Annotated in this window: 62 protein-coding genes and 1 pseudogene (2 of these 63 cut by a window edge); 15 read left to right on the top strand and 48 right to left on the bottom strand. The window is 68.2% G+C overall.

Features of this window, described 5'->3' with window-relative positions:
- The 14 genes and pseudogenes from rplX to ACIQCS_RS01350 all read right to left on the bottom strand — a co-directional run.
- On the bottom strand, positions 1-14 hold the 5' end (the start) of the coding sequence (gene rplX / locus ACIQCS_RS01415) for a 50S ribosomal protein L24 (RefSeq protein WP_345850594.1). 304 nt of this gene lie to the left of the window's left edge; only the first 14 of its 318 coding nucleotides appear in the window; it begins with the start codon at positions 12-14; its stop codon lies beyond the left edge, outside the window.
- A complete protein-coding gene (gene rplN, locus ACIQCS_RS01410) occupies positions 14-382 on the bottom strand; it encodes a 50S ribosomal protein L14 (protein WP_086128650.1) in 369 nt (122 codons plus the stop codon). The genes rplX and rplN overlap by 1 nt, the downstream gene beginning before the upstream one ends.
- 65 nt (positions 383-447) lie before the next feature.
- Positions 448-720 carry a 30S ribosomal protein S17 gene (gene rpsQ, locus ACIQCS_RS01405; RefSeq protein WP_086128649.1) on the bottom strand — a complete coding sequence of 91 codons (273 nt, stop codon included), beginning with the start codon at positions 718-720 and terminating at the stop codon, positions 448-450.
- Between the two features lie 10 nt (positions 721-730).
- Positions 731-934 carry a 50S ribosomal protein L29 gene (rpmC, locus tag ACIQCS_RS01400; RefSeq protein WP_086128648.1) on the bottom strand — a complete coding sequence of 68 codons (204 nt, stop codon included), beginning with the start codon at positions 932-934 and terminating at the stop codon, positions 731-733.
- A 4-nt stretch (positions 935-938) separates the two neighbouring features.
- Entirely contained in the window at positions 939-1370 is a 432-nt protein-coding gene (gene rplP / locus ACIQCS_RS01395; RefSeq protein WP_086128647.1) for a 50S ribosomal protein L16, read from the bottom strand.
- 16 nt (positions 1371-1386) lie between these two features.
- The gene (gene rpsC, locus ACIQCS_RS01390) at positions 1387-2094 is read right to left on the bottom strand and encodes a 30S ribosomal protein S3 (RefSeq protein WP_086128646.1); all 708 of its coding nucleotides are present in this window, start codon (positions 2092-2094) and stop codon (positions 1387-1389) included.
- The gene (rplV, locus tag ACIQCS_RS01385) at positions 2094-2471 is read right to left on the bottom strand and encodes a 50S ribosomal protein L22 (RefSeq protein WP_086128645.1); all 378 of its coding nucleotides are present in this window, start codon (positions 2469-2471) and stop codon (positions 2094-2096) included. Before rplV ends, rpsC begins: the two co-directional genes overlap by 1 nt.
- Entirely contained in the window at positions 2471-2749 is a 279-nt protein-coding gene (gene rpsS, locus ACIQCS_RS01380; protein ID WP_345850589.1) for a 30S ribosomal protein S19, read from the bottom strand. Before rpsS ends, rplV begins: the two co-directional genes overlap by 1 nt.
- Positions 2750-2752: 3 nt before the next feature.
- Positions 2753-3604, bottom strand: coding sequence for a 50S ribosomal protein L2 (gene rplB / locus ACIQCS_RS01375; protein WP_086128643.1), 852 nt, complete (start codon positions 3602-3604; stop codon positions 2753-2755).
- On the bottom strand, positions 3604-3924 hold the full coding sequence (locus ACIQCS_RS01370; protein ID WP_086128642.1) for a 50S ribosomal protein L23: 321 nt from the start codon (positions 3922-3924) through the stop codon (positions 3604-3606). Before ACIQCS_RS01370 ends, rplB begins: the two co-directional genes overlap by 1 nt.
- Positions 3917-4531 carry a 50S ribosomal protein L4 gene (gene rplD, locus ACIQCS_RS01365; RefSeq protein WP_345850588.1) on the bottom strand — a complete coding sequence of 205 codons (615 nt, stop codon included), beginning with the start codon at positions 4529-4531 and terminating at the stop codon, positions 3917-3919. The genes ACIQCS_RS01370 and rplD overlap by 8 nt, the downstream gene beginning before the upstream one ends.
- Positions 4532-5290 (bottom strand): 50S ribosomal protein L3, encoded by a 759-nt coding sequence (gene rplC / locus ACIQCS_RS01360; protein ID WP_086128640.1) that lies wholly within the window; start codon positions 5288-5290, stop codon positions 4532-4534.
- A gap of 394 nt (positions 5291-5684) precedes the next feature.
- On the bottom strand, positions 5685-5996 hold the full coding sequence (gene rpsJ / locus ACIQCS_RS01355) for a 30S ribosomal protein S10 (protein WP_029936463.1): 312 nt from the start codon (positions 5994-5996) through the stop codon (positions 5685-5687).
- A 175-nt stretch (positions 5997-6171) separates the two neighbouring features.
- Positions 6172-6463 (bottom strand): annotated as a pseudogene (locus ACIQCS_RS01350) (GIY-YIG nuclease family protein).
- A 142-nt stretch (positions 6464-6605) separates the two neighbouring features.
- On the opposite strand from ACIQCS_RS01350, the gene ACIQCS_RS01345 reads away from it, so the two are divergent.
- The gene (locus tag ACIQCS_RS01345) at positions 6606-6827 is read left to right on the top strand and encodes a hypothetical protein (protein ID WP_345850585.1); all 222 of its coding nucleotides are present in this window, start codon (positions 6606-6608) and stop codon (positions 6825-6827) included.
- 135 nt (positions 6828-6962) lie between these two features.
- On the opposite strand, the gene tuf is transcribed toward ACIQCS_RS01345, so the two are convergent.
- The 4 genes from tuf to rpsL all read right to left on the bottom strand — a co-directional run bounded on the left by tuf (position 6963) and on the right by rpsL (position 11338).
- Entirely contained in the window at positions 6963-8159 is a 1197-nt protein-coding gene (tuf, locus tag ACIQCS_RS01340) for an elongation factor Tu (protein ID WP_086128638.1), read from the bottom strand.
- Between the two features lie 81 nt (positions 8160-8240).
- Positions 8241-10334: an elongation factor G gene (fusA, locus tag ACIQCS_RS01335; protein WP_167297945.1), complete on the bottom strand. Its 2094-nt coding sequence runs from the start codon at positions 10332-10334 to the stop codon at positions 8241-8243.
- Positions 10335-10432: 98 nt separating this feature from the next.
- Positions 10433-10903: a 30S ribosomal protein S7 gene (rpsG, locus tag ACIQCS_RS01330; RefSeq protein ID WP_086128636.1), complete on the bottom strand. Its 471-nt coding sequence runs from the start codon at positions 10901-10903 to the stop codon at positions 10433-10435.
- A 63-nt stretch (positions 10904-10966) separates the two neighbouring features.
- The gene (gene rpsL, locus ACIQCS_RS01325) at positions 10967-11338 is read right to left on the bottom strand and encodes a 30S ribosomal protein S12 (protein ID WP_086129340.1); all 372 of its coding nucleotides are present in this window, start codon (positions 11336-11338) and stop codon (positions 10967-10969) included.
- A 267-nt stretch (positions 11339-11605) separates the two neighbouring features.
- On the opposite strand from rpsL, the gene ACIQCS_RS01320 reads away from it, so the two are divergent.
- Together ACIQCS_RS01320 and ACIQCS_RS01315 are read left to right on the top strand one after the other, a co-directional pair.
- Complete coding sequence (locus tag ACIQCS_RS01320; protein ID WP_345850582.1) at positions 11606-12172, top strand: hypothetical protein; 567 nt, start codon at positions 11606-11608, stop codon at positions 12170-12172.
- Between the two features lie 5 nt (positions 12173-12177).
- Complete coding sequence (locus ACIQCS_RS01315; RefSeq protein ID WP_345850581.1) at positions 12178-12666, top strand: polymer-forming cytoskeletal protein; 489 nt, start codon at positions 12178-12180, stop codon at positions 12664-12666.
- Positions 12667-12837: 171 nt separating this feature from the next.
- Here the strand turns inward: ACIQCS_RS01315 and ACIQCS_RS01310 are convergent, their stop codons facing one another.
- Entirely contained in the window at positions 12838-13416 is a 579-nt protein-coding gene (locus tag ACIQCS_RS01310; RefSeq protein ID WP_345850579.1) for a DUF4142 domain-containing protein, read from the bottom strand.
- A gap of 94 nt (positions 13417-13510) precedes the next feature.
- Between ACIQCS_RS01310 and ACIQCS_RS01305 the strand changes: the two genes are divergently transcribed.
- Positions 13511-13966: a GFA family protein gene (locus ACIQCS_RS01305; RefSeq protein ID WP_345850578.1), complete on the top strand. Its 456-nt coding sequence runs from the start codon at positions 13511-13513 to the stop codon at positions 13964-13966.
- Positions 13967-14044: 78 nt separating this feature from the next.
- Here the strand turns inward: ACIQCS_RS01305 and ACIQCS_RS01300 are convergent, their stop codons facing one another.
- The 9 genes from ACIQCS_RS01300 to ACIQCS_RS01260 all read right to left on the bottom strand — a co-directional run bounded on the left by ACIQCS_RS01300 (position 14045) and on the right by ACIQCS_RS01260 (position 21602).
- Positions 14045-15289: a dienelactone hydrolase family protein gene (locus ACIQCS_RS01300; RefSeq protein ID WP_345850576.1), complete on the bottom strand. Its 1245-nt coding sequence runs from the start codon at positions 15287-15289 to the stop codon at positions 14045-14047.
- 116 nt (positions 15290-15405) lie between these two features.
- On the bottom strand, positions 15406-15750 hold the full coding sequence (locus ACIQCS_RS01295) for a DUF3140 domain-containing protein (protein WP_280280315.1): 345 nt from the start codon (positions 15748-15750) through the stop codon (positions 15406-15408).
- Between the two features lie 74 nt (positions 15751-15824).
- Entirely contained in the window at positions 15825-17231 is a 1407-nt protein-coding gene (locus ACIQCS_RS01290) for a hypothetical protein (protein ID WP_345852066.1), read from the bottom strand.
- A 106-nt stretch (positions 17232-17337) separates the two neighbouring features.
- Positions 17338-17754 (bottom strand): hypothetical protein, encoded by a 417-nt coding sequence (locus tag ACIQCS_RS01285; protein ID WP_345850574.1) that lies wholly within the window; start codon positions 17752-17754, stop codon positions 17338-17340.
- 63 nt (positions 17755-17817) lie between these two features.
- Positions 17818-19215, bottom strand: coding sequence for a dihydrolipoyl dehydrogenase (lpdA, locus tag ACIQCS_RS01280; protein ID WP_345850573.1), 1398 nt, complete (start codon positions 19213-19215; stop codon positions 17818-17820).
- 16 nt (positions 19216-19231) lie between these two features.
- Positions 19232-19684: a hypothetical protein gene (locus tag ACIQCS_RS01275; protein ID WP_345850572.1), complete on the bottom strand. Its 453-nt coding sequence runs from the start codon at positions 19682-19684 to the stop codon at positions 19232-19234.
- A complete protein-coding gene (locus ACIQCS_RS01270) occupies positions 19681-20070 on the bottom strand; it encodes an acyl-CoA thioesterase (RefSeq protein ID WP_294052225.1) in 390 nt (129 codons plus the stop codon). The genes ACIQCS_RS01275 and ACIQCS_RS01270 overlap by 4 nt, the downstream gene beginning before the upstream one ends.
- Positions 20063-20287 carry a hypothetical protein gene (locus tag ACIQCS_RS01265; RefSeq protein ID WP_345850571.1) on the bottom strand — a complete coding sequence of 75 codons (225 nt, stop codon included), beginning with the start codon at positions 20285-20287 and terminating at the stop codon, positions 20063-20065. The genes ACIQCS_RS01270 and ACIQCS_RS01265 overlap by 8 nt, the downstream gene beginning before the upstream one ends.
- Before the next feature lie 16 nt (positions 20288-20303).
- A complete protein-coding gene (locus tag ACIQCS_RS01260) occupies positions 20304-21602 on the bottom strand; it encodes a pyruvate dehydrogenase complex dihydrolipoamide acetyltransferase (protein ID WP_345850570.1) in 1299 nt (432 codons plus the stop codon).
- Between the two features lie 130 nt (positions 21603-21732).
- On the opposite strand from ACIQCS_RS01260, the gene ACIQCS_RS01255 reads away from it, so the two are divergent.
- Together ACIQCS_RS01255 and ACIQCS_RS01250 are read left to right on the top strand one after the other, a co-directional pair.
- On the top strand, positions 21733-22188 hold the full coding sequence (locus tag ACIQCS_RS01255) for a universal stress protein (protein ID WP_280280321.1): 456 nt from the start codon (positions 21733-21735) through the stop codon (positions 22186-22188).
- A gap of 193 nt (positions 22189-22381) precedes the next feature.
- The gene (locus ACIQCS_RS01250; protein WP_345850567.1) at positions 22382-23650 is read left to right on the top strand and encodes a M20/M25/M40 family metallo-hydrolase; all 1269 of its coding nucleotides are present in this window, start codon (positions 22382-22384) and stop codon (positions 23648-23650) included.
- A gap of 86 nt (positions 23651-23736) precedes the next feature.
- Here ACIQCS_RS01250 and ACIQCS_RS01245 read toward each other — a convergent pair whose 3' ends face one another.
- The 3 genes from ACIQCS_RS01245 to ACIQCS_RS01235 form a co-directional block, all read right to left on the bottom strand.
- Positions 23737-24738, bottom strand: a complete 1002-nt coding sequence (locus tag ACIQCS_RS01245; RefSeq protein ID WP_345850566.1) for an RcnB family protein — start codon at positions 24736-24738, stop codon at positions 23737-23739.
- A gap of 117 nt (positions 24739-24855) precedes the next feature.
- The gene (locus ACIQCS_RS01240; RefSeq protein ID WP_345850564.1) at positions 24856-25341 is read right to left on the bottom strand and encodes a GAF domain-containing protein; all 486 of its coding nucleotides are present in this window, start codon (positions 25339-25341) and stop codon (positions 24856-24858) included.
- 39 nt (positions 25342-25380) lie between these two features.
- On the bottom strand, positions 25381-26187 hold the full coding sequence (locus tag ACIQCS_RS01235) for a DUF2306 domain-containing protein (RefSeq protein ID WP_345850563.1): 807 nt from the start codon (positions 26185-26187) through the stop codon (positions 25381-25383).
- A gap of 54 nt (positions 26188-26241) precedes the next feature.
- On the opposite strand from ACIQCS_RS01235, the gene ACIQCS_RS01230 reads away from it, so the two are divergent.
- Positions 26242-27297: an AraC family transcriptional regulator gene (locus ACIQCS_RS01230; RefSeq protein WP_345850561.1), complete on the top strand. Its 1056-nt coding sequence runs from the start codon at positions 26242-26244 to the stop codon at positions 27295-27297.
- Between the two features lie 228 nt (positions 27298-27525).
- On the opposite strand, the gene arfB is transcribed toward ACIQCS_RS01230, so the two are convergent.
- From arfB to ACIQCS_RS01215, 3 genes are read right to left on the bottom strand one after another with little or no spacing between them, the layout of a single operon-like run.
- Complete coding sequence (arfB, locus tag ACIQCS_RS01225; protein WP_345850559.1) at positions 27526-27927, bottom strand: alternative ribosome rescue aminoacyl-tRNA hydrolase ArfB; 402 nt, start codon at positions 27925-27927, stop codon at positions 27526-27528.
- On the bottom strand, positions 27920-28582 hold the full coding sequence (locus tag ACIQCS_RS01220) for an RNA pseudouridine synthase (RefSeq protein ID WP_345850557.1): 663 nt from the start codon (positions 28580-28582) through the stop codon (positions 27920-27922). The genes arfB and ACIQCS_RS01220 overlap by 8 nt, the downstream gene beginning before the upstream one ends.
- 52 nt (positions 28583-28634) lie before the next feature.
- Positions 28635-29381, bottom strand: coding sequence for a mannan-binding lectin (locus ACIQCS_RS01215; RefSeq protein WP_345850555.1), 747 nt, complete (start codon positions 29379-29381; stop codon positions 28635-28637).
- Between the two features lie 153 nt (positions 29382-29534).
- Between ACIQCS_RS01215 and ACIQCS_RS01210 the strand changes: the two genes are divergently transcribed.
- A complete protein-coding gene (locus ACIQCS_RS01210) occupies positions 29535-30296 on the top strand; it encodes a M15 family metallopeptidase (RefSeq protein WP_345850554.1) in 762 nt (253 codons plus the stop codon).
- On the opposite strand, the gene wrbA is transcribed toward ACIQCS_RS01210, so the two are convergent.
- Positions 30227-30853 (bottom strand): NAD(P)H:quinone oxidoreductase, encoded by a 627-nt coding sequence (wrbA, locus tag ACIQCS_RS01205; protein ID WP_345850552.1) that lies wholly within the window; start codon positions 30851-30853, stop codon positions 30227-30229. The genes ACIQCS_RS01210 and wrbA overlap by 70 nt on opposite strands.
- A 118-nt stretch (positions 30854-30971) precedes the next feature.
- A complete protein-coding gene (locus tag ACIQCS_RS01200; protein ID WP_345850549.1) occupies positions 30972-31670 on the bottom strand; it encodes a pirin family protein in 699 nt (232 codons plus the stop codon).
- A 146-nt stretch (positions 31671-31816) separates the two neighbouring features.
- Here ACIQCS_RS01200 and ACIQCS_RS01195 point away from each other — a divergent pair, with 146 nt between their 5' ends.
- The 3 genes from ACIQCS_RS01195 to ctrA all read left to right on the top strand — a co-directional run bounded on the left by ACIQCS_RS01195 (position 31817) and on the right by ctrA (position 34224).
- The gene (locus tag ACIQCS_RS01195; RefSeq protein WP_401529843.1) at positions 31817-32401 is read left to right on the top strand and encodes a hypothetical protein; all 585 of its coding nucleotides are present in this window, start codon (positions 31817-31819) and stop codon (positions 32399-32401) included.
- A 22-nt stretch (positions 32402-32423) separates the two neighbouring features.
- Positions 32424-33380: a LysR family transcriptional regulator gene (locus ACIQCS_RS01190; protein ID WP_345850547.1), complete on the top strand. Its 957-nt coding sequence runs from the start codon at positions 32424-32426 to the stop codon at positions 33378-33380.
- A 136-nt stretch (positions 33381-33516) separates the two neighbouring features.
- On the top strand, positions 33517-34224 hold the full coding sequence (ctrA, locus tag ACIQCS_RS01185) for a response regulator transcription factor CtrA (protein WP_345850546.1): 708 nt from the start codon (positions 33517-33519) through the stop codon (positions 34222-34224).
- Between the two features lie 60 nt (positions 34225-34284).
- Here ctrA and ACIQCS_RS01180 read toward each other — a convergent pair whose 3' ends face one another.
- The gene (locus ACIQCS_RS01180) at positions 34285-34962 is read right to left on the bottom strand and encodes an HPP family protein (protein WP_345850545.1); all 678 of its coding nucleotides are present in this window, start codon (positions 34960-34962) and stop codon (positions 34285-34287) included.
- Between the two features lie 136 nt (positions 34963-35098).
- Complete coding sequence (locus tag ACIQCS_RS01175; protein WP_345850544.1) at positions 35099-36754, bottom strand: amidohydrolase family protein; 1656 nt, start codon at positions 36752-36754, stop codon at positions 35099-35101.
- Between the two features lie 126 nt (positions 36755-36880).
- On the opposite strand from ACIQCS_RS01175, the gene ACIQCS_RS01170 reads away from it, so the two are divergent.
- Positions 36881-38125 (top strand): threonine ammonia-lyase, encoded by a 1245-nt coding sequence (locus ACIQCS_RS01170; RefSeq protein ID WP_345850542.1) that lies wholly within the window; start codon positions 36881-36883, stop codon positions 38123-38125.
- Between the two features lie 613 nt (positions 38126-38738).
- A complete protein-coding gene (locus ACIQCS_RS01165; protein WP_345850540.1) occupies positions 38739-39524 on the top strand; it encodes an arginyltransferase in 786 nt (261 codons plus the stop codon).
- Positions 39525-39563: 39 nt separating this feature from the next.
- On the opposite strand, the gene ACIQCS_RS01160 is transcribed toward ACIQCS_RS01165, so the two are convergent.
- The 5 genes from ACIQCS_RS01160 to ACIQCS_RS01140 form a co-directional block, all read right to left on the bottom strand.
- Complete coding sequence (locus ACIQCS_RS01160) at positions 39564-40376, bottom strand: transglutaminase family protein (RefSeq protein ID WP_345850538.1); 813 nt, start codon at positions 40374-40376, stop codon at positions 39564-39566.
- Between the two features lie 8 nt (positions 40377-40384).
- Positions 40385-41320, bottom strand: coding sequence for an alpha-E domain-containing protein (locus ACIQCS_RS01155; protein ID WP_294052672.1), 936 nt, complete (start codon positions 41318-41320; stop codon positions 40385-40387).
- Between the two features lie 67 nt (positions 41321-41387).
- Positions 41388-42824, bottom strand: a complete 1437-nt coding sequence (locus ACIQCS_RS01150; protein ID WP_345850536.1) for a circularly permuted type 2 ATP-grasp protein — start codon at positions 42822-42824, stop codon at positions 41388-41390.
- A 167-nt stretch (positions 42825-42991) separates the two neighbouring features.
- A complete protein-coding gene (locus tag ACIQCS_RS01145; protein ID WP_345850534.1) occupies positions 42992-43606 on the bottom strand; it encodes a redoxin domain-containing protein in 615 nt (204 codons plus the stop codon).
- Positions 43607-43620: 14 nt separating this feature from the next.
- Positions 43621-45639 carry a protein-disulfide reductase DsbD domain-containing protein gene (locus ACIQCS_RS01140; RefSeq protein WP_345850533.1) on the bottom strand — a complete coding sequence of 673 codons (2019 nt, stop codon included), beginning with the start codon at positions 45637-45639 and terminating at the stop codon, positions 43621-43623.
- A gap of 78 nt (positions 45640-45717) precedes the next feature.
- On the opposite strand from ACIQCS_RS01140, the gene ACIQCS_RS01135 reads away from it, so the two are divergent.
- A complete protein-coding gene (locus ACIQCS_RS01135; RefSeq protein WP_345850532.1) occupies positions 45718-47373 on the top strand; it encodes an alkaline phosphatase family protein in 1656 nt (551 codons plus the stop codon).
- Between the two features lie 38 nt (positions 47374-47411).
- On the opposite strand, the gene ACIQCS_RS01130 is transcribed toward ACIQCS_RS01135, so the two are convergent.
- The 4 genes from ACIQCS_RS01130 to ACIQCS_RS01115 all read right to left on the bottom strand — a co-directional run bounded on the left by ACIQCS_RS01130 (position 47412) and on the right by ACIQCS_RS01115 (position 51520).
- Positions 47412-48347, bottom strand: a complete 936-nt coding sequence (locus ACIQCS_RS01130) for a right-handed parallel beta-helix repeat-containing protein (protein ID WP_345850531.1) — start codon at positions 48345-48347, stop codon at positions 47412-47414.
- A 178-nt stretch (positions 48348-48525) separates the two neighbouring features.
- On the bottom strand, positions 48526-49401 hold the full coding sequence (gene mmsB, locus ACIQCS_RS01125) for a 3-hydroxyisobutyrate dehydrogenase (protein WP_345850530.1): 876 nt from the start codon (positions 49399-49401) through the stop codon (positions 48526-48528).
- A gap of 129 nt (positions 49402-49530) precedes the next feature.
- On the bottom strand, positions 49531-50307 hold the full coding sequence (locus ACIQCS_RS01120; RefSeq protein WP_345850529.1) for an enoyl-CoA hydratase: 777 nt from the start codon (positions 50305-50307) through the stop codon (positions 49531-49533).
- A gap of 169 nt (positions 50308-50476) precedes the next feature.
- Positions 50477-51520 carry an enoyl-CoA hydratase/isomerase family protein gene (locus ACIQCS_RS01115; RefSeq protein WP_345850528.1) on the bottom strand — a complete coding sequence of 348 codons (1044 nt, stop codon included), beginning with the start codon at positions 51518-51520 and terminating at the stop codon, positions 50477-50479.
- 73 nt (positions 51521-51593) lie between these two features.
- Here ACIQCS_RS01115 and ACIQCS_RS01110 point away from each other — a divergent pair, with 73 nt between their 5' ends.
- Positions 51594-51800, top strand: a complete 207-nt coding sequence (locus ACIQCS_RS01110) for a cold shock domain-containing protein (RefSeq protein ID WP_345850527.1) — start codon at positions 51594-51596, stop codon at positions 51798-51800.
- An 8-nt stretch (positions 51801-51808) separates the two neighbouring features.
- Here ACIQCS_RS01110 and ACIQCS_RS01105 read toward each other — a convergent pair whose 3' ends face one another.
- Positions 51809-52785, bottom strand: partial view of an acyl-CoA dehydrogenase family protein gene (locus ACIQCS_RS01105; RefSeq protein ID WP_345850526.1) — the 3' portion only. Its footprint extends 169 nt past the window's final position; the window shows 977 of its 1146 coding nt (coding positions 170-1146); the start codon falls outside the window, past its right edge; the stop codon is at positions 51809-51811.

Here is a 52785-nt window from a genome sequence, read left to right as displayed (position 1 = left end):
TTGGCAGCAGCCATCACAGCACCTCGGGGGCGAGCGAAATGATCTTCATGAAGCCCTTCGAGCGGAGCTCGCGGACCACCGGGCCAAAGATACGGGTGCCGATCGGCTCCTCGTTCTTGTTGACCAGGACGGCAGCGTTGCCGTCGAAGCGAATGACCGAGCCATCGGCGCGGCGGACGTCCTTGGCGGTGCGGACGATGACGGCGCGGTGCACGTCACCCTTCTTCACCTTGCCGCGGGGAGCAGCTTCCTTGATGCTGACGACGATGACGTCGCCCACGGAGGCGAAGCGACGCTTCGATCCGCCCAGCACCTTGATGCACTGCACCCGCTTCGCGCCGCTGTTGTCTGCGACGTCGAGATTGGACTGCATCTGGATCATCGATCCGGTTCCTTCTCGTTCGGCCTACCGGGACATTCCTGCCCGGCGGTTCCAGTTGAAAACGCTTAGGCGGCTGCGTCCGACTTGGTCGGGGTCGCGTGGGTGTTCACCCGCTCGATCACCTTCCAGGTCTTGAGCTTCGAGATCGGCGCAGTCTCTTCGATGCGCACGGTCTCGCCGGCCTTGTACTCATTGCCCTCGTCATGGGCATGATACTTCTTCGAGCGACGGATGATCTTGCCGTAGAGCGGGTGCTTCACCTTACGCTCCACGAGCACGACGACCGTCTTGTCGCCCTTGTCGGAAACCACGTTCCCGGTCAGCACGCGCTTCGGCATGGTCTCTTCCTTACTTCGCAGCCGAGCGCGAGCGCTCGTTCTGCAGCGTCTTGATACGGGCGATGTCGCGACGGACTTCGCGAACGCGGCTCGGCTTCTCGAGCTGGCTGGTCGCGGCCTGGAAGCGAAGGTTGAACGCCTCGCGCTTCAGGTTGCCGAGCTCCTCGCTCAGCTGGTCCTCGGTCTTCGCACGAAGATCGGTAGCCTTGGTCATTCTATCAACCCTCCAGGTGCGAGGTATCGCCGAGGCGAGCCACGACCTTGACCTTGATCGGCAGCTTCATCGCCGCACGCTCGAACGCTTCCGCCGCGAGCGGGCCCGGCACGCCGTCCAGCTCGAACAGGATACGGCCCGGCTTGACGCGGGCGACCCAGAATTCCGGCGAGCCCTTGCCCGAGCCCATGCGGACTTCGGCGGGCTTCGACGAAACCGGCACGTCCGGGAAGATGCGGATCCAGAGACGGCCCTGGCGCTTGATGTGACGCGTGATCGCGCGGCGAGCCGCTTCGATCTGGCGGGCGGTGATCCGCTCCGGCTCCATCGCCTTCAGGCCATAGGACCCGAAGTTGAGCGCCGTGCCACCCTTGGCGTCGCCATGGATGCGGCCCTTGAAGGCCTTGCGGAACTTGGTGCGCTTCGGTTGCAGCATTAGTCTGTCCTAACCCTTAGCGGCGGTCTTCGCGCGCCGGGCGCACGCCCGTCGTCTGCGATTCCAGGTTGAGGCGATCGGTCGCCATCGGATCGTGGCCGAGGATCTCACCCTTGAAGATCCAGACCTTCACGCCGCAGACGCCATAGGCGGTGTGCGCTTCGGCCGTGGCATGATCGATGTTCGCGCGCAGCGTGTGCAGCGGAACGCGACCTTCGCGATACCATTCCGACCGGGCGATCTCGGCGCCGCCGAGACGGCCGCCGCAGTTGATCCGGATGCCCTCGGCGCCGAGGCGCATCGCCGACTGCACCGCGCGCTTCATGGCGCGGCGGAAGGCGATACGGCGCTCGAGCTGATCGGCAATGCCCTGGGCGACGAGCTTGGCATCGACTTCCGGCTTGCGGATCTCGACGATGTTCAGGCTCACGTCGCTCGAGGTCATCGCGCTCAGCGTCTTGCGCAGCTTCTCGATGTCCGAGCCCTTCTTGCCGATGATGACACCGGGGCGCGCCGCGTAGATCGACACGCGGCACAGCTTGGCCGGGCGCTCGATCACCACCTTCGAGATCGCGGCCTGGGGCAGCGTCTCGAGGATGTACTTGCGGATCTTGAGGTCCTCCATGAGGAGCCGGCCATAGTCGGCGCCCTCGGCGAACCAGCGGCTGTCCCAGGTGCGGTTGACCTGGAGGCGAAGGCCGATCGGGTTGCTCTTGTGACCCATTATGCTTCTTCCTGCTCGCGGACGACGATGCGAAGACGGCTGAACGGCTTCAGGATGCGGGTGGACTTGCCACGGCCGCGGGTCGCGAAGCGCTTCATCGTGATCGACTTGCCGACCGAAGCCTCGGCGACGACGAGCGCGTCGACGTCGAGGTTGTGGTTGTTTTCCGCATTGGCGATCGCCGAGGCGAGAACCTTGCGCGCGTCCACGGCCATGGCCTTGGTCGAGAACTGAAGGATGTTCAGCGCATCGCCGGCCTTCTTGCCGCGGATCAGGCCCGCAACGAGGTTCAGCTTCTGGGCCGAGCCGCGGATCTGCGTGGCGACGGCAAGGGCTTCCTTGTCGCCGACCTTACGGGGGGCTGCAGGCTTGCTCATTAGCGCTTACCCTTCTTGTCGGCAGCGTGGCCCGGGAAGAACCGGGTCGGTGCGAACTCGCCGAGCTTCATGCCGACCATGTCCTCGTTGACCGAGACCGGCACGAACTTGCGGCCATTGTAGACGCTGAACGTCAGGCCGACGAAATCCGGCAGGATCGTCGAGCGGCGCGACCAGGTCTTGATCGGACCGGAGCGGGTGCCCTGCTCCTGCGCGGTCTGCGCCTTCTTGAGCAGGTGGAGGTCCACGAACGGACCCTTCCAAACGGAGCGAGCCATGGGTTAGCCCTTCTTCTTCGCGTGACGGCTGCGGATGATCATCTTGTCCGTCGCCTTGTTGTGGCGGGTGCGCGCACCCTTGGTCGGCTTGCCCCACGGGGTGACCGGGTGACGGCCGCCCGAGGTGCGGCCTTCACCGCCGCCATGCGGGTGGTCGACCGGGTTCTTCGCGACGCCGCGGGTCAGCGGGCGGATGCCCTTCCAGCGGTTGCGGCCGGCCTTGCCGAGATTGGTGTTCTGGTTGTCGGGGTTCGACACCGCACCAACGGTCGCCATGCAGTTGCCATGGATGTAGCGCTGCTCGCCCGAGTTCAGGCGAACGATCACCATGCCGCGGTCACGGCCGACGACCTGCACATAGGTGCCCGCCGAACGCGCGATCTGGCCGCCCTTGCCCGGCTTCATCTCCACATTGTGGACGATGGTGCCGACCGGCATCGACGACAGCTCCATGGCGTTGCCCGGCTTCACGTCGGTCTTCTTGCCGGCGATCACCTTGTCGCCGACGGCGAGGCGCTGCGGCGCGATGATATAGGCGACGCGGTCCTTGCCGTTCTCGTCGGCGCCGTAATTCACCAGCGCGATGAAGGCGGTGCGGTTCGGATCATATTCGATCCGCTCGACGGTGCCCTCGACGTCCCACAGGCGGCGCTTGAAATCGATGATGCGATAGCGCTGCTTGTGGCCGCCGGCGATGCCGCGCGAGGTCACATGGCCCTTGTTGTTGCGGCCGCCGGTCTTGGTCTTGCCCTCGGTCAGCGCCTTGACCGGGCGACCCTTGTACAGGGCCGAACGGTCGATCAGGATCAGGCCGCGGACGCCAGGCGACGTCGGATTGTAATTCTTGAGTGCCATTACGAATTGACCCCCGAGGTCACGTCGATCTGGTCGCCGTCGGCGAGCGTCACGATTGCCTTCTTCACGTCAGAGCGCTTGTAGGGGGCGCCCTTCCACTTCTTGGTCTTGCCCTTCTGGACGATCGTGTTGACGCCGGTCACCTTGACCTTCCAGAGCGCCTCGACGGCGGCCTTGATCTCGGGCTTGGTGGCGTCGCCGGCGACCTTGAACACAACGGCGTTGTGCTCGGAGACGAGCGTCGACTTCTCGGTGATGTGCGGCGCGACAATCACGTCGTAATGACGGTTGTCGATCGCGGCTGCCTGCTTCTTAGCCATTGAAGCGCGCCTCCAGCTTCTCGACGGCAGCGCGGGTCAGGACCAGCGTGTCGTGCTTCAGGATGTCATAGACGTTGGCGCCCACCGCGGGGAGGACGTTCACGCCGATCAGGTTGCGCGCGGCCAGGAAGCCGTTGCCGGCCTCGCCGTCGATCACCAGCGCGGTCTTGCCGGTGCCGAGCTTGGCGAACTGCGCCTTGAGCTCCGCGGTCTTGGCCGTGCCGAACGCGTCGAGGACGATCAGCGAGCCGGCCTTGGCGTGGCTGCTGAGGGCCATCTTCAGGCCGAGCGCGCGGACCTTCTTGTTCAGCGACGGATTGAAGTCGCGAACGCGAGCGCCGTGCGCCTTACCACCGCCGATGAACACCGGAGCGCGGCGATCGCCGTGACGAGCCGTACCGCCGCCCTTCTGGCGACCGAACTTCTTGCCCGAACGGGCGACATCGGCGCGCTCGCGGGTGCCGCGCGCGGTGGCGCGGCGCTTCTCGAGCTGCCAGGTGACGACGCGGTGCAGGATGTCGGCGCGCGGCTCGACAGCGAAGACGCCGTCGTTGAGCTCGATGTCGCCCGATGCCTTGGCGTCGAGGGTTTGAACCTTGACCTTCACTTAGCCCTCCTGGCCTTCGGTCGCCTCGGGGGCCTCGGTCACTTCAGCCGGGGTCTCCGCGGGGGCGGTGTCGTTGTTGTTGGCGACCGACTTGATGCCGGCCGGGAACGGCGCGGCGTCGGGGCGGGCGACCTTGACGGCGTCCTTGACGAACAGCCAGCCACCCTTCGAGCCAGGGACCGAGCCCTTGACGAAGATCAGGCCGCGCTCGACGTCGGTGCCGACGATCTCGAGGTTCTGCTGGGTGCGGAACTTGTCACCCATGTGGCCGGCCATCTTCTTGTTCTTGAAGACCTTGCCCGGATCCTGGCGCTGACCGGTCGAACCGAGCGAGCGGTGCGAGACCGAGACGCCGTGGGTGGCGCGCAGACCGCCGAAGCCCCAACGCTTCATGCCGCCCGCAAAGCCCTTGCCCTGGGTCTTGCCCTGGATGTCGACGAACTGGCCGGCGACATAATGGTCGGCCGAGATCTCGGCGCCCACTTCGAGCAAGCCGTCCGCATCGACGCGGAATTCATGGACCACCGCCTTGGGCTCGACTTCGGCCTTGCCGAAGTGGCCGCGCTGCGGCTTGGCGACATTCTTGCTCTTCGCCGTGCCGGCGCCGAGCTGGACGGCCGTGTAGCCGTCACGATCCTTCTCGCGGACGGAGACGACCTGCACGCCTTCGAGCGCCAGGACGGTGACCGGCACGTGGCGGCCGTCGTCCTGGAACAGGCGGGTCATCCCCAACTTCTTCGCGATCACGCCAGTGCGCATGACCAGTTGCTCCTATGCATAGGCACCCGAGGGGGAATTCCCACGGGTGCGTGCCTCAGCCCGAAAATATGATGCGAGCCCCCGTCCGGGCTGAACCCCTTCCCGAAGGAAGAGGCGACGGGGGACGCAGGCCCGGTTCTCCGAAGAGGCCGGCGGTATCCCTATCGCGATGTGAGCGCGCGCTTGGCGCCCTCCGGGTTCCTTGCTTCGGATCGGGATCGATCCGGTGGAGGAACCGGCGAATCCCCCTTGAGGGAATCGCGAATCTCGTGTGGAGGCGCGCCTTTACGTCAGCAGCGCTTCCCTGTCCACCCTCCAACTGCGCTCCTTTGCAGGAATGCGCCAAGTGGAGGGAGGCCACCCCGGCCTTCGCCGGGGCTGAAGGCAAGCTCGCTTACGCGAGCTTGATCTCGACGTCGACGCCGGCGGCGAGGTCGAGCTTCATCAGCGCGTCCACGGTCTGCGGGGTCGGCTGCACGATGTCGAGCATGCGCTTGTAGGTGCGCACTTCGAACTGCTCGCGCGACTTCTTGTCGATGTGGGGGCCACGGTTGACCGTGAACTTCTCGATCTTCGTCGGAAGCGGGATCGGGCCACGGATGAGAGCGCCAGTGCGGCGCGCAGTGTCGGCGATGTCGCCGGTCGCCTGGTCGAGCACTCGATGATCGAACGCCTTCAGGCGAATACGGATATTCTGCGTTTCCATGTCCCTACCAATGCGAAAGAGCGGGCGCCGTTTCCGGCGCTCTTGCTGTGTTGAACTGAACTGAGGCGCGGCCCTTACATGGGAGCGCGATTCGGATCAAGGGGGATGTGATGAAATCCGCCGCCCTTGCCCCGTCACCCCGGCCTTGAGCCGGGGTCCCGCTTCTTTCCATCTCTCAGAAAAGCGTGTCGGACAGATCACGCCACTCGGGATTGCCGCGCTCGATAAGATCGAACTTCCATTCTCGCCGCCAGCGCTTCACGCGCTTCTCATGCGCGATGGCATCGCTGATATCCGGCGCATGCTCGGCCCAAACGAGCCTGCTCAGCCCGTAGCGACGGCAAAAGCCTGAGCCATTCCCCCGTGCGATGCTGGTGGACGCGTGCTGCAAGGCTCGCCGTCACGCCGACGTAGATCGTACCGCGATACCGGTCCGCCATGATGTAGACCCAACCACCCCGCTCCATTGGAATAGGACAGAAGAAGCGGGGCCCCGGGTCAAGCCCGGGGTGACGAATTTGGTGCGGCTATTACCTCCAAATCCGACGCGATGGATGATCCTTGCGGAGGATCAAGGATCCTCAACAAACTATCCACGGGAGAATAGCCATGTGGTGGCTACTCGGCATTGCAGCAGCGGCAGCCTTCTTCTTTGCAGGCAAGCCTGATCGTCCAACCGCGACAGGAGGAGATGCCACCGCTGGCCTGACAGTCGGTGTCATTCTCGCCCTAATCTACGGCAATTGGTGGCTGGTAACTCGAGCCATAACCGCCGGGACCCTGCTCGGGCCACTCTTCGAGATTTTGCCTCGCTTGGCACGCCATCGCTGAAGCTCGGCCACGCCCAAGCCGCAGCGTCCATGCCTTGACTCGCAGCGATCCTCCGGAAGCCGCTCACAAACGAAAAAGCCCGGCCTCCTTCGCAGGAGACCGGGCCTTTCGAACGCTACCCTGAAAGGGTGAAGCTTACTTCTGGATCTCGGCGACGACGCCGGCACCAACGGTGCGGCCGCCTTCGCGGATCGTGAAGCGCTGGCCGACGTCCATGGCGATCGGCGCGATCAGCTTGATGCCCAGCGCGACATTGTCGCCCGGCATCACCATCTCGGTGCCTTCCGGCAGCTCGATCGTGCCGGTCACGTCGGTGGTGCGGAAGTAGAACTGCGGGCGATAGTTGGCGAAGAACGGCGTGTGACGGCCACCCTCGTCCTTCGACAGCACGTACACTTCCGACTTGAAGTCGGTGTGCGGCTTGATCGAACCCGGCTTGGCCAGAACCTGGCCACGCTCGACTTCGTCACGGCCGACGCCGCGGATCAGCGCGCCGATGTTGTCGCCGGCCTCGCCCTGGTCGAGCAGCTTGCGGAACATTTCCACGCCGGTGACGGTGGTCTTGCGGACGTTCTCCTGGATGCCGACGATCTCGACTTCCTCGCCGACCTTGACCACGCCGGTCTCGACGCGGCCGGTCACCACGGTGCCCCGGCCCGAGATCGAGAACACGTCTTCGATCGGCATCATGAACGGCTTGTCGAGCGGACGATCCGGCTGCGGGATCGACTCGTCAACGGCAGCCATCAGGGCCAGGATCGCGTCCTTGCCGAGCTTGTCGTCCGAGCCCGAGAGCGCGGCGGTGGCCGAACCACGGATGATCGGAATGTTGTCGCCGTCGAACTCACGACGCGACAGCTCTTCGCGGATCTCCATCTCGACGAGCTCGAGGATTTCCTCGTCGTCGACCAGGTCGACCTTGTTCAGGAAGACGACCATGGTGGGCACGCCGACCTGGCGGGCGAGCAGGATGTGCTCCTTGGTCTGCGGCATCGGGCCGTCGGTGGCGGCGACCACGAGGATCGCACCGTCCATCTGCGCGGCGCCGGTGATCATGTTCTTCACATAGTCGGCGTGGCCCGGGCAATCGACGTGCGCATAGTGGCGCTTGTCGGTCTCGTACTCGACGTGCGCGGTCGAGATGGTGATGCCACGCTCGCGCTCTTCCGGAGCCTTGTCGATGTTGGCGAAGTCGACGGCGGCGTTACCCGCGACGTTCTCGGCCAGAACCTTGGTGATCGCGGCGGTCAGCGACGTCTTGCCATGGTCGACGTGGCCGATGGTGCCGATGTTGAGGTGCGGCTTGTTCCGCTCAAACTTTGCCTTCGCCATTGTTTTCCTACCTTCTGATCTCTGTTTCCGCGCCGCCAGGGGATTCGCCGGAAGGCGAGCCCCATAGCGGCTGATTCCTGGTTACGCCAGCTTCGCCTTCACTTCGTCGGCCACATTCGGCGGCACTTCGTCGTAATGCGAGAACTGCATGCTGTACTGCGCGCGGCCCTGGGTGAACGAGCGGAGCTGGTTCACATAGCCGAACATGTTGGCCAGCGGCACCATCGCCTCGACCGTCTGCGCGTTGCCGCGGCTGTCGGTGCCCTGGATCTGGCCGCGACGGCTGTTGATGTCGCCGATGACGTCGCCGAGATAATCCTCGGGGGTGACGACTTCGACCTTCATCACCGGCTCGAGCAGCTTGATGCCGGCCTTCTGGGCAGCTTCGCGCATCGCGGCGCGGGCGGTGATTTCGAACGCGAGCGCCGACGAGTCGACGTCGTGATACGCACCGTCATACAGCAGCACTTCGAAGTCGATGATCGGGAAGCCGACCAGCGAACCGGTCATCGCCGTCTCGCGGAAGCCCTTCTCGATCGCCGGGATATATTCCTTCGGCACGTTGCCGCCCTTCACTTCGTCCTTGAAGACGAAGCCCGAGCCGCGCTCGCCCGGCGTCAACTTGACCTTGACGCGGCCGAACTGGCCGGTGCCGCCCGACTGCTTCTTGTGCGTGTAGTCGATGTCCACCGGCTTCGCGAGATACTCGCGATACGCCACCTGCGGCGCGCCGACATTCGCCTCGACCTTGAACTCGCGCTTCATGCGGTCGACCAGGATCTCGAGATGGAGCTCGCCCATGCCCTTGATGATGGTCTGGCCCGACTCGTGGTCGGTCGAAACGCGGAACGAGGGATCCTCGGCGGCCAGGCGGTTCAGGGCGAGGCCCATCTTCTCCTGGTCGGCCTTGGTCTTCGGCTCCACCGACAGTTCGATCACCGGCTCCGGGAACTCCATGCGCTCCAGGATGATCGGGTGCGCCGTGTCGCACAGCGTGTCGCCGGTCGTGGTCTCCTTGAGGCCCGCGATCGCGACGATGTCGCCGGCGCGTGCTTCCTCGATATCCTCACGCGAGTTCGCGTGCATCAGGAGCATGCGGCCGATCTTCTCCTTCTTGTCCTTCACCGAGTTCAGATACTGACCCTTGGTGAGGGTGCCCGAATAGATGCGGGCGAAGGTGAGCGAGCCGACGAACGGATCGTTCATGATCTTGAAGGCGAGCAGCGAAAGCGGCGCGGTGTCCGACGCCGGACGCGAATCCGGGGTCTCGCCGTCGAGCTTCACGCCCTGCACGTCGGGAATGTCGAGCGGGCTCGGCAGATAGTCGACCACGGCGTCGAGCAGGGGCTGCACGCCCTTGTTCTTGAACGCCGAGCCGCAGACGATCGGCACGAACGAGAAGTTCAGCGTGCCCTTGCGGATCAGCTTCTTGAGGTCGGCCACGCTCGGCTCGTTACCCTCGAGATAGGCTTCCATCAGGGCGTCGTCCTGCTCGACGGCCATCTCGATCAGCTCGGCGCGCGCAGTCGCGGCGGCATCGGCCAGATCGGCCGGGATGTCCTGATATTCGAACTTCGCGCCCAGGCTCTCCTCGAGCCAGATGATCGCGCGGTTCTCGACCAGGTCGACCAGGCCCTTGAAGCCGCCCTCGATGCCGATCGGGAGATACAGCACGGCCGGACGCGCGCCCAGGCGATCCTTGATCATGTCGACGCAGCGCTCGAAGCTCGCGCCGGTGCGGTCGAGCTTGTTGACGAAGCACATGCGCGGAACCTTGTACTTCTCCGCCTGGCGCCACACCGTCTCCGACTGCGGCTCCACGCCGGCAACGCCGTCGAAACAGGCGACCGCGCCGTCGAGCACGCGCAGCGAACGCTCGACTTCGATGGTGAAGTCGACGTGGCCGGGGGTGTCGATGATGTTGATCAGGTGCTCTTCACCCTTGCCCTCTTCGGCGCGCCACTTGCAGGTGGTCGCCGCGGACGTGATGGTGATGCCACGCTCCTGCTCCTGCTCCATCCAGTCCATCGTCGCGGTGCCTTCGTGCACTTCGCCGATCTTGTAGGACTTGCCGGTGTAGTAGAGGATGCGCTCGGTCGTCGTCGTCTTGCCGGCGTCGATGTGCGCCATGATGCCGATATTACGGTAACGCTCGAGGGGATGGCTGCGGGCCATGACCTGGTTTCCTTAAGGATGTGGGGAGCCGGACGATCCGGCTCCCCGATATGTAGGAACGAAAGTTGAGAGCGCCAGACCTGCCGGCGCCCCGAGACTTACCAGCGGTAGTGGCTGAAGGCGCGGTTCGCCTCGGCCATACGATGGGTGTCTTCGCGCTTCTTCACTGCGTTGCCGCGGTTGTTCGAAGCGTCGAGCAGCTCGCCCGAGAGGCGGGCCGACATGGTGTTCTCGCTGCGGTTGCGGGCCGACGAGATCAGCCAGCGGATCGCAAGCGCCTGGGCACGCTCCGGACGGACTTCCACCGGCACCTGATAGGTCGCACCGCCGACGCGGCGGCTGCGGACCTCGATGCCCGGCTTGATGTTGTTCAGCGCGTCATGGAACACGCCGATCGGGTCGCGCTTGGCGCGGGTCTCGACGGTTTCCAGGGCCGAATAGACGATGCCCTCGGCAACGGACTTCTTACCGTCCAGCATGACCGAGTTCATGAACTTCGAGAGAACGATGTCACCGAACTTGGGATCCGGCAGAATTTCGCGCTTCTCTGGGCGACGACGACGAGCCATCTTGAATTTCCTTCTAAAACTTCAGCGTGTCCGGAACCCGTCCGGGGCTTACTATGGCTGTGATTACTTCGGACGCTTGGCGCCGTACTTCGAACGCGACTGACGACGGTCCTTGACACCCTGGGTGTCGAGCACGCCGCGCAGCACGTGGTAGCGCACGCCCGGAAGGTCGCGCACACGGCCGCCGCGGATCAGCACCACCGAGTGCTCCTGCAGGTTGTGGCCTTCGCCCGGGATGTACGAGATGACTTCGCGCTGGTTGGTCAGGCGGACCTTGGCAACCTTGCGGAGCGCCGAGTTCGGCTTCTTCGGAGTCGTCGTGTAGACGCGGGTGCAGACGCCGCGCTTCTGCGGGTTCTGCTCCATCGCAGGGACCTTCGACTTGGTCTTCTGCAGTTCGCGGCCCTTGCGGACCAGCTGGTTGATCGTCGGCATGAAGCCCTTCACCTTATGTTACCGGCATGGCCGGCGGTTACTTTGCTGGAACCCTGGTACGAGAAATACGAAAAGGCCCCGGGTGTCCTTGACCCCCCGGGCCATTGCGTCTCCAGCAACGTTCAGCTCTTGCCCCACGCGGGATATGCGCCGGAATACCGGCCCCTCGCGGAACGGGGGCGCCTATAGCGACGGGTGGCGAGCGGGTCAACTGAGTCGGCCGGAGGATAAGAGAGCGTCAACCTCCGCCAGGCTAGAGCCGGCGCGATGATTCGTCCCGTTCCCCGACTCAAGCCCCTTGCCGCCGCGCTGGCCGCCCTGGCCGCGACTCTCCTGCTGGGGGGCTTCGGCTCCGCGATCGCCGCGCCCGCCGGCCTGCTCTCCTGGGAGCTGTTCGGGCTCGCGATCGCCGGCGGCGCCGGCTTCCTCGCCTGGCATCTCGCGCAGCTGAGCGCCCTGCCCCCCGGGCCGGTCGCCCGCGCGGCGCTGCCCGCCGCCCTGGTGCCGCTGATCGTCTTTCCCCATGTCGGCGCCGCCGCCCTGCTCGTGCCCGCCGCGCTCGCCGTCGCGCTGCCGCCGGCCGAGCGATTCGCCGCGGCGCTGGCGCTGGCCGGCACGCTCGCCGCGCTCGGCACGGGGCCCCTTGCCGCGGCGCTCGCCGGCGGCGCGATGCTCGCCGCTGCCTGGCGTTGCCGCGCGCGCTGCCCCGCCGCGAACGACAATCCCTCTCTGGAACGCGAGCACGGCTTTTGGCCCCGCTTTTGGCCGATGCCTGCCTCCCTGCATTATGCTAGGGAAATCGCCAGGGATTCGGGTTCCGAATTTGGGGAGTAGCGTGAATGTTCAACGGTAATAATCGTGGTCGCGATCGCGACGAACGTCCGGCGATGCCGCCGGCGCCTCCGCAGCAGAGCGGCGGCAATGGGGGCAAGCGCGGCATGTTCTCGGTGATCGGTCCGGACGTGACCGTCACCGGCAATGTCTCGGCCAGCGCGGACCTGCATATCGATGGCCGGATCGAAGGCGACGTCAATTGCGGCAGCCTGGCCCAGGGGGCCGACAGCCAGGTCTTCGGCAACGTCACTGCGGAGACCGCCCGCCTCGCCGGCGCGATCGAAGGCACGGTGCGCGTGCGCCAGCTCACGATCGAGCGCTCGGCCAAGATCACCGGCGATGTCGAATATGAGAACATCACGATCGAGAATGGCGGCCATATCGACGGCCGCCTGAAGCATATGAGCACCGTCCCGGCGGCGGCAGCGGCCCCGGCGGGCCCCCGCCCGGTCGAAACGGCGCCTTCCCCCTTCGCGGCGGCGGCGAACGAATAGGCTGCGATTTCCTCGCGGAAACGGGAAAGGGCGCGCTCCCCGGCGGAGCGCGCCCTTTCCTTTTGGCGACCGTTCCTTTGGCAACCGTGCCGCCCGTCCATCGTCACCCAGGGGACAGGCCCCGGGCCGCGGCCGGGCGGGACCAGCTCCCGGGATCGCCGCCGGGCAAGCCTATAGGCCCCGCATCCTGTCCAGACGCGCCTGCACCCCGGGGACGCTCGCCACCGCGAAGGCCTTGAGCGCCGGCACCGTGCCGTTCGCGGCATAGTCCTCCATCACCGCCAGCGCCTTCTCCTGCGCCGCTACCTGCTGCGCCTTGTAGGCGGTGTCGAAGTCCGCACCCGTCGCCTGGCGCAGCGTCTCCAGATTCGCCACCTGCTCGGCGCTCGGCCTGGGATCGGGAAGGATCACGGGCATCGCCCGGGCGGCCGCCGCCTTCAGCCTGGCGGCCGATTCGGTATGCGCCCGCGCCATCGCCTGGCCGAGTTCCCTGAGCGCGGGCATGGTCGCCTTTTGCCGGGCGAGCTCGCCTGCCGCCACCGCATAGGCATCGCCCGCACCGACGGCATCGGCAAAGTCCTGGCCGGTCATGGCTGCGGCACCGGCCACGACATTCGCGTCGCTGCCGTTTTCGGGGACGATCGTGTCGCTGGCGATGATGTTGTCGACCGTGGTGATCGGCGCGTTGCCGCCACAGGCGCCCAGCGCGACGGCGGGGCCCAGGCCCAGCGCGAAGAAGTATCGGTTCATCCGGGCATTCCTCCTGTTTCAGCAAAGGAACGCGAGCATGCGAGCGCCGTTCCGGCTATCGTGGCGCGACGCGGCGAAGCGAGGGAGATACCGAATGACCGACTGGACCCGGGCGCAGGATGGCGGCTGCCGCTGCGGCGCATTGCGTTTCCGCCTGACCGGCGCGCCGATGCTCACCAGCGCCTGCCATTGCACGGGCTGCCAGAAGATGACCGGCGGCGCCTTCTCGCTGACGCTGACCATGCCCGCCGCCGGTTTCGCGCTGCTCCAGGGCGAACCGGTGATCGGCGGCCTGCACGGCCCGGTCGCCCATCATTATCACTGCGATCGCTGCAAGAGCTGGGTCTTCACCCGTGCCGAGGGGATCGACTGGTTCGTCAATGTCCGCACGACGATGCTCGATGCGCCCGACGATGCCCCGCCCTTCCTCGAGACCTGGACGGCCGAGAAGCTCCCCTGGGTCGAGACCGGTGCCGCGAAGCGCTATCCGGGCGACCCCGACTGGAGCGACTGGGACAGGCTCACCGGGGAATATGCCGCGCGCGCCTGAACCCGCCTCCGGCAGCTCCGCCCATGCGGAGATGCAGAAGATGCAGAAGGAGATGGCGCCGCTGGGGCGAGCCCCGGCTCAGCGGAGCCGCAATATCGCCGTGGCCGCGGAAGGCAGATCGGCCCGCTCCAGCAGGGACTGCTCGATCGCCAGCCCCGTTCGGGCGACCCTGCCCGAATAGGCCGTCCAACCGTTCACGATCACCTGTACCGGCCGATCGAGGTCGAGCAGACGGTCGGAAAGGCGCAGCGTCATGCCCGCCGGAACGGCGCCGGTCAGCGTGATCGCCTGGCCCTGGACCGTCGCGACAATCTCGTCGCCGGCCTTCGCCGCCGCCGCATCGGGGATGCGGAGCCAGTAGAAACGGTCGTGCGTCACGTCATCCTGCCGCCAGACGATGCGCTTCGGCCAGGGATCGCGGGCGAAGCCCGCCATCCAGGGCAGCGCTTCGGCATCCTTGCGGTCCATCCAGTGCGGCAGGCCCGGATAGATGCGCGACATATGGACATAGCCGCCCGGATCGGCCGCGTGCAGCCGGTCGAGCTCCGCGGTCTTGTCCGCGGCGATCTTGTTGCGGTCATAGGCGTCGTCGGCGCCGCCCATGAAGATCGCGAAGGGCAGGTTGCGCAGGCCGAGCACCGAGGATTCGTTCGGATGGCCCGCCATCATCGCCGCCGCGGCAAAGCGATCGGCCATGCGCGGCGCCAGCTGCCACACGCCGTCGCCCCCCGCCGAATAGCCCATGAGATAGACGCGGTTGGGATCGACGCCATTCACCGCCACCTGCGCGTCGATCAGCGCCTGGAACAGCGGGTCGATATGCCCCTCGTGCCACAGGTTCCAGCTATCGGTCGGCGCGCGCGGGGCCAGGTAAATGCCCTCGGCCGGCGCGTAGAGGCCGATCTGGTTCCGCCACTGCTGGTCGTTCAGCGCCGGCGGGGCATTGCCGCCGCCATGCATGGAGATCCACAGGCTGCGCTTGCCCGGAGCCGCGTTGCCGAAGGTCTTGCTTTCCCATTTCAGCGTCTTGTCGCCGATGGTGATCCGCCGGGCGGCGATCGCCTCGGCCGAACGCGCCGCGACCGTGCGCAGGCGCGCCGCACCCAGTAACGCCAGCGCGCGATCCGCCGCCGCCCGGTCCAGCGGATAGGCAAGCGCCGGATCGTCGAGCCGCCGTCCGGCTTCGGGCCTGGCCAGCCATGCCGCGATCGCGGCGACCGGCGCCCCGGCCCCGGCATGGCGAGCCACGGCCGGCGCCATCGGAAGGAGGAGCGCCGGAGCGAGCAGGGCGGCGAGGAGAGCGCGGATCGGGGCAATGGACATGCCATTGCCCTAGCCGGAGAACGCTACGGATACATGCCGGAAATATGACCAGAACGGGACACCGGCCGCCCCGCCATCGCCCGCCCTTGCGAGGATGGCCCGGCCGGGCGCGGGGTCTAGCATTTCAGCGGATCATGCCCCCAGTTCATCAGCGAATAGCGCCAGCGCGAGGTGGGAATGCGATATTCCTCGTGCGGCCCCTGCGCGCGGTGGCGGGCGACGAAGCCGACCACCTTGCGCATATGCGCATAGTCGCCGCCGTCGAGATCCGCCTCTCGCGTCCGCAGGATGCCGACGATCCGGCGGCCAGAGGCATGACCCACGCTCTCCCCGCCGTCCCGCTTGAGGCCGACCTTGCGGCTCTCCGCCGTCTCCAGCCATTCCTCGATCTCTTCCGGCGTCATGTTCACCACTTCGTGGAACTTGCGCCGGATCTCCTCATGGTCGTCGCGTTGGGCCACCCGTTTCTCCGTTAACCACATGTTACCCATGCGTAACGGTTCGCCCTATCCGGGGTTTCCCGTAGCGGCGGATTTTATCCGGCCGCATCGGTGTAAGTTTCTCCGACAGGTGGCAGCGCGATCCGCGCCGCGATGCCGGTCGCGCCGACCAGCAGCAGCGCGGCGAGCGCGATCCCCAGGCCGCGCCGCGGCAGGGAGGTGCCCGCCATCAGCGCGACGGCGAGTCCGGTCGCGAGCATCGCCCACAGATGGTAGCGATAGTCGGCGGCCACGCTGATCACGAGAAAGGCCAGTTCGGTCAGCACCGCGGACAGCGCGAGCGTGACCGCGAGCCGGCTCCGCTGGTCGTCGCGCCGCCAGGCCAGCGCCAGCACCGCCAGCGCCGCGACCAGCCACAATATCGGCGCGCCGAGCGGGCTTTCGGCAAGCGTCCCCGCAAGCCGCTGGAACGGCGCGATCCGCGGCGAAGGCGAGGCGATTCCCAGCGTGTTGGGCTCCGAATCCGATTGCGGCTCGGCCAGCGGGTAGCGCCAGGGGACCAGCCAGCGCATCGTCGCATTCCAATGCGCCAGCCGATGCTCGGCATAGGCGACCGGGTGGCGCGCGATCGTCACCAGCCAGGCTTCGGTGAGCTTGCGGCCGGGTGCCGTGATCGCCAGCCCCTCCGCGACGAAATCGCAGCGATCGCCGAGCGGATCCCAGAGCATCGGCCGGATGCACCGTTCCGCCTCCGCCGCCTGCCATACCGGCGCCGGCAGCACCGGCACCGCCTCGGCACCGGCATGATGCGCGATCCCGGCCAGGTCATAGGTCGGCAGCGCCCGCCCGACCTCGCTGGCGCCAGCGCGCAGCAGGCCGTGATTGACCAGCGGCAGCACCGCGAGCACCGCGATCATCGCCGCCAGCATCATCACCCCGCGCCGCACCGGACGTCGCCACGTCCCCGCCCCCAGCAGCCCGAAGGCGAGCGGCACGGTGGCGAACACCGCATTGATGCGGACGAGCGTCGCATAAAGCAGCAGCAGGCCGATCAGCAGCGTCGCCCCGCGCGGCAACGGCCGGTCCCGCAGCCGCCACCAGGCGGCGAGGCCGGTGGCGGCGAGCAGCGCGCCCGCCATCTGCGCATCCTTCAGCACCGCCACCTGCCAGCCGGCGATCGGCGGCCAGATGCCGAGCAACAGCACCGCGCCCGCCGCGATCCGCCCGCCCTGCCGGGCCAGCGCCGCCGCGAACAGCCCCAGGCCGGCCCAGCAAAACAGGGTCTGCAGCATGAACATCGGCGCCTGGCCATGCCAGCCCGCCGCGTGGAACAGCGCCCAGAGGCGCGCCATCGCGGGCGGGTGCCAGTCATCATAGCTGCCGGAGCGCAGCTGGGCATATTGGTTGACGGTGTCGAACATCGCAACGCCCGGCCAGAAGCAGGCGAGCATGGCGAGGCAGAGCAGCGATGCGGCAAGCGCCGCCCGAGCCGCAGGCGACACACGGCTCAACGCGGGGCTCCCGGGAGGTATCGCCCTTCGACGATCCGAAGTGCCGCCCGCATTCCCCTCCCCCTCCGGGGGAGGAGCGGGTACATGTCGATGCGCCCTAGCCGGTCTTGCGGCCGAACACGGGGCGCGGCGGAGCATCGCCGTGCGGGAAGCCGGGCGGCCGCTCGGCCACTCTCTCGGGCGTCGCTCTCTCGGGCGTCGCTTCGCCGGCCTCGGCCTTGCGCGCCAGATAGCGGGCAAGCGCGGCATCGGCGTCGAAGCTCGACGCTTCCTCGTCCTCCGCCTCGCCGCCCTGCGCCGCGGACGGGCCACGCGGCGTGATGGTCAGCTTGAGCAGCCGGAAGGCGAGCGGGATGCAGAAGATCAGCCCGACCGCGCCCAATCCGAGCACCGTCGGCCCCAGCCCCTGGCTGAGCGATCCGCCGTTCCAGCCTTCGAAGCCGGTGAAATAGAAGAGCAGCCCCCCGATGAAGACGAGGGGCAGCAGCGACAGGATCAGCTTGAACATGCGCACGCCGAATCTCCGACCAGTTCGGGCGAACATGGCAGGAGATCGGCAACAAAGCGTGAATACGGGCTAGATGTGGAGCGCGCGGCCATAGGCGCCGAGCACGGCTTCGTGCATCGTCTCGCTGATCGTCGGGTGCGGGAACACCGTCTCCATCAGTTCCGCCTCGGTCGTCTCCAGCGTCTTGCCGATCGTATAGCCCTGGATCATCTCGGTCACTTCCGCGCCGATCATGTGCGCGCCAAGCAGCTCCCCGGTCTTGGCATCGAACACCGTCTTCACAAAGCCCTCGGCCTCGCCCAGCGCAATCGCCTTGCCGTTGCCGATGAAGGGGAAGTTGCCGACCTTCACTTCATAGCCGGCTTCCTTGGCCTTGGCCTCGGTCAGGCCGACCGACGCGATCTGCGGGTGGCAATAGGTGCAGCCCGGGATGTTGCGCACGTCCATCGCGTGCGGGTGCTTGCCGGCGATCGCCTCGGCGGCGATTACGCCTTCATGGCTCGCCTTGTGCGCGAGGAACGGCGGCGCGGTGACGTCGCCGATCGCATAGAGGCCGGGCACGTTGGTCTTGCAGGCCGCGTCGGTGACGATGTGGCCGCGCTCGGTCTTCACGCCAAGCGTCTCCAGCCCGATATTCTCGGTGTTCGGCACGATGCCGACCGCGACGATGACGTGGCTGAACTCCTCGACGGTGACCTTGCCGTCCTTGCCCTTGATCGAAGCCTTCACGCCCGTGCCGGTCACGTCGATCTTCTCGACGCCGGTCGCGGTGCGGATGTCCATGCCCTGCTTCTTGAACTGCTTCTCGAGATGCGCGGAAACGTCCTTGTCCTCCACCGGCACGATCCGGTCGAGCATTTCGACGATGGTCACTTGGCTGCCCATGTCGTTGTAGAAGCTGGCGAACTCGACGCCGATCGCGCCCGAGCCGATGACGAGCAGCTTGGTCGGCATCTCCGGCGGAGTCATCGCCGTCCGGTAGGTCCAGATGCGCTTGCCGTCGGCCGGAGCGAAGGGCAGGTCGCGGGCGCGCGCGCCGGTGGCGACGATGATGTTCTTCGCCTCGAGGTCGGTCTTCTTGCCGTCCTCGGCGGTCACGGTCAGCTTGCCCGGCGCGGTCAGCACGCCGGTGCCGAAATGCACCGCGATCTTGTTCTTCTTCATCAGGTGCGTGACGCCCTGGTTGAGCTGCTTGGCGACGCCGCGCGAGCGCTTCACCACGGCTTCCAGGTCGGCGCTGATCTTCTCGGCGACCAGGCCGTAATCCTTGGCGTGCTGCATATAGTGATAGATCTCGGACGAGCGGAGCAGCGCCTTGGTGGGGATGCAGCCCCAGTTGAGGCAGATGCCGCCCAGCAGCTCGCGCTCGACGATCGCCGTCTTGAGGCCCAGCTGCGCGGCGCGGATCGCCGCCACATAGCCGCCGGGGCCGGAGCCGAGCACGATCACATCATAGGTATCAGCCAAGGGTAACTCCTTTGGATCAAACGAACTTGGGATCGGGCTTGCCGATCTCCCGTAGATTAAGCAGGCAACAGGCTGCGGCGGTGATGGCGCCTGCCGGTGCGGCAATCACACCACCCAGCGGATGCGCAAACAGCACGGCGAACAGCACGAAGTTCGCCACCAGCCCCGCGCCCACCAGTACCACCAGCCGAAGCCAGAAATTCCGTACGAATAGAAAGGTAGCGAAGGCGATCGGGATGCCAAGGACCAGCGCTCCGACAAAAAGCACGGCCGACCAGCCCAGCAGCACCCCGATATCGTCGAAGGGGTTGGGCCGGCCCTGATAGAGCCCGCCCAGGATCACTGTGGAGAACATCACGAGCGGCGTTGCGATCAGGCACCCGACATAAAGGCGCAGGAACAATAACAGCGTTCGCCCCAACCGGCCCCAGCCATTCGCCGCCAGCGGCATCGGCTCGACGCCCCTCATGCATCGATCGGCCGCGGCCGCTTGTGCTCGTCCACCGCGACGAACACGAACTGCGCCTGGGTGACCAGGCAGCTTTCCTCGGAATGCCGGGCGCGGCGCCAGGACTGGACGTCGATCGTCATCGAAGTGCGCCCCACCTTCACGATATCGGCGAACACCGAGACTTCGTCGCCCACCGAGACCGGCGCGTGGAACTTCATGCCCTCCACCGCGACGGTGACCGCCCGCCCGCGCGAATGGCGCGCGGCGACCAGGCCCGCGGCCAAGTCCATCTGGCCCATCAGCCAGCCGCCGAAGATGTCGCCATAGGCATTGGCGTCCGCGGGCATGGTGCTCACGCGGATCGCCGGCTGCTGCTGCGGGGGCGTCGCGCCACCCTCAACCATCGGCGCGCGGCTCCGTGCCGGCGAGCTTGGCCTTGTCCTCGGCGAACGCCCGGCGCACCGGGCCGACGCCCATCAGCACCACGGCGATCATGCAGGCATAGCCGACCAGCCAGATGTCGCCGGTCGCGCGCGGATAGGACCAGGCCGCCGCGGCCGAGATCAGCGCCGCGGCGAGCAGCCCGATCGCGATGTGCACCACTTCGATCAGCACGCGCATTGCCGCGCCCTCCGGTTCAGGCGATCATCCCGAAGGGATTCTCGACCAGTTCCTTGAAGATCTTCATCATCTCGGCGCCGTCGGCCCCGTCGATCGCCCGGTGATCGAAGCTGCCGGTGGCCGACATCACCGTCGCCACGCCCAGTGCGTCGTCGACGATATAGGGGCGCTTCTCGCCCGCACCGATCGCCATGATCATGCCCTGGGGCGGATTGATCACCGCCTCGAACTGCTTGATCCCGAACATGCCCATGTTCGAGAGCGAGGCGGTGCCGCCCTGATATTCCTCGGGCTTCAGCTTGCCGTCGCGCGCGCGGGCCGCCAGGTCCTTCATCTCGGCCGAGATCGCGGAGACCGCCTTGTTCGCGGCGTCGCGGATGATCGGCGTGATCAGCCCGGTCGGAGTCGAGACCGCGACCGACACGTCCGAGCGGCTGTACTTGATCAGCTGGTCGCCGGTGTAGGTGACGTTGCACTTGGGCGCCTGAGCCAGCGCCACGCCGAGCGCCTTGATCAGCAGGTCGTTGACCGAGAGCTTGATGCCGCGCGCCTCGAGCGCCTTGTTCAGGTCGCCGCGCAGCTTGAGCAGCGCGTCGAGCCGGATGTCGAGCGTGAGGTAGATGTGCGGGACGGTTTGCTTCGACTCGGTGAGCCGGCGCGCGATCGTCTTGCGGATATTCGAGAGCTTCTCGGCCTCGTGCGGGATCGATTCGTCCCACCAGACCGGCTTGTGCTCGGCCGGGGCGGCGGCCGGCGCGGCCGGGGCCGAGGCGGCGGCAGCGGCCGGAGCGGCGGCAACGGGCGCGGCGCCGGGCTTGGCACCCTCGACATCGGCCTTGACGATGCGGCCGTTCGGGCCCGAGCCGGCGACGCCGGCCAGGTCGACGCCCTTCTCGGCGGCGATGCGCTTGGCGAGCGGGCTCGCCTTCACGCGGTCGCCCGAGGCGGCCTGGGCCTGGGCGGGCGCCGGAGTCGGCGCGGGCGCAGCGGCGGCCGGAGTCGCTGCCGGCGCGGGAGCCGGCGCAGCCGCCGGAGCGGGAGCCGGCGACGCGGCGGCCGAGGAGACATCCTCGCCCTCGCCCGCCAGCACCGCGATCACGGTGCCGACCTTCACATTGTCGGTGCCCTCGGGGACGAGGATCTTGGCGATCACGCCTTCGTCCACCGCTTCGAACTCCATGGTCGCCTTGTCGGTCTCGATCTCGGCCATGAGGTCGCCGGACTTCACCGTATCGCCCTCCTTCACGAGCCACTTGGCGAGGGTACCCTCTTCCATGGTGGGAGAAAGCGCCGGCATCTTGATTTCGATCGACATGAAGGTTCCCGTTGTTGGAGCCCTGAACAGGTTCGGGCCCTCTTTGCGCCGCCCCCGCCCCGGGTCAAGAGACGCGCTTGCAGGAAATGACGCTACGGGGCACGTAACGCACGACCAAGAGGAACCTTCCATGCGCACCTATCTGGTGGTGATCGACGAGAGTCCGGAGGCGGAGATCGCGCTGCGCTTCGCCGCGCGGCGTGCCGTGAAGACCGGCGGGAACGTCGAAATCCTCGCGCTCATCCCCAAGCCGGACTTCGTCCAATGGGGCGGCGTGATGGCGACGATCGAGGAGGAAGCGCGCGAACGCGCCGAGGCGCTGGTCGCCCGTGCCGCCGGCACGCTGTTCGCCGAATCGGGGCTGCAGCCCTCGATCACTGTGCGCGAGGGCGACGGCCCCAGGATCGTCCGCGAGATGATCGCCGCCAATCGCGACATCGCCGCCCTGGTGCTCGGGGCCGCGGCGAGCGGCCCGCCGGGGCCGATGGTCGCGCATTTCTCCGGATCGGACGCGGGCAAGCTGCCGGTGCCGCTGATGGTGATCCCCGGCGCGCTCGACATGGACGCGATCGACCGGCTGAGCTGAGTATATTCCTCCCCGAGCTCGCTCGGGGAGGAGGACCGTTCGCGCAGCGAATGGTGGAGGGGCCGCCGCAACGCGGCGGTATCCGCCGCGCCCCTCCACCACCGCCTTCGGCGGCGGTCCCCCTCCCCCAGACAAGCTGGGGGAGGAACTGGGTTGGATTGACCCGTCCTCGCTCCCCCGCCACTTTCGCCGCATGCGCATCCTCGCCCTGGCTTCGTTCCTCCTCGCCCTCCCCGCCGCCGCCCAGGCCCAGGAAAAGTCCGACCCCGCCCGGCTGAAGGCCAGCGTCGAGAAGCTGGTCGGCTTCGGCACCCGCCACACGCTTTCGGATGCGGACGACCCGAATCGCGGCATCGGCGCCGCCCGGCGCTGGTTCGCCGCCGAGCTGGCCAGGCTGGGGGACCGGTGCGGCTGCATCGAAGTCGCCAACATCGCGCGCGGCTTCACCGGCCCCCGCGCGCCGAACGGGGTGCAGATCGTCGACGTGCTCGGCTTCCAGGCCGGCACCGATCCCAAGCGCGTCGTCATCGTGATGGGCCATATCGACAGTCGGGTGCGCGACGTGATGAACGCCACCGCCGATGCCCCCGGCGCCAATGACGATGCCTCCGGCGTCGCGCTGGTGCTCGAGGCGGCGCGCATCCTCTCCCGCGAGAAATTCCGGGCGACGATCGTCTATGCGGCGCTTTCCGGCGAGGAGCAGGGGCTGTTCGGCGGCCAGCTGCTCGCCGAGACCGCGAAGGAACGCGGCTGGACGGTCACGGCGGTGCTCAACAACGACATCGTCGGCAACACCGTCGGCACCGATGGGCGCAAGGTGGCCGACCGGGTGCGCGTCTTCTCCGAAAGCTTCGGCGAGAATGATGCCGCCCAGGCGCTCCAGGGCCTGCGCGCCGATGGCGGCGAGGATGACGGCCCCTCGCGCGCGCTCGCCAAGGCGATCGGCCAGGTCGCTGGCGCCATCCCCGGCGGGCTCAAGGCCTTCCTCGTCCGCCGGCCCGACCGGTTCGGCCGCGGCGGCGACCATTCGCCATTCCAGAAGCTCGGCTATCCGGCGGTGCGCTTCTCGGTGGGGGTCGAGAATTACGACGCGCAGCACCAGGACCTCGCCCCCGGCAAGGGCGACACGGCCGATCGGATGGACTTTCCCTATCTGGCGAAGGTGACCGCGCTCAACGTCGCGACGATCCGCCGCCTGGCCGCCGCGCCGGCGGCACCCGACAGCGTGACGATCGGCGGCGCGCTCGCCTCCGACACCTCGGTGAAATGGGCGGCCGTGCCCGGCGCGGTTGGATATCGCGTCCATTGGCGCCGCGCCGATGCGCGCGACTGGACCGACCATCTCGACGTCACCGGCACCGAAGCCAGCCTGAAAGGCGTGGTGGTCGACGACAATTTCATCGGGGTGTCGGCGCTCGGCGCGGACGGGGCCGAGAGCCTGGTGACGTTCGGGCGGCGGTGAAGCCCCACTCCCCTCCCTGGAAGGGAGGGGAGCCTATTCCTGCAATATGGGATCGCCGCGCATTCGCCACGCAGTGCGGCGGGAAATCAGCGGCAGCCGCAGACGCAGCACTGCACCCGGGGCTTGTACCGCCGCACCGGCGCCTTGCGCACCACCCGGCGCGGCGCGGCGCGGACATAGGTGGTCCGCTCGACCACTTCCTCGGTCACCGTGGTCGTGGTGGTCACGGCAGGCATGGTGACGATCACGGTCGAGCCCACCGGCGCGCCATAATAATAGGCACCGGACTGGTAGCTGCCCCCGCCATAATAGGCCTCGCCCGACCCGTAATAGCCCTGGACCTGCACGCCCGGCGGCGGCGGCAGCGGCGCGCCGGCCGGCGGCGGATAGTCCCCGGGATAGTCGTCATAATAGTCGTTCGGGTCGATCGGCCGGATGGGCTCGCGATAGCCGGCGCCGGTGCCGGACCGGCTATAGGCGCTCGAATAGCTGCCGCTCGAATCAGCCCAGGAATCCGCATCGGCCCAGCCGATGCCGCTCACCGAATCCCACACGTCGCCACGATCGTCGACCAGCACGGCATCGTCGTAATAGCGGACCCAGAAATAGCCATGGGGCGGCGCGGCGAGGCCCCAGCTCAGATAGTCGGGAATGCGGAAGCCGCCGCCCATCCAATAGCCGGGCAGATGATTGCCCCGGCCGAGCCGGCGATAGCCGTTCCAGCCGCCCGGCGCCTGGGCACCGGCATACCAGCGGCCGCCGATCACCCCGCCCCAGCGATTGCCGTTCGGCCGGGTCGCCTGGCCATGGCCGCGCGGCGGCAGCGCCATCCAGCGGCCATTCTGCCAGACGCGCGCGCCGGCGGTCGGCACGCCCGGGCCGTTCTGGACGACGGGCGGCGGACCGGGAACGCGCGGCGGCGGCGGCATCGGCACGCCGCGCCCGCCATAGGCGCCGCCCGGCGCCGGGATCGGGCCGCCGCTGCCGCTGCCGCCCCAGGCGGGACCGGGCGCGGCCACCTGCGCAACCGCCGGCAGCGCTGCCAGCAGCGCCGAGGCCATCAGGGCCGGCTTCAACAGGTGACGCATATCGATACTCCTTCGCCCCATGCCGGAGCGCGCGCTGCTCCGATGGTTGCCAAAGAGTTAAACCCCGCGCGTGCGGGGCGCCACTTTTGCCTATGCTTAACGGAGTCCCGATCCGGGTCAGCCGGCCAGACGGGGACCCAGGATGCGCATCAGCGCCTCGCAGCCGGCGGCGTCGCCGGCATCGAAGCGGGCCGGGCTGGGGCTGTCGAGGTCGAGCACGCCGATCAGCGCGCCCTGGACGACGATCGGCACGACCAGTTCCGAGCGGCTGGCGGCGTCGCAGGCGATATGGCCGGGAAAGGCGTGCACGTCCTCGACCAGCTGCGTCTCGCGCGTCGCCGCGGCGGCGCCGCACACGCCCTTGCCGAAGGGGATGCGGATGCAGGCGGCCTTGCCCTGGAACGGCCCGAGCACCAGCTCGCCGTTCACGTTGCGATAGAAGCCCGCCCAGTTCAGGTCGGGCAGATACTGCCAGATCAGCGCCGCGACATTCGCCATGTTGGCGATCGCGTCGGGCTCGTCGGCGGTGAGCGCGTCAAGCGCGGCGGCGAGGTCGCGATAGAGCTCGGTCTTGTCGGCGGTGTCGATGTCAAAGGCGTACATGGCGTCCATGTAGGCGATCCGGCGCCCCGGCGGGAGGGGTCAACCGATCAGGCGCGGCAGCCACAGCGCCATCACCGCACCGAAGATGCCGACCCCGGCCGCAAGCGCGAGCAGCCCGAGCCCGGTAGCGACGGCGAAGCGCGACAGCGGCCCGCGCCGTTCGGCGGCCAGGTAGGTCTCCAGCAGCGCCAGCGGCGCGAGATAGCAGCCAAAGGCCCAGGCGCGGACGAAGGGGCCGTCAAAGTCCGGCCCGATGCCCACGGGTCCGCGATTGGCGAGGATCCAGAACATCAGCCCGACGCGGAAGAACCACACGCCGCTCGCCAGCACGAAGGCGCGCAGCGCCCAGCGGCGATGCTCGGCGAAGCGGCGCTGGCGGGCGAGCCGCCAGGCGACTGCCCCCGCGCCGAGGATCAGCAGCCCGTTCAGGCTGATCCCGATCCGCAGCAACGGCCCGCCCGCCGTGCCCCGGGTCCACACCATGTAGAGCCCGCCCAGGCTGATCAGCAGCGCGGTGAGCATGTAGGTGCGGCCGTTCCAGCGATGGAAGCGCGGCCAGCGGCGGCGGATCGCGGGCACGAGCTGGAGCGGGCCGCCCAGCGTGATCACCGCGGCGAGCAGCAGGTGCATCGCCAGCACCAGGTTGCCGGCCAGTCCGCCCGGGACATAGCCGCCGACCAGCACCTGGTTCCACCGCGCGAAATCGCCCTGCACGGCGGCACGGCCATAGAAGCCGGCGATGTAGAGGACGAAGGCGAGCTGGCCGGTCGTCGCGACGGCGAACCAGAAGAGGACGGAGCCCCTCAGCGCCTTGACGCTCCACATGGCGACGGTCTTCTCGGTCATCTTCCCTCCCGGACTTGCCAAGCGGTCGATAACCCGGCGAGACTGGCCCCGGACATGACCGCGCCGACCGGAAAGCATGACTTTGCGCGCCAGGCCGCGCCCACCGTCTCGGCGGGCTATGCCGGCTATCTGTGGCGCTTCGCCGTGGCGCGCGGCGCCGATGCGGCCGAGCTGGCGCGGCGATCGGGGATCGATCCCGCCGGCCTCGCCGATCCCGACACGCGCGTGCCCTTCGCCCGCTATCAGGCGCTGATGCGCGCCGCGAAGGAATTGTGCCGCATGCCCGCGCTCGCACTGCACCTGGGCGCGGGCAACGACTTTCGCGAATTCTCGGTCGTGGGCCTCATCTGCTATGCCGCGCCGACCATGGGCGAAGCACTGGCCGAGCTGAATCGCTATGGCCGGCTTGTCGCCGAGGTCGACCTGGCAATGACCGGCCCGCGCTTCCGGATCGAGCAGCGCGACGGCGGCACCTGGCTGACCGACACCCGCGCCGACCCCAACGCCTTTCCCGAGATGACCGAGGCCAGCTGGGCGCGCTTCATCGGCGAGACGCGGCGCCACTTTCCCGATGCGCCCTTCGCGCTGGCCGTGCACGTCACTCATGCCGCCCCGGCCCATGCCGCCGAATATGAAGCGGTGCTCGGCGTGCCGGTCACCTTCGCCAGCGATCGCAACGCGATCCGGATCGATCCGTCCTGGCTCGGCATCGCGCTGCACAATCCCAGCCGCTATGCCTTTGGCGTGCTCAGCGAACGCGCCGATCAGCTGATGCGCGCGCTGGAGAGCGCCAAGTCGATGCGCGGCCGGGTCGAGGGTGCGCTGATGCCGATGCTCCACCGCGGCGACGCCACGATGGAGGTCGTTGCCCGCAAGCTCGGGCTGAGCCGGCGCTCGCTCCAGCGCCGGCTGAAGGACGAGGACAGCGGCTTCGAAGCCGTGCTCGACGCGCTCCGCCACCGCATGGCGCTCAACTATCTGAGCGGCGGACGGACCTCGGTGAACGAGACCGCCTATCTGGTCGGCTTCTCCGATCCCAGCGCCTTCTCCCGCGCGTTCAAGCGCTGGACCGGCACGAGCCCGCGCGGATGGCTGGAGCGGGAATGCTAGGGTCGCGATGCCTTCAGGAAACACCGTCCTCCCCGCCTGCGCGGGGATGACGGGCGTCGTTTCAAGGGCTTGCTTAGGTTCTCACCCCAGGTTGAGGACTCATATTCCTCCTTCGTCACCCCGGCCTTGCGCCGGGGTCCCGCTACCTCGACAGCGCGAGCAGCAGCGGGATCCCGGCGCAAGGCCGGGATGACGGCGGGAAATCAGATACTTGCTTGGGTTCTCAACCTAGTCGAGCCGCACCTTGCCGCGGCCCGCCTTCACGGCGCTGCGCCCCTTCTTCTCGTCCACCCGCCGCGCCTTGGCCGCCTTGCTGGGCTTGGTCTTGATCCGCCTGGCGTCGCGTTCATGAGCCTTGGCGATCAGCTCGGCGACGCGCTCGCGGGCATCGGCGCGATTGGCTTCCTGGGTGCGGAACTTGCGGGCTGTGATCACCAGCTCGCCGCCCGCGGTCAGCTTGGTGCCGGCCAGGGTCTTGAGCTTCTGATAGGCATGGGGCGCCAGGCCCAGCTTGAACACGTCGATCCGCAACTGGACGGCAGTCGCAACCTTGTTGACGTTCTGCCCGCCCGGCCCGGTCGAGGCGAGGAACTTCTCCTCGACGATCGCCTCGTCGGGTATCTCAGCCATGGCCGAAGCCGGCCCCGAAACCCGCATTGTGGAAGCGCACCGGCAGCGGGGCGGTGGCGTGGATGTCGTCCTTGCCCTCGCGCGGCAGGGTCAGCTCGATGGCGTGCAGCATCATCGCCGGCCCGCCCCGGCCATAGACCGGATCGCCCATCACCGGCGCGCCCAGCCCTTCGGCGGCATGCACGCGGATCTGATGGGTGCGGCCGGTCTCGGGATAGAAGGCGACCAGGCTCTTGCCGCCCTTGCGCTCCATCACCTTGTAGCGCGTGATCGAGGGCTTGCCCCGGGGATCGCCGACCATCCGCCAGCCCTGCTCGCGCGTCGAGACCTTGGCCAGCGGCAAGTCGATCGTGCCGCTGTCCTGCGCGGGTTCGCCGTCGAGGATCGCCAGATATCGCTTGGCCACGGCCCCGGCCTCGAAGGCCTGGGCGAAGCGCTTCAGCGCCTTGGGGTTGCGGGCGAGCAGCAGGCAGCCGCTGGTGTCGCGGTCGAGCCGGTGGACGGGCACCGGCAAGCGCTGGAAACCGAAGGTGAGCTGGTCGAGCAGGTCCTCGAGGCTTTCCGCGCGGTCCCGCGGACGATCGACCGGCAGGCCCGCGGGCTTGTCGATCACCAATGCCTCGCCGTCGATGAAGAGCACGCGATCCTTGAACATCGCCTGCCCATGCCACCGCCGGCGCCGAAGCGCCAGCGGTGGTGGGTTCGGATCAGCGCTGGAAGCGGATCGAGCAGACCGACTGACGGCCCTGCACGGTGGTGTGCCAGTTGCCGGTCCATTCGCCGCGCATGTCGCGCGCGGTGTCGCGGCACTTGCGATCGGCGTCGGACTGGCTCCAGAGCGGCCCGACCTCGATGTCACGGATCACGCCGCCGGTGCCCCAGCCGCCGCCGTCGCCGGGGCGACCGCCACCGGGGCGATCCCAGCCGCCATCACCGGGACGACCGCCGCCGGGACGATCCCAGCCGCCGTCACCGGGGCGACCGCCACCGGGACGATCCCAGCCGCCGCCCGGGCGACCGCCGCCGGGACGGCCCCAGCCGCCCTCGCCCCAGCCGCCATTGTCGCCCCAGCCGTTGTTGCGGCGCGGGTCGACGTCGGTGATGCGGTAGAGGAAGCGCGGCGGGCCCGAGCGTGGCACGCCCGAGATGTCGCCGCGGCGCAGGTCGAGGCGCACGCGGGCGCCGCGCGACGGATCGTAGAGGTTGACCGCGTCGCGGCTGCGATTGGTCTCGTCGAAGCGGTGGATGAGCGTGCCGTCATCGGCGAACTCGACCCAGCGGCCGGGACGGGTCTCGACAAAGGCGCCGCCGCCGCTGTGGCGGACGCGGCCGACATTGTTGCCGTCCACCCGCTGCATGGCGGCGGGTGCGGCGTAATGGGGCGCCGGCGCCGCCGAAGCGGTGGCGCTCAGCAGCGCCGCGGACAAGGCAAGACAGGAAACTCGCAGGAACATGATGATTTCTCCCTCTGCTGCAACGGCGGGCCTGTTTTTGACCCTGTGGACACAACTGCGCAACGACACAGCAATGTGCAAAGTTGCGTGAGCCTTTCCGCTTGAACCGCGTTTGAACGGGTGACGCCTTTTTTCAGCGTCGCGAGGTTGCGTATGCGTCCTTCGGCCTTGATCCTGCTCTCGCTCCTGCCGCTGACGGCGCATGCCGGCGACGACGCCGCGCCCCCGCCTGCGCCCGTCGCGCGCCTGTTCAACCATCTCCCCTATGGCGAGGCGGCGCCGGCGGACCTGCAGCCGGTGCCGGGTCTCGCGGGCTGCGTCATGGCGCGCGAGGCAGTGCCCGATGTCGAGCGGCTGCTCGCGGCGGCGCGGGCGGAGGGGATCGCGCTCGGTGCCCTGTCCTGCTTCCGCTCGATCGCCCATCAGCGCCAGCTGTTCTGCGCGGGGCTGCGCGACTGCGACGGTGAGGCGGCCCTTCGCGCCCGCTTCGTGGCGCCGCCGGGCTATAGCGAGCATGCCACCGGCTATGCGATCGACTTTGTCCAGCGCGGCGCGGATTGCCGCGCGGCCGAGCAATGCTTCGCGCTGACGCCGGGCGGGCAATGGCTGATGCGCCGGGCGCCGGCGTTCGGCTTCGAGCTCTCCTTCCCGGCGGGCAACAAGCAGGGCGTGGGCTGGGAGCCCTGGCATTGGCGCTGGGTGGGCACGCCCGCGGCCCGTGCCCGCTTCGCCGCCGCGCGGACGAACTTCCCGGCGCCTCCCGCCGTTCCGCCCGCGCAAATGAAAACGGCGGCCGGACACGAAGTCCGGCCGCCGCTCCTGGAGACCGCGCCAGGAGGGGGAGATTACGCGGTCTCGACTTCGCGGGGGGAAACCGCGAGCTTGTTGGCCACCTCGGCGATGCGGCGGCCCTGATAGCGGGCGCCGTCCAGCTCCACTTCGCTCGGCTGGCGGCTGCCGTCGCCGTCCGCGATGGTGGTCGCGCCATAGGGCGAGCCGCCCTTCACTTCGCCGACGCCGGACTGGCCCTGGAAGCCATAGTCCAGGCCGACGACGGTCAGGCCGAAGTGCAGCAGGTTGGTGATGATCGAGAAGAGCGTCGTCTCCTGGCCGCCATGCTGGGTGGCGGTCGAGGTGAAGGCGCCGCCGACCTTGCCGTTCAGCTGGCCCTGGAACCAGACGCCGCCGGCGCGATCCCAGAACGAAGCCATCTGGCTGGCCATGCGGCCGAACCGGGTCGGCGCGCCGACGATGATGCCGTCATAGCTGGCAAGCTCGTTGACGTCCTCAAGCACCGCATGGCTGTGGTCGGCAACGAAGCCGGCGGCCTGCGCCACTTCGAACGGCGCGGTCTCGGGCACGCGGCGGACATCCACTTCGGCACCGGCGCTGCGCGCGCCTTCGGCAACGGCGTCGGCCATCTTCGCGAGGTGGCCATAGGACGAATAATAGAGGACCAGGATCTTGGACATGACGGTTTCCTTCGAGTTCCCCTCCCGCTGGCGGAAGGGATTGGGAGAGGGGTGAGCAAGGCGGGAAGGCCGCACGCCTTCCCCCTGGCCCCTCCCGCGAGCGGGAGGGGGAAGTCGGTTATTCGCTGTCGACCAGGACGATCTCGGCGTCCTCGATCGCAGTGATGACATAGGCCTTGCCGCTGGCGAGCGCGGCACCGTCCCGGGCATTGACCGGCTCGCCGTCGATCTCGATCCGGCCGACCGCGGGCACCAGATAGGCGTGGCGGCCGGCACCCACTTCGTGCGTGACGCTCTCGCCGGCCTTCAGCGTGGCGCCGAGCACCCGGGCATCGGCCCGGATCGGCAACGCGTCGGCATCCTCGGCAAAGCCGCTCGCCAGGGTGACGAACCGGCCCGAGCGATCGCCCTTGGGGAAAGGCTTGGCGCCCCAGCTCGGCTGGCCGCCCCGCTCGCGCGGCATGATCCAGATCTGGAAGAGCGTCGTCGTCTCCGGCTCGAGATTATATTCGGCATGGCGCACGCCGGTGCCCGCGCTCATCACCTGGACGTCGCCCGCGCCGGTGCGGCCCTTGTTGCCCATCGAGTCCTGGTGCGTGATCGCGCCCCGGCGGACATAGGTGATGATCTCCATGTCCTGGTGCGGATGCGGCGGGAAGCCGGCACCCGCGGCGATCTCGTCGTCGTTCCAGACGCGCAGCGCGCCCCAGCTCATGCGGCTGGGATCGTAATAGTCGGCGAAGCTGAAATGATGCCGCGCATTGAGCCAGCCATGGTCGGCATGGCCAAGCGTCTCAAAGGGTCGTTTGTCGATCATGGGGTCTGCACCTCCTGTGTTGAGCAGGAAGATAGGCGGCAGGATCGCACGGTAAATGGAAACGTTGGAAACCGATCGTTTCCCAAGTCTTCCGTTCGAGGTGAAAGCTGCTAGACTGGGCCGGTCCACCGCCGAAAGCAGCCGTCATGCCGCATGTGCTTCGTCGACTCCTCACCCCAGCCATCCTGCTCGCCCTGCCCGCCACCGCCCTGGCGCAGCAGGCCCCGGTGCCGACGACCTGCCCCGCTGCGACGGCGCCGGATGAGGACGGGCAGAAGGATTTCGATTGGGAGATCGGATCCTGGACGACGCACCTCAAGCGCCTGAAGAGCCCGCTCTCGGGCTCGACGACCTGGGTCGAATATCGCGGCACCAGCGACGTGCGCCCGGTGATGGGCGGGCGGGCCAATCTGGTGGAGCTCAAGGTCGAGGGGCCGGCGGGCCGGATCGAGGGCACCTCGCTGCGCCTCTACAATCCGCGCGCGCGCCAATGGTCGCTGAACTTCGCCAGCGCCGGCGGAGGCGTGCTCACGCCGGCGCCGATCGGCGCGTTCCACAAGGGCTGCGGCGAATTCTATGCGCAGGACAGCTGGGAAGGACGCGCCATCCTGGTGCGCTTCGTGATCTCGGACATCACGCCGAACTCGGCGCGGTTCGAGCAGGCATTTTCAACCGATGGCGGCAAGAGCTGGGAACTGAACTGGATCGCCGTCGACACCCGGCGCCCGTGAGCGCCAGCGAGAGAAACAACGCATGAAGCTACCGGATTTCGAGGCCTGGGCCGTTTTCGCCGCGGTGGTGGAGCACCGCTCCTTCTCGGGCGCGGCGGACGCGCTGGCAGTGTCCAAGGCGACCGTTTCCAAGGCGATCACGCGCCTGGAAGCCCGGCTCGGCACCACCCTTTTCCACCGCACGTCGCGCCGGCTGACGCTTACCGACAGCGGCCGCAGCCTTGCCGAACATGCCCAGCGCATCCTGAGCGAAGGCGAGGCGGCGGAGGAAGCCGCTTTCGAATCCGCCAGCGCCCCCGCCGGTCTCGTCCGGGTCGCGGCACCGCTCACCTTCGGCATCCAGGCGGTGGCGCCCGTGCTCGCCGACTTCATGAAGCTCTATCCCGGGATCAAGGTGGAGCTCCGGCTGTCCGACGCCTTTGTCGACATCGTCGGGGAAGGGATCGACATCGCGCTGCGCATCGCCGAGCTTCCGGACAGCTCGCTGCGCGCACGCCGCCTTGGACCAATGGTTGCCCATATCGTCGGGTCGCCTGCCTATTTCGATCGGGTGGGGCGGCCCCAGCATCCCGCCGACCTCGCCCGCCATTCCTGCTTCGTCTACACCAACACCGCCAACCCCGATGTGTGGCGCTTCCGCAAGGCGGGCGGCGAGGAAGCCGCGGTGCGGGTCGAAGGGCCCATGCGCACCGACAATGGCGACGCCATGCTGCCCGCGCTGCGCGCCGGGCTGGGCGTGGCCCGGCTTCCCGAATTCATGGTGGGGGACGATCTGGCCAAGGGAAGGCTGGAAGCCGTGCTCGCCGAATGGTCGGCCAGCGCGTCCGGCCTCCATCTGCTCACGCCGCCCGGAACGCTCCGTCCCGCGCGGGTCGAGACGATGATCGCGTTCCTGTCCGAGCAGCTGAAGCGGACCTGCGGCGAGATTCGCGTCGAGAGGACTCGACTCCGTAACGAGAATGAGTCCTCTCCTAGGTAGATTCCCTACGACTCGTGGATTCAAGCCGGTTAGGGAGAAATTAACCTTTTGCCTTCAGACCCGCTTAGGTTAATGAATCGCTCAGGGCATGCCTTTCATTGGGGCAAGGCAGCCTGCGGGCAAGGGGACTTTGACGATGCGCGTGCTGTTGATCGAAGACGAGCCGAGCACTGCCAAGGCGATCGAGCTGATGCTCACGGCCGAGGGGTTCAACGTCTATACGACGGACCTCGGCGAGGAGGGCTTGGATCTGGCCAAGCTCTATGACTACGACATCATCCTGCTCGACCTGAACCTGCCCGACATGCACGGCTACGATGTCCTCAAGAAGGTCCGGGTCGCCCGCGTGCAGACGCCGGTGCTGATCCTGTCCGGCATCAACGAGATGGATTCCAAGGTGCGCTCCTTCGGCTTCGGCGCCGACGATTATGTGACCAAGCCCTTCCACCGCGAAGAGCTGGTGGCGCGCATCCACGCCGTGGTCCGCCGCTCCAAGGGACACAGCCAGTCGGTCATCCGCACCGGCAAGCTGGCGGTGAACCTCGATGCGAAGACGGTCGAGGTCGACAGCGCCCGCGTGCACCTGACCGGCAAGGAATATGCAATGCTGGAGCTGCTCTCGCTCCGCAAGGGCACGACGCTCACCAAGGAAATGTTCCTGAACCACCTCTATGGCGGCATGGACGAGCCCGAGCTCAAGATCATCGACGTCTTCATCTGCAAGCTGCGCAAGAAGCTCAGCATGGCATGCGAAGGCGAGAACTATATCGAGACCGTCTGGGGCCGCGGCTATGTGCTGCGCGAGCCCGACGGCATCGAGGAGCCGGTTTCGGCCGTCGCCTGACGCAACAGGTTTCCAGGGGGTTGGCGAGGCCGCGGTCCGACGAGGATCGCGGCCTTTCGCTTATGCCCTCCGGCGCCGCGCGACGGCATGGCGTTCCGCCGCTTCGAGCAGCGCGACGAGATCCGCGCGGCTGACGTCGAAGCTTTCCTGCGCCGCCTCGAGCGCGGCATCGATATCCTCGGGCAGAATGCGCGGGTCGGCCGGCACCGGCACCGGGCGGTGCGGATAGCTGTGGCCCGAGAAGCGGTGGAAGACCAGGCCGGCGACCACCAGCAGCGCGGCATTGAGCCCGCCCGGCACCAGCGCGAGCCAATAGCCCTTGGCGAGCAGCTCGGGCCCGCCGAGCACGGCCAGGAGCGCGCAGCCGCCGCCGGGCGGATGCAGCGAGCGCGTGGCCGACATGAGCAGGATCGACGCCCCCACCGCCATGCCGGCGGCGAGCGGGCCATGGCCGAGCAGCTGCGTGGCGAGGATGCCGCAGGCGATCGACAGGATCGTGCCGACGATCACAGGCCAGGGCTGGCCGAGCGGGCTCGACGGCACCGCGAACAGGATCACCGCCGAAGCCCCGATCGGCGCCGCGAGCAGCAGCGCCGCATGGCTGCCCACGATCAGCGCGCTGATCGCTCCGGCGGCGCCAATGGCGAGCGCCGCTCCCAGCGCGGCGACGGCACGCTCCCGCCAATTGGTGCCGGAAAGCTGGCGCAGGCGCAGCAGTCGATCAAGCCGCTCGAGCATCTTCGTTCCGTTCCCCCGCTATCGGCAACGGGATGGTGCGCAGCCGCCCCTCCGCGCCTTCGACCAGCCGACAGGCCGCGAACGGGATCAGCAAGGCGACCGCCCGCCGTCCGGTCGCAACCCGCATCCGCGCCGCCTATTTCTTCACGAACACCCGCGCGCCGCCCACCCAGGTCTCGAGCACCTGGGTGCCGCGCAGTTCCGCCGGCGAGGCGAGCAGCGGATCGCGATCGACGATGATGAAATCGGCGCGCATGCCGGGCGCGAGGCGGCCGATCTGCTTCTCGGCAAAGCCCGCCCAGGCCGCGCCGGTAGTGAAGCCCGCCCAGCCCTGCTCGCGCGTCACCGCCTCCTCGATCCGCCAGCCGCCAAAGGGCTGGCCATTGGCGTCGGTGCGCGTGAAGGCCACTGCCCAGCCGGCCCAGGGATCGGGGCTTTCGACCGGATAGTCCGAGCCGAAGGCGATGCGGGTGCCGTCCTTGAGCATCGTCTTCCAGGCATAGGCGCCGGCCAGCCGGTCGGGCCCCAGCCGCGCCTCGGCCATCTTCATGTCGCTGGTCTGGTGGACCGGCTGCATCGAGGCGATCACGCCCAGCTTGGCGAAGCGCGGCAGGTCCCTGGGATCGACGATCTGGGCATGCTCGATCCGCCAGCGGCGATCGTCCTTATAGGTGTCGGACAGCACCTCCACCGCGTCGAGCACCTGCTGGTTGGCGCGGTCGCCGATCGCATGGACCGCGATCTGGAAGCCGTCCATCGCGCCGCGCGTCATCATGTTGAGGAGCTGGTCGTCGGTGAGGAAGCCGAGCCCCTTCTGCCCCGGCGCGTCGCTATATTCGGCCTTGAGCCAGGCACCGCGGCTGCCGAGCGCGCCGTCCGCATAGAGCTTGATCCCGCCCATGCGCAGCCGGTCGCCATAGAGCCAGGGCGTCGGCCCCTGCCCCGCCACCGCCAGCGCGGTCTCGACGCCGCTGGCATAGCTCATGATGCGGATCCGCAGCTGGCCCAGGTCCGCCATGCGGCGATAGGTGAGCCAGTCGTCCACGCTGGTGCCCATGTCGGCGGTGGCGGTGATGCCGAGCGACAACAGCCGGTCCTGCGCCGCGAGGAAGGCGGCGTTGCGCTCACGCGGGGTCTGCCGGGGCACGAACTTGTCGACAAGCGCGGTGGCGCCATCGACGAACACGCCCGCGGGCGCGCCCTTGGCGTCCCGCTCGATGCGGCCGCCATTCGGGTCCTTGGTCGCGGCGGTGATGCCCGCCACCTGGATCGCACGGCTGTTCGCCCAGGCGGCGTGACCGTCGACCCGCTGCAGCCAGGCCGGCCGGTCCGACACCGCCCGGTCCAGCTCCGCCGCGGTGGGGAAGCGGCCGAGCTTCCAGGTTTCCTGGTTCCAGCCGCGGCCGATGATCCACTTGGTGGGATTGGCATCGGCATAGGCCTTGATCTTCGCCAGCGCCTCGTCGAGCGAGGTGGTCGCGGAGAGATCGAGCAGCAGCAGCTGCGCGCCCAGCCCCATCACATGGCCATGCCCGTCGATCATGCCCGGCAGCAGCGTCTTGCCGCCCATGTCGAGCTTCCATTCGAGCTTCTTGGGCCGCTTGTGCTCACGCGTGAGCAGCGCGGTGACCTGGCCGTCGCGGTTGAACATTATGCCGTTGAAGCGGACCACGTCGCCCTTCTCGTCCAGCGTCATGCCGTTGACGTTGTCGATCAGCCCGTCCGCCATGGCGGCGGCAGGGGCGAGGACGAGGGCGAACGCGGCGAACAGCCGCAGGAGGCGCTTCAGCATGGAGCCAGGGCATAGGGCCTGTTCTCCCCGCGCGCCAGATACGGCGCCTTCATGCCCGCCGAACATGGCCTTCATTGCAGAAGCGTGGTTTCCCCCCGCCGCCAGATGGTCTAGGCGAGCGGAATCATGGCCAGCAAGACAGTCCCGGCGACCCAGCCGCTCCCCGTATCGATCGACGACGTCCGTGCAGCGCAGGCGCGCATCATGGGCCAGATCGTGCGGACGCCGACGCTGGTGAGCAAGACCCTGTCGGACCTGACCGGCGCGACCGTCTATCTCAAGTTCGAGAACCTGCAGTTCACCGCCGCCTACAAGGAGCGCGGCGCGCTCAACACGCTGCTCCAGCTCGACGAGGCGGCGCGCGCCAAGGGCGTGATCGCCGCATCGGCCGGCAACCATGCCCAGGGCCTCGCCTATCACGCCACCCGGCTCGGCATCCCGAGCACGATCGTGATGCCGAAGAACACGCCGATCGTGAAGGTGACGCAGACCGAGCATCACGGCGCCAACGTGATCCTGGAAGGCGAGACGTTCGACGCCGCCTATGCCCATTCCCGCCAGCTCGAAGCCGAGCATGGCTTCACCTTCGTCCATCCCTTCGACGATCCGCGCATCATCGCGGGCCAGGGCACCGTCGCGCTCGAGATGGTCGAGGACGTGCCGGAGATCGACACGCTGATCATCCCGATCGGCGGCGGCGGCCTGATCTCGGGCTGCGCCACGGTGGCCAAGTCGGAAGGGCGCGACATCGAGGTGGTCGGCGTCCAGGCCGAGCTCTACCCCTCGATGTACAACCGCATCCACCACACCGACATGCCCTGCGCCGGCGACACGCTGGCCGAGGGCATCGCGGTGAAGCAGCCGGGCGGCATCACCGCCAAGCTGGTCGAGGCGCTAGTCGACGACATCGTGCTGGTGAGCGAGCGCCGCCTCGAGGAATCGGTGAGCCTGCTGCTCCAGATCGAGAAGACGGTGGTCGAGGGCGCGGGCGCCGCCGGCCTCGCCGCGCTGCTCGCCGAGCCGCAGCGCTTCAAGGGCAGGACCGTGGGCATCGTGCTGTGCGGCGGCAACATCGATCCGCGGCTGCTCGCCTATGTGCTGCTGCGCGACCTGGCCCGCTCGGGCCGGATGGCGCGGCTGCGCATCCGCCTGCAGGACCGGCCGGGCGCGCTCTACAAGGTGGCGCAGATCTTCGAGCAGCTCTCGGTCAACATCCTCGAGCTTTCGCACCAGCGCATCTTCACCAATCTGCCCGCCAAGGGCCTGAGCCTCGACGTGGAGTGCGAGACGCGCGACCGCGACCATCTCGATCGGCTGATGACCGCGCTGCGCCGCGCCCAGTACGAAGTGCAGTTGGTCGAGCTGGCATAGGCCGGGTGGCGCAAGGCCGATTCGCGCCGGCTCCGGGCCGCGGAAGTTTACGAAGTTTACGCTACGGGGGGCCGGTTTTCCCCTCGCGCAGGCATGCGCGCGGCGGGTGCTGTCGGCGCAGGGCATGAGGGCGACTTGCATCCATCAGGATGGAGCAGGCGAAATCCTACATTGCAAGGTCGCCTCCCCCTCCCCGCAAGGCAGGGGTCGGGGTGGGTGGGGTCCGGGCAATACTGCTGGCCGAGTACCGACCGCACCGTAACGCGGTCATCTACCCATCCCCAGCCCCTCCCTTGCAGGGAGGGGAGCACAGCCGCGACTCCGCCGGACTCCTTGTGTTCCGCGCCGACCGGACGAAGCGAATCGCACGCGCGACGAATTGAGTCGTCGCTGGATTCACACGATTCACCGCAGCCGGTATGATGGCCGCGCCGGACAAATTCCCTTTTCAGGCAGCGGCTTACGCGGCCCGATGGTTAATGCCCGCGCCCTCCGTGAAACTGGTGAATCGTTAACCCTCTTTCATGGTAAAGCCGCTTTTCATCCTTCGCGAAGCACCGCATATTCAGCCTTGTCGGGTCATCGTATCGGCCAGAAGATAGGGGCATCAGGGGTGACTGCACTTTCCCGTTTTCCACGGTTCTTCGTCACCAGCCCTTCCCCGTGCCCCTATCTGCCGGGGCGGCAGGAGCGGAAGATCTTCACCGAGCTTTCCGGCCTGCACGCGGGCGAGCTGAACGACGCGCTGGGCCGCATCGGCTTTCGCCGCAGCCAGTCGGTCGCCTATCGGCCGAGCTGCGCGGGCTGCACCGCCTGTGTCTCCGTCCGCGTCGTCGCCGATGCGTTCCGGCCCAATGCCAGCCAGCGCAAGCTGCTCAAGCGCCATTCGGACCTGGAGATCACCGCCTGCAAGCCCTGGGCGACCGAGGAACAGTTCACGCTGCTCCACCGCTATCTGAAGGCGCGCCATCCGGGCGGCGGCATGGCGGCGATGGACGAGAACGACTATGCCGACATGGTCGAGCAGTCGCCGGTCAGCTCCTATGTGATCGAATATCGCGAGCCTTCGGTGGACGGCGCGCGCGGCCGGCTGGTCGGCGCCTGCATCACCGATCAGCAGGCCGACGGCCTGTCGATGATCTACAGCTTCTTCCTCGCCGACGACGACAGCCGCCCGGGCCTGGGCAACTTCATCATCATGGAGCACATCCTGCGCAGCCAGGCGGCGGGCCTGCCCTATGTCTATCTCGGCTATTGGGTGAAGGGCAGCGAGCGGATGGCCTACAAGACGCGCTATCGCCCGATCGAAGTGCTCGGCCCCAATGGCTGGACGGTGCTGGAGGGCGAGGACCTGCAAGTCGCGGCACCGATGCAGGCGAACGCGGCCGCCTTCGCCTGATCCGGTTCCTCCCGCGCAGCCAGGTTGCGCGGGAAGATCCTATTCCTCGCCTCCCAGCTGATCGACGTGCAGATCCACGGCCAGCTGCTCCTGCCCCTGTCCGATCCGCATGCCGCCCGTCGCTGCGGCGGTGCTCGCGTCGAGCCCGATCGCGACGCGGACATAGCTTTCGTCGGGACTGAGCCCGGTCGAGGGATCGAAGCCCACCCAGCCCAGGCCCTCGACATGCGCCTCGGCCCAGGCATGCGGCGCCGAGCGGGCAGCATCCTCGGCACGATATCCGGAGACATAGCGCGCCGGCACCGACAGGCTCCGCGCGACGGCGATGAACATCTGGGCGACGTCGCGCGAGCTGACTTTCCGCCCTGCCTCGAACGCCTTTGACGCCGTGCAGCCGGCATCGGGCAAGTCGGGCACGCAGGGGAAGCGCTGGCGCAGCGCCGCGTTGAGCGCGTGAAGCCGCTCCAGCCGGTCGCCGCCCGCACCGATACTCTCCGCGGCGAAGACGAACAGCGCGTCGCTCGTCCTGGTGCGCGGAGTGCCGCGCAGATAGAAGAGCGGCGGCAGCGGCTCCAGGCTGCCGCGCACGATGCCGCTGGCCTCGCTGGTCAGCACCTCGCCGGTGACGGTGATGTCGAGCGCCGCGATCGGCCCCTCGGCATAGAGCATCGTCACCGAATTGCCGAAGCCGTCGCCCGCGTCGCGCAGGCGCGCGTCGCAATCCACGCCGACCAGCCAGCTCACCACCGTCTGGTCCTGCGTGTCGCAGGGCGTGAGCCGCAGCATCTGGACGATGCGCGCCTGCGGCTCGCTGAACCGATACTGGGTCCGGTGCTCGATCGCGATCCGCATGCCGCCCCCTAGATGAACCTGAACTGCCGGGCGATCGCTCCGTCGAGCATCGCATTCTCGCGGACGAACGCCCCCAGATGCTCGTGCAGGCCGGAGACGATCACGTCATGCGTCCTGGTCTTCTGCATCCGGGCCAGGCGCGTGCGGGCCATGCGATCCGCCTCGCCCTGGAGCCCGGTGCGCTTGGCGAGCGCGTTGAGCAGCGCGACCACTTCCTCGACACAGGCGGCGAGGCTGCGCGGCAGTTCGGCGCGGCTGATCAGCAGGTCGATCACATTGGCCGGCTGGAGCCCGTCATTGTAGAGCCAGCGATAGGCGTTCACCGCCGAGACGGTCTGGAGGATCGTGTTCCACTGATCACGATCGACCACGCCGCCCACCCGCTCGCCTTCGGGAAGCAGCAGGTGATATTTGACGTCGACCAGCCGCGCGGTGTTGTCCGCCCGCTCGATCGCGGCCCCGAGCTGGATGAGCAGGGTCGCCTCGTTGCGCATCATCCGGTGGATCGCGCCCTCGAAGCCGCGCGTCTCGCCCTTCACCTGCTCGAGCAGGTTGAGCGTCGCGGTGGCGCCGCCGATGGTCTGGCGGTTCTGGAAGAGCAGCCAGGCACGGTTGATCGCCGTCCAAGCCTCGCGGGTCAGCGCGGTGCGCACGGCCCGGGCATTGTTGCGCGCCATCTCCAGGCAGCGGACGATCGAGCCGGGATGACCGTCGTCGAGCGCGAGGAAGCGCGCGACATGGGCCTGGGTCGGCTCCTGCCCGGTCGCGGCAAAGGCCTGGTCGGTATAGGTGACGGCGAGCGCGCTCTGCCAGGCCGCCTCGCCGGCGGGACGGGCGGAGAGGGCGTCGAGGCGGACGGTCGCCTCGACCAGCCGGGCGATGAAGTCCGCCCGCTCGAGATAGCGGCCGAGCCAGTAGAGCGCAGCGGCGGTGCGGGAGAGCATCAGCATGTGCAGGCCCCCCTCGCGATGCGCGCGCGGGAAGGGCCTGGGATCATGCCCCTCATGCCCCTCATGCCCCGTCGTCCAGCAGCACGAAGCTGTCCTTGGTGCCGCCGCCCTGGCTGGAGTTCACCACCAGCGAGCCTTCGCGCAGCGCCACGCGCGTCAGCCCGCCCGGCGCCACCCGCACACCGTCGCGACCGGTCAGCACGAAGGGGCGGAAATCGACATGGCGGGGGGCCAGGCCCCGATCCGCCAGCGTGGGCACGGTGGACAGCGCCAGCGTGGGCTGGGCGATATAGCGGTGCGGCTCGGCGACCAGCGCGGCACGGAATGCCTCGATCTCGGCCCGGGTCGCGGTGGGTCCGACCAGCATCCCATAGCCGCCCGACCCGTCGACCAGCTTCACCACCAGCTCCGGCAGGTTGGCGAGCACATATTTCAGCGCCTCGGGCTCGCGGCAGCGCCAGGTCTCGACATTGGGCAGCCTCGCTTCGCCGCCCGAATAGAAGCGCACAATCTCGGGCATGTAGCTGTAGATCGCCTTGTCGTCGGCGATGCCGTTGCCCGGCGCGTTGAGGATCGCGACATTGCCCGCGCGATATGCCGCCAGGATGCCGGGCACGCCGAGCATCGAATCCGGACGGAAGACCAGCGGATCGAGGAAATCGTCGTCGATGCGGCGATAGATGACGTCGACCTTCACGCGCCCGGCGATCGTCTGCATCCAGACGATGTCGTCGTCCACCACCAGGTCCGCCGCCTCGACCAGCTCGACGCCCATCGAGTCCGCCAGGAACGAATGCTCGTAATAGGCCGAGTTGAAATGACCGGGCGTGAGCACGACGCAGACCGGCTTGGGATTGGTGCCGGGCGCCACCGATCGCATCGTCTCGAGCAGCATGTCCGGATAGCTGTCCACCGGCGCCACGCGGAAATCGCGGAACAGCTCGGGGCAGAGCCGGATCATCGCCTCGCGATTCTCGAGCATGTACGACACGCCCGAGGGCGTGCGGGCATTGTCCTCCAGCACATAGAACTGGTCCGGACCGGTACGCACCAGGTCGATGCCGCAGATATGCGCCCAGACGCCGTGCGGCGGGCGGATGCCGTCGACCTCGGCGCGGAACTGCTCGTTGAGATAGATCAGCTCTGGCGGGATCACGCCTTCGCGCAGGATCCGGCGCTCGCCATAGATGTCCTCGAGAAAGGCGTTGATCGCCTCGACCCGCTGGACCAGCCCTTCCGAGAGCCGGGCCCATTCGCCCGCCAGGAACACGCGCGGCACGATGTCGAACGGGATGATCCGCTCCGCTGCGTCGCTGTCGCCATAGACGGCGAAGGTGATGCCCAGCTGGCGGAACGCGGCTTCGGCGGATTGCTGGCGGCGTTGCAGCTCGGCGGCGTCGGTATCGGCCAGCCATCTCGAAAGCGCGGCGAACTCGGCGCGCGGACTGTCAGGCCCGCCATGCCCCCAGATTTCGTCGAACGCCCCGCTTGCCGCCATGCGCCTCCCATGTGCCGGTAATGCCGACGGATCGCATGCTGCAACGCTTTGTTGCGTTGCACAAGGGGGGCATCTCCCTCTCCCCTTCAGGGGAGAGGGCTGGGGAGAGGGGCATGATGCCCGCACTCCCCCTCTCCCCGACCCTCTCCCCTGAAGGGGAGAGGGAGCTAGCTCGCATATTTCACGCTGCAGCCATAGGGTCGCGTCTCCGGCACCGATACCGGCTTGCCCGCGCGCATCTCGGCCAGCGCCGCCAGCACATGGTTGCGTGCGCCGGCGATGTCCGCGACATCGGCGGTGGGCCGGTCGTCGATCCCGCCCTTGTAGGCGAGCCGGCCCTGGCCATCGATGACGTACAGGTGCGGCGTCGTCTTGGCGCCATAGCCCTTGCCGACCAGCCCCTTGGGATCGAGCAGATAGGCAGTGGGCTTCGCCTTCTCCGCAGCAACGAACTGCTGCGCCTCCGGCCCGGTCATGTGCCCTTGCAGGCCCGGCGCACCCGAGTTGATTGTCAGCCACACCACGCCCTGCGCGGCCGCCGCCGCCTGAGTCCTCTGCATGTTGCCGCTACCATAATGCTTCTTCACGAAGGGGCAGCCGGGGTTGTTCCATTCGAGCACCACGGTCTTGCCGCGATAGGCGGAAAGGTCGACCACCTTGCCGTGCATGTCCAGGGCGCGGAAATTGGGGACGGCGGCGGCGATCTCGGGCTCGGCCATCAGCGGCGCGGCAGCGACACCTGCCGCCACGATGGCGGCACCGACCAGCATGCGATGAATCATCTTCGCTCTCCTTCTCAAGCCCCGTTTGCGAGGTCGATCAACATGGCCTGGGTCAGAATCTGGGGCAGGACGCGCGGCTCGGCCTCGCCCGGCCCGTACCACAGATAGAGCGGCACGCCCGCGCGGTTGTGACGCTCGATGAAGCGGCCGAGCGCGGGATCCCCGTCGGTCCAGTCGCCCACCAGCACCGCCACCTTGCGATCGGCCAACGCCCTGGCGACGGCATCCGTCTCGATCACCGCCTTTTCGTTGACCTTGCAGGTGAGGCACCAGTCGGCAGTGAAATAGGCGAAGACCGGCCTGCCCTGCGCCCGCAGCTCGGCGAGGCGGGCCTCGCTGAACTTCTCGGCGCCCGGCACCGCCCTGGCCTCGGTGGGCGCGGTGCTGACCAGGGCGATCGCGCCAAGGGCGAGGACGAGCAGCGCCGCCGCCGGCAACCAGGCGAGCGCCCTGCCCCGGCGCTGGCGCAGGCCCGTCCACCACAGGCCCAGCACCGCGAGCAGCGCGGCGGCGAGGCCGATCGTCATGCCGGCAACCCCGGCCTGCCGCCCCAGCACCCAGGCAAGCGCGAGCGCAGTGAGGAACATCGGCACCGAAAGGATGCGGCGCAGCGTCTCCATCCAGGCGCCGGGCCTGGGCAGCAGCCGGCGGAAGGCGGGCACGAAGCCGAGCAGCAGGAAGGGCAGCGCGATGCCGAGCCCGAGCCCGGCGAACACCGCCAGCGCCGCCGGCCAGGGCAGCACCAGCGCCGCGCCCAGCGCCGCGCCCATGAACGGGCCGGTGCACGGCGTCGCGACAAAGGCGGCGAGCGCGCCGGTCATGAAGGCGCCGCCGGTTCCCCTGGAAGCCGCGCGATTGACGAAGCCCGGGGCGGAAAGCTCGAACAGCCCGGCCAGGTTGAAGGCGATGCCGGTGACGAGGAGCAGCAGCAGCAGGATGACGCGCGGATCCTGCAGCTGGAAGGCCCAGCCCAGCGTCGCGCCGCCCGCCCGCAGCGCCAGCAGCGTGCCGCCCAGCGCCAGGCAGACCAGCACCACGCCCGCGGTATAGGCCAGCGCCTCGGCGCGCGGGCTGCCGCCCTCGGCATTGGCCTTGGCCAGGCTCAGCGCCTTGAGGCTGAGGATCGGGAAGACGCAGGGCATGATGTTAAGGATCAGCCCGCCCAGCACCGCGCCGAGAAAGGCGAGCAGCGCGCCGCTCCACGGCAGCTGCGCGGGCACGGCCTTGGCGGCGGGCACGGTGCCGGGCACCGCGCGCACCCAGAAGCCCTGCTTGCCGAACGCCAGCAGCCCCTCGATCGGCCCCACCGACTTCACGCCCGCCGTGTCGACCACCACGCTGTCGCCGTCGCGCGTCACTTTCTGGGGGGCGGCATAGTCGAACGCGCCGTGGGTGGCAGGGAAGAAATAGCCTTCCCCCCGTGCCGCTGCGGCAGCCGGGAAGGGAATGGCCAGGCGCAGCGCCTTGCCCTGGACCTGATAGACTCCCTGCGCGCCGAGCGGCCTGGGCAATGCCGCGCGCCAGGCGTCGAACTGGGCCCGGATCCCGGGAACCACGCTGCCGTCGCCGATCTGGAGCGTGGTCGCCAGGTCCGCCTTGCCGGGCACGCAGATCGCATCGGTGCAGACCAGATAGTTGAGCTTCAGCTTGATCGGGAAGGCACCGCTCGCATCCGCCGGGACCTTGAGCGTCACCAGCGGCGCGAACGGCCCTTCATAGACATAGTTCATCAGCCCGGCGATCGTCAGCCGCTCGGGGACCGGATAGCGGATCTCGCCGATGCCCGTGCCCTTGGGCAGCGTCCATTCGGCGCGCGCCGGCAGGCCGGCATCGCCGGGATTGAGCCAATAGGCGTGCCAGCCCTTCTCGGGCACCGCGGCGAGCGCGAGCGTCACTTCGCTGCCGGGCGCGGGCCGATCGCTCTCCGCGACCAGCGTGATCCGCACATGCTCCTCGCCCGGCGCCTGGGCCATGGCCACGCCGGCAAGCATCCAGAGCAGCAACGCCATCAATCCGAAACGAACCGCCGTCATGGAGCGTCCTTGCCGTGGAAGAGCTGTTGGCCCAATAGCAGCCCGGCAGGATTTGCACACGCCGGAGGTGGCCAAAGCATGAAGTCGTTCCGTCCGCTCGCAGCAGCCGCCGCGCTGCTCGCCGCAGCCCCGCTCGCCGCCCAGGAAACCGCGCCGGCGCGCAATGTCCCCTCCGAGGCGCCGCGCGCCGCGCCGTCGCTGGTGGTGGTGATCTCGGTCGACCAGTTCTCGGCCGATCTGTTCGCGGAATATCGCGCCCAGTTCAGCGCCGGCTTCGCCCGGCTGATGTCGGGCGCGGTCTTCCCCTCGGGCTATCAGAGCCATGCCGCGACCGAGACCTGCCCGGGCCATTCGACGATCCTGACCGGCGACCATCCGTCGAAGACCGGGATCATCGCCAATGACTGGACCGATTTCGGCGCGCCGCGCGCCGACAAGACAGTCTATTGCGCCGAGGACGAGAGCGTGCCCGGCAGCAGCTCGAACAGCTACACCGTCTCGGACAAGCATCTGAAGGTGCCGACGCTGGGCGAGTGGATGAAGCTCGCCGATCCGCAGAGCCGGGTCGTCTCGGTGGCGGGCAAGGATCGCGCCGCCGTGATGATGGGCGGCCACAAGACCGACGAGATCTGGTGGTGGAACGGCAAGGCGTTCGTCTCCTATGCCGGCCGCGCCGAGCCGGCGATGGTCACGCGGATGAACGCCAATGTGACCAGGCGGATCGGCGAGGCGCAGGAGCCGCTCGAGCTGCCGCCCTTCTGCCAGGCGCGCAGCCGCGCCTTCCAGCTCAACCCGAACCGCAGCGTCGGCGACGGCCGCTTCGCCCGCGCCGCCGGCAACAGCACCGCCTTCCGCGCCTCGCCCGAGTTCGACGAGGCGATCGTGGCGACGGCCGCCGGCCTCGCCACCGACATGAAGCTCGGCCAGTCGGGCCATACCGACCTGCTGATCGTCGGCGCCTCCGCCACCGATTATGTCGGCCACACCCTGGGCACCGAAGGCAGCGAGATGTGCCTGCAGCTCCTCTCGCTCGACCAGACGCTGGGCAAGCTGTTCGCCGTGCTCGACAAGACCGGTATCGACTATGCCGTGGCACTGACCGCCGATCATGGCGGCCATGACATGCCCGAGCGCAACCGCGAGCATGCCGCGCCGATGGCGGCGCGCGTCGCCAAGGGGCTCGACGCCAAGACGATGGGCAAGGAGATCGGCGCGGCGCTCGGCATCGCCGGGCCGGTGCTGGTGGGCGGCAATTCGGGCGACGTCTATCTCGCGCCCGACCTGAGCAAGGCCGATCGCGTCCGCGTCCAGGCCGAGGCGATCAAGCGCTGGTCGGCCAATCCGCAGGTGGAGGCGGTGCTCACCCGTGCCCAGATCGCGGCGACGCCGATCGTCCACACCCCGCCCGAGACCTGGACCCTGCTCGAGCGCGCCCGCGCTTCCTATGATCCGCAGCGCTCGGGCGACCTGGTGATCGCGCTCAAGCCACGCGTCACGCCGATCGCGGGCACCGAGGGCGGCTCGATCGCCACCCATGGCAGCTTCTGGGACTATGACCGCCGCGTGCCGATCCTGTTCTGGCGCAAGGGCATGACCGGCTTCGAGCAGCCGCTGTCGGTGGAGACGGTGGACATCGCCCCGACGCTCGCGGCGCTGATCCATGTGCCGGTGCCGGTGGAGATCGACGGGCGCTGCCTGGATCTGGATGCGGGTGCGGGCGACACCTGCAAGTGAAGTGACTTCTCCCTCTCCCCTGAAGGGGAGAGGGAGTTCTACCGCCGTCGCTCGAAGATGCGGATGCCCGGCCCCAGCTCGTTCCGGCCGAGCGTGCCGAGCTGGCCGGTGAAGTCCGCGACAAAGGCGGGATTGCCCGGCGCACCCGGCGCCATGCTGGCCGTATTGCCCTCGATGCGCAGGCCCGCGCTCGGATAGGTGCGCCCCTCCGCCGCGACCACGATCAGGGCCGAGCTGTTCTCCTTGCGCGTCCCCTGGACGAAGGTGTTGCCGGCGATCAGGCCGGTGCCGCCCTCGGACAGGTCGATCATATAGTTGGTCTTGCTGCCCCGGCTGTCGTCGAAGCTGTTGCCGGTGATCGTCACCCGGCGGGCGCGCAGCTTGACGTAATGGCCGCCGGTGCCGCGCTCGAAGCGCGAATTGGTGACGACCACGTCGCCATCCACCGCGAGATAGATTGCGTGGCTGCAATTCTCGGTCTCGCACTGGCCAAGCCCGGCAAAGGTCGTGTGGTCGATGGCGATGCGGCGCACCGTCTCGTGGCCGCCGCCCAATATGCCTTCCTGGCTGTCGAGGAACATCGAATTGGTGACGGTGAGGTCGCCCATCTCGATGCGGATGCCGGCGCCGTTGCCGTCGGGCACCGCGAAGCCGCGAAAGACGATGCCGTCCACTGCCGAGCCCCGGCCGCGCAGCACGAAGGCGGCCTTTTCCTCGCAGGTCTGGCTCTCGAAGATCGCGGTGCCGGGCTGGACCGCCTTGAAGGTGATCCTGCCCCCGGTCTGCACCGTGCATTCGCGATAGGTGCCCGGCGCGATCAGGATCGTCGCGGTGCCGTCGCGCACGGCGCTCACCGCGTCGTCCAGATGTGCGAAGCCCTGGCCGGTCTCGGCGACGACGAAGGGCGCGCGCTCCTGCTGGGCGGCGGCGGGCGCGGCGATCAGGGCGATGGCCGAGAGGATGGGCAGGCGCATGATCCTTTCGATACGATCGCAGGCGTTAAAATTCCTCCCCGAGCTCGTCTCGGGGAGCGGGACCGCTCGCGAAGCGAGTGGTGGAGGGGCTTGCCGGCACCGGCGCGGTGCGCCGGCCCCTCCACCACCGCCTTCGGCGGCGGTCCCCCTCCCCCAGCAAGCTGGGGGAGGAATTGCGCTACCGCAGCGTCTTGATGATTCCCGAGAAATCGAGCCCCGCGCCGTCGCCGTCGACGAAAGCCTGGTAGAGATGCTCCGCCCGCGTGCCCATCGGCACGTTCGCGCCGACGCTCGCCGCCGCTTCCAGCGCCAGCTTCAGGTCCTTGAGCATCAGCGGCGCCGCGAAGCCGCCCTGATAGTCGCGGTCGGCCGGGCTTTCGGGGCCGACGCCGGGGACCGGGCAATAGCTCGTCATCGACCAGCTCTGGCCCGAGCTGACCGAGGCGATGTCGTAGAAGCGCTGCGCGTCCAGCCCCAGCTTCTCGGCCAGGGCAAAGGCCTCGCAGGTGGCGATCATCGTCGCGCCCAGGATCATGTTGTTGCAGATCTTGGCCCCCTGGCCCGCACCGCTGGCGCCGGCATGGATCACGGCCTTGCCCATGTCCGCCAGGAAAGGCTCCGCCCGGCCGAACGCCTGCTCGGTGCCGCCGACCATGAAAGTGAGCGTGCCGGCATTGGCCGCGGCGATGCCGCCCGAGACCGGCGCATCGACCGCCATCAGCCCATGCTCGATGGCAGCCTGCGCCATGCGGCGGGCCGTGTCGACGTCGATCGTCGAGCAGTCGATCAGGATCGCGCCGGGCGAGGCGTTCTCCAGCAGCGTTTCGGTATAGACCGCCTCCACATGCCGGCCCGCCGGCAGCATGGTGATCACTGCCTCGGCCCCCACGATCGCCTCGGCGGCGGTGGCGGCGGGAAGGCAGCCCGCGGCCTTGGCACGATCGAGCGCCTCCTGCGAAAGATCGAAGGCGCGGACGTCATGCCCCGCCTTGGCAAGGTTCGCGGCCATGCCGCCGCCCATATGGCCCAGGCCGATAAATGCTACGCGTGCCACTTGGTCTTCCTCTCTTCTTATTCCCCTTCCGCTTGCGGGAGGGGTTAGGGGAGGGCCTGTCTACCCCTCCCCGGAATTTAAAGCCCCTCCCCCGACCCCTCCCGCAAGCGGAAGGGGAGCAGAAGAAGTTTACTTCCCCGTCCAGTTCCCCGGGCGCTTCTCGACGAACGCCGCCATGCCTTCCTTCTGGTCGGCGGTGCCGAACAGCGCGTGGAACAGCCGGCGCTCGAACTGCACGCCCTGCGCCAGCATGGTCTCATAGGCGGCGTTGACCATCTCCTTGTTGGCCAGCACCGCCAGCGGCGCCATCGCGGCGATCGCTTGCGCGGTCTTCACCGCTTCCTCGACCAGTTCGGCGGCCGGCAGGATGCGGCTGGCCAGCCCGGCGCGCTCGGCTTCCTGGGCATCCATCATCCGGCCGGTGAGGCACATCTCCATCGCCTTGGCCTTGCCGACGGCGCGCGTGAGGCGCTGCGAGCCGCCCATGCCCGGCGAGACGGCGAGCTTGATCTCGGGCTGGCCGAATTTGGCGCTGTCCGCCGCCAGGATGAAGTCGCACATCATCGCCAGCTCGCAGCCGCCGCCCAGCGCATAGCCCGCCACCGCGGCGATGATCGGCTTGCGGGTGCGGGTGAACGCATCCCAGCCGGCGAAGAAGTCATGGCCGTACATGTCGGCAAAGCCCTGGGCCTGCATCTCCTTGATATCCGCCCCGGCCGCGAAGGCCTTCTCGCTGCCGGTGATCACCGCGCAGCCCTGCGACGGATCGGCGTCGAACGCCTTCATCGCGTCGAGCAGCTCGGACAGGACCTGGCTGTTGAGCGCATTGAGCGCCTGGGGGCGGTTCAGCGTGACCAGCGTGGCGCCGCCGCGCTGCTCGACAAGGATGGTTTCGTAAGCGGTCAAAGCTTCCTCCATGGCGCCGTGGCGGCGCGGAAAGTCTCAAAAGTCCCGACATCATCGCACGCGGCTCCCCCCGGGCCCTCAAGGCTGCCGGGCAAGCAAACGGACATGAGGAAGGGCGCTGCGATCATGCCATGGCCATGCCATGGGACAGGGGCGGTAGGACAGCGATTCATGCCGGCGTCCATGCCTCGCCCGCGGGCAGCGGCGCGAAGATCGCATCGACCGCCGCATCGCTGACGCCTTCGAGCGTCGCGGGATTCCAGCTCGGCGCATTGTCCTTGTCCACGATCAGCGCGCGGACGCCCTCGATGAAATCATGGCTTTGCGCAACGCGGCCGCCAATGGCGAATTCCTGCGCCATCTCCTCGGCGAAGCTGTCCCTCGACCGGCCCTCGCGGACGAGACGGAGCGAGACCTTCATCGACTGGGGCGATTTGCTGCGGAGCGTCGCGAGCTGGGCGGCGGCCCATTCGCCGCCATCCGCCGCGAGCGCGGCGAACACGCCTTCCACCGTATCGGCGGCGAAGAGCCGGTCGATGATGCCTTGCAAGGCGCGTATCTTCGCGTCGGGCGCCGGGATCGACAGTTCGGCGAGAACCGCTTCGACCGATGCCGGATCGGCGGCGATGCGCGCCTTGGCCCCGTCGAGCGCGGCGGCGGGCAGATAATGGGTGGCGAGGCCGAGCGCGAGGCACTCGGCACCGTCGAGCCGGTGGCCGGTCAGCGCGAGATACTCGCCGATCTTCCCCGGCAGGCGCGAGAGATACCAGCCGCCGCCCACGTCCGGGAACAGGCCGATACCCGTCTCGGGCATGGCGAATCGCGTGTTCTCCGTCGCCACCCGGTAGCGCGCCGGCTGCGAGATGCCGACGCCGCCGCCCATGGTGATGCCGTCCATGAAGGCGACGATCGGCTTCGCATAGGTGAACAGCGCATGGTTCAGCCGATACTCGACCCGGAAGAAGTCGCGCGCCTGGCTGCCGTCGCCCGCGCCGCTCGTCGCGATCATGCGGATGTCGCCGCCGGCGCAGAAGCCGCGCCCTTCCGCATGGTCGATCAGAACGATCTCCACCGCCGGGTCCTCTCGCCATGCCGTCAGGGCGCCGAGCATCGCCGCGCACATGCCGGTGTTGAGCGCATGGATCGCCTTGGGGCGGTTGAGCCGGATGCGGCCCGCCTTGCCTTCGGCCTGGAGGATGACTTCAGCGTCCATTTTCGTCCTTCATCGGATTGCCCGCCCACACGCGGGGCCATAGCCTCGCCGCGACACGAGAGAGAGATACGCCATGACCGGAACCGGCACGACGAAGTGGTACAACATGCACAAGGGCATCGGCTTCATCACGCACGACGGGAGCAAGGAGGACGTGATCATCCGCCTCGCGACGCTGCGCGCGGCGGGCCTCGCGCAGCTCGTCGAGGGCCAGCGCCTGGAATTCGAAGCCAAGATGGGCTCGCAGGGGCTGGAGGCCATCATGGTCCGTCCCATCTGACGCGAGGCTCACTGGCGGGTGAGCTCCCGGCCGACGATCATCCGCATCACCTGGTTGGTGCCCTCGAGGATCGAGTGGACGCGCAGGTCGCGCCAGAAACGCTCGATCGGATAGTCCATCAGATAGCCATAGCCGCCGTGCAGCTGGAGCGCGCGATCGACCACCGAGCTGCCGGTGTCGGTCGCCAACCGCTTGGCCATGGCCGCGAATTTGGTCTTGTCCGGCGCGCCCGACGTCACCTTGGCGGCGGCGAGATAGAGCAGCGCCCGCGCCGCCTCCAGCTCGGTCGCCATGTCGGCAAGGACGAACTGGGTGTTCTGGAAATCCGCGATCGGCTTGCCGAACTGCTGGCGCTCCCGGGTGTATCGCACCGCTTCGTCCAGGCAGCGCTGGGCGCCGCCGAGCGAGCAGGCGCCGATGTTCAGCCGGCCGCCATCGAGGCCCATCATGGCGAAACGGAAGCCCTCGCCTTCGCCCCCGATACGGTTCGCCACCGGCACGCGGACATTGTCGAAGCTTACCTGGCGGGTGGGCTGCGAATGCCAGCCCAGCTTGCGCTCGTTCGCGCCGAAGGACACGCCGGGCATGTCCTTTTCGATCACCAGGCAGGAAATGCCCTTGGGGCCCTCCTCGCCGGTGCGGACCATCGTGACATAGACTTCGTTCTCGCCGGCACCCGAGATGAACTGCTTCGAGCCGCTGACGACATAGTGATCGCCGTCCAGCACCGCCCGCGTCTTGAGCGCGGCGGCGTCCGAGCCCGAGCTCGGCTCGGTAAGGCAATAGGAGGCGATCCGCTCCATCGTGATCAGCGAAGGCAGATATTTGTCCTTGACCGCCTGGCTGCCGAAGCGGTCGATCATCCAGCTCGCCATGTTGTGGATCGAGATGAAGGCGCTGGTCGAGGGGCAGCCATAGGCCATCGCCTCCATGATCAACGCCGCCTCGAGCCGGCCCAGGCCGATGCCGCCGCTCTCTTCCGAGA

This window comes from Sphingomonas sp. NPDC092440 (assembly GCF_044754985.1).
GTDB lineage: Bacteria > Pseudomonadota > Alphaproteobacteria > Sphingomonadales > Sphingomonadaceae > Sphingomonas.
The sequence above is the reverse complement of the archived record's forward strand: the minus strand, read 5'-3'. Positions and strand labels throughout refer to the sequence as shown.

Coding starts and splice junctions, on each gene's coding strand:
- rplN (WP_086128650.1), bottom strand. CDS start 382: ATGATCCAGATGCAGTCCAATCTCGACGTCGCAGACAACAGCGGCGCG.
- rpsQ (WP_086128649.1), bottom strand. CDS start 720: ATGCCGAAGCGCGTGCTGACCGGGAACGTGGTTTCCGACAAGGGCGAC.
- rpmC (WP_086128648.1), bottom strand. CDS start 934: ATGACCAAGGCTACCGATCTTCGTGCGAAGACCGAGGACCAGCTGAGC.
- rplP (WP_086128647.1), bottom strand. CDS start 1,370: ATGCTGCAACCGAAGCGCACCAAGTTCCGCAAGGCCTTCAAGGGCCGC.
- rpsC (WP_086128646.1), bottom strand. CDS start 2,094: ATGGGTCACAAGAGCAACCCGATCGGCCTTCGCCTCCAGGTCAACCGC.
- rplV (WP_086128645.1), bottom strand. CDS start 2,471: ATGAGCAAGCCTGCAGCCCCCCGTAAGGTCGGCGACAAGGAAGCCCTT.
- rpsS (WP_345850589.1), bottom strand. CDS start 2,749: ATGGCTCGCTCCGTTTGGAAGGGTCCGTTCGTGGACCTCCACCTGCTC.
- rplB (WP_086128643.1), bottom strand. CDS start 3,604: ATGGCACTCAAGAATTACAATCCGACGTCGCCTGGCGTCCGCGGCCTG.
- ACIQCS_RS01370 (WP_086128642.1), bottom strand. CDS start 3,924: ATGGCTAAGAAGCAGGCAGCCGCGATCGACAACCGTCATTACGACGTG.
- rplC (WP_086128640.1), bottom strand. CDS start 5,290: ATGCGCACTGGCGTGATCGCGAAGAAGTTGGGGATGACCCGCCTGTTC.
- rpsJ (WP_029936463.1), bottom strand. CDS start 5,996: ATGGAAACGCAGAATATCCGTATTCGCCTGAAGGCGTTCGATCATCGA.
- ACIQCS_RS01345 (WP_345850585.1), top strand. CDS start 6,606: ATGTGGTGGCTACTCGGCATTGCAGCAGCGGCAGCCTTCTTCTTTGCA.
- tuf (WP_086128638.1), bottom strand. CDS start 8,159: ATGGCGAAGGCAAAGTTTGAGCGGAACAAGCCGCACCTCAACATCGGC.
- fusA (WP_167297945.1), bottom strand. CDS start 10,334: ATGGCCCGCAGCCATCCCCTCGAGCGTTACCGTAATATCGGCATCATG.
- rpsG (WP_086128636.1), bottom strand. CDS start 10,903: ATGGCTCGTCGTCGTCGCCCAGAGAAGCGCGAAATTCTGCCGGATCCC.
- rpsL (WP_086129340.1), bottom strand. CDS start 11,338: ATGCCGACGATCAACCAGCTGGTCCGCAAGGGCCGCGAACTGCAGAAG.
- ACIQCS_RS01320 (WP_345850582.1), top strand. CDS start 11,606: ATGATTCGTCCCGTTCCCCGACTCAAGCCCCTTGCCGCCGCGCTGGCC.
- ACIQCS_RS01315 (WP_345850581.1), top strand. CDS start 12,178: ATGTTCAACGGTAATAATCGTGGTCGCGATCGCGACGAACGTCCGGCG.
- ACIQCS_RS01310 (WP_345850579.1), bottom strand. CDS start 13,416: ATGAACCGATACTTCTTCGCGCTGGGCCTGGGCCCCGCCGTCGCGCTG.
- ACIQCS_RS01305 (WP_345850578.1), top strand. CDS start 13,511: ATGACCGACTGGACCCGGGCGCAGGATGGCGGCTGCCGCTGCGGCGCA.
- ACIQCS_RS01300 (WP_345850576.1), bottom strand. CDS start 15,289: ATGTCCATTGCCCCGATCCGCGCTCTCCTCGCCGCCCTGCTCGCTCCG.
- ACIQCS_RS01275 (WP_345850572.1), bottom strand. CDS start 19,684: ATGAGGGGCGTCGAGCCGATGCCGCTGGCGGCGAATGGCTGGGGCCGG.
- ACIQCS_RS01270 (WP_294052225.1), bottom strand. CDS start 20,070: ATGGTTGAGGGTGGCGCGACGCCCCCGCAGCAGCAGCCGGCGATCCGC.
- ACIQCS_RS01265 (WP_345850571.1), bottom strand. CDS start 20,287: ATGCGCGTGCTGATCGAAGTGGTGCACATCGCGATCGGGCTGCTCGCC.
- ACIQCS_RS01260 (WP_345850570.1), bottom strand. CDS start 21,602: ATGTCGATCGAAATCAAGATGCCGGCGCTTTCTCCCACCATGGAAGAG.
- ACIQCS_RS01255 (WP_280280321.1), top strand. CDS start 21,733: ATGCGCACCTATCTGGTGGTGATCGACGAGAGTCCGGAGGCGGAGATC.
- ACIQCS_RS01250 (WP_345850567.1), top strand. CDS start 22,382: ATGCGCATCCTCGCCCTGGCTTCGTTCCTCCTCGCCCTCCCCGCCGCC.
- ACIQCS_RS01245 (WP_345850566.1), bottom strand. CDS start 24,738: ATGCGTCACCTGTTGAAGCCGGCCCTGATGGCCTCGGCGCTGCTGGCA.
- ACIQCS_RS01240 (WP_345850564.1), bottom strand. CDS start 25,341: ATGTACGCCTTTGACATCGACACCGCCGACAAGACCGAGCTCTATCGC.
- ACIQCS_RS01235 (WP_345850563.1), bottom strand. CDS start 26,187: ATGACCGAGAAGACCGTCGCCATGTGGAGCGTCAAGGCGCTGAGGGGC.
- ACIQCS_RS01230 (WP_345850561.1), top strand. CDS start 26,242: ATGACCGCGCCGACCGGAAAGCATGACTTTGCGCGCCAGGCCGCGCCC.
- arfB (WP_345850559.1), bottom strand. CDS start 27,927: ATGGCTGAGATACCCGACGAGGCGATCGTCGAGGAGAAGTTCCTCGCC.
- ACIQCS_RS01220 (WP_345850557.1), bottom strand. CDS start 28,582: ATGTTCAAGGATCGCGTGCTCTTCATCGACGGCGAGGCATTGGTGATC.
- ACIQCS_RS01215 (WP_345850555.1), bottom strand. CDS start 29,381: ATGTTCCTGCGAGTTTCCTGTCTTGCCTTGTCCGCGGCGCTGCTGAGC.
- ACIQCS_RS01210 (WP_345850554.1), top strand. CDS start 29,535: ATGCGTCCTTCGGCCTTGATCCTGCTCTCGCTCCTGCCGCTGACGGCG.
- wrbA (WP_345850552.1), bottom strand. CDS start 30,853: ATGTCCAAGATCCTGGTCCTCTATTATTCGTCCTATGGCCACCTCGCG.
- ACIQCS_RS01200 (WP_345850549.1), bottom strand. CDS start 31,670: ATGATCGACAAACGACCCTTTGAGACGCTTGGCCATGCCGACCATGGC.
- ACIQCS_RS01195 (WP_401529843.1), top strand. CDS start 31,817: ATGCCGCATGTGCTTCGTCGACTCCTCACCCCAGCCATCCTGCTCGCC.
- ACIQCS_RS01190 (WP_345850547.1), top strand. CDS start 32,424: ATGAAGCTACCGGATTTCGAGGCCTGGGCCGTTTTCGCCGCGGTGGTG.
- ctrA (WP_345850546.1), top strand. CDS start 33,517: ATGCGCGTGCTGTTGATCGAAGACGAGCCGAGCACTGCCAAGGCGATC.
- ACIQCS_RS01180 (WP_345850545.1), bottom strand. CDS start 34,962: ATGCTCGAGCGGCTTGATCGACTGCTGCGCCTGCGCCAGCTTTCCGGC.
- ACIQCS_RS01175 (WP_345850544.1), bottom strand. CDS start 36,754: ATGCTGAAGCGCCTCCTGCGGCTGTTCGCCGCGTTCGCCCTCGTCCTC.
- ACIQCS_RS01170 (WP_345850542.1), top strand. CDS start 36,881: ATGGCCAGCAAGACAGTCCCGGCGACCCAGCCGCTCCCCGTATCGATC.
- ACIQCS_RS01160 (WP_345850538.1), bottom strand. CDS start 40,376: ATGCGGATCGCGATCGAGCACCGGACCCAGTATCGGTTCAGCGAGCCG.
- ACIQCS_RS01155 (WP_294052672.1), bottom strand. CDS start 41,320: ATGCTCTCCCGCACCGCCGCTGCGCTCTACTGGCTCGGCCGCTATCTC.
- ACIQCS_RS01150 (WP_345850536.1), bottom strand. CDS start 42,824: ATGGCGGCAAGCGGGGCGTTCGACGAAATCTGGGGGCATGGCGGGCCT.
- ACIQCS_RS01145 (WP_345850534.1), bottom strand. CDS start 43,606: ATGATTCATCGCATGCTGGTCGGTGCCGCCATCGTGGCGGCAGGTGTC.
- ACIQCS_RS01140 (WP_345850533.1), bottom strand. CDS start 45,639: ATGACGGCGGTTCGTTTCGGATTGATGGCGTTGCTGCTCTGGATGCTT.
- ACIQCS_RS01135 (WP_345850532.1), top strand. CDS start 45,718: ATGAAGTCGTTCCGTCCGCTCGCAGCAGCCGCCGCGCTGCTCGCCGCA.
- ACIQCS_RS01130 (WP_345850531.1), bottom strand. CDS start 48,347: ATGCGCCTGCCCATCCTCTCGGCCATCGCCCTGATCGCCGCGCCCGCC.
- ACIQCS_RS01115 (WP_345850528.1), bottom strand. CDS start 51,520: ATGGACGCTGAAGTCATCCTCCAGGCCGAAGGCAAGGCGGGCCGCATC.
- ACIQCS_RS01110 (WP_345850527.1), top strand. CDS start 51,594: ATGACCGGAACCGGCACGACGAAGTGGTACAACATGCACAAGGGCATC.